Raw genomic sequence first — 54,684 nt, 5'->3', positions numbered from 1 at the left:
CGAACACGGGCGACAGCCACGGCTCGTACTCGGGATCCAGTTCGTTCACCAGGCTCTCGGCCTCGCCGTCGGCACCGGCGAACGGCTCTTCCAGGTGGTCGGCGGCGCCCGTCAGCAGCGGCAGTACGGCCAGGACGGCCACGGCTCCCAGCAGGGCCCAGGTCACCCACGCGCGGGGCTTGCTCGTGTCGCTCATGCGGTGGTCCCCTCTTCGCGGGTCTCGGCGGGGGTCGTGGGCGCGGCGGAGGGCCGCCCTGCGGACTCGGCCCCGGGTGCGGGCGTCGCCGCGGCCGCGCGCAGGAGTCCGAGCCGGACCAGGTCACCACGGCTGACGGAGGTGAGGATGCGGACCACGGCCACGGTGATGAGGCCTTCGATGACCGCGATGGGGATCTGGGTGAGGGAGAAGATGGCCGCGTACTTGGCGAACGCGCCGACGATCCCGCTCACCGGGTCCGGGTGCGCCAGGGCGAGCTGGAAACTGGTGACGGTGTAGGTGCCCAGGCTGGCCGAGAACGCCGCCGCGAACACCGACACGGACATCGACAGCCCTTCGGACAGCCGGGCGGTGGCCGCTCTCAGCAGCCTGAAGGCGCCGTAGGCCACCCAGGGGCCGACCACGGCGAGCGAGAAGGCGTTGGCTCCGAGCGTGGACAGTCCGCCGTGCGCGAGCAGAAGCGCCTGGAAGAGCAGGGTGATCGTGCCCAGGACCGCCATCACCGGTGGTCGGAAGAGCACCGCGCCCAGGCCGACCCCGACCGGGTGGGAGCTGGTTCCGGTCGCCGAGGGGATCTTCAGCGCCGAGAGGACGAAGCAGAACGCGCCGGCGGCGCCGAGCAGCAGCTTGGCGTCGGGGTTGGCCCGCATCTCGCGGGTGAGGGAGCGTACGCCGTGGACGATGAACGGGGCCGCGGCCGCGGTCCAGGCGGCGGCGTGCAGCGGGGGCAGCAGGCCTTCGGGTATGTGCATTGTCGGGGGACCAATCTCCAGCACCTCGTGGACGGTCGTCAGTGCCGTGGCCGGTCTCCTGGCTGCAGGGTCACCGCCCCCGAGTCCGCCTTCCCAGGTCCGCACCCCTCAGGGGTGCTTTCCCAGTGGCGTGTGGCCGTGTGCCGCCGAACGGAATCCGGCGGCACACGGGACGCGAGGGCTTCCCGTGCACAGTGGCGAGGGCCGCGCCGGATTCTCACCGGACTTCCCGAACACCACGGCACCCCGAAGGTAGGCCCTGGGAGCGGGATTGGCAATAAGCGCGGGGCGGCGGGCTCGCAGGGCAGCCCGCGCGAGGGGGCGCCGACGCACCTCGACGGAACGCGCGGTGTCAAGCGGCGCAGGTCCCCCTCCGCGGGTCACGAAAGCCCCGCGGCCATGACGTCCGCCTCTGGCGGACGTGCCCCGCGGGTCCCTAGCGTGGCGTAGGAAGGGACCACGAGCGGCTGGGGGAAACCATGGTCCACGAACACGCACCCGTGGTGGCGGCGGTCAACGGAACACCAGCGAGCGACCGGGCCCTCGACTGGGCCGCGGACGACGCACGGTCGCGGGGCCTGGATCTGCGCGTCGTGTACGCGTTCGACTGGCCGCACTACCACGCCGTACCGCACGGCCTACCCGGCTTCGACCTGGACGAGTTCGCACGCCGCATCGTGGAGGAAGCGCGTCGGCGGGTGCTGGAGCGCGTCCCCGACCTCACCGTCGAGGCGGTGCACATCACCGGGGACCCCGAACCGGTCCTGCTGCGGGAGAGCCAGAAGGCGCACTCGCTGGTCGTCGGCGCGCACCGCATGACGACCCTGGACGCCGTCCTTCCGGATTCGACGGCCCTGGACCTGCTCGTCGCCGCGTCGTGCCCGCTCGTCGTCGTTCCCGACCGGGATCCGGGTCCCGCCAAGGGACGCGTCCTGGTCGGCGTCGACGGGTCGGCGACCTCACGGGCCGCCGCGGAGTGGGCGTTCTCCACGGCCGACGTCCGCGGGTCCGTGCTGCGGGCGGTGACGGTCCACCGGGGCGGCCCCTGGTGGCGTTTCGGTGCGCTGGAGGATCCGTCCTGGACCAGGACGGACGAGGAGAGGAAGACCGAGGAGGCCGCGGCCGAGAAGGAGGCCCGGCGGATACTGTCGGAGTCGATCGCGCAGGAGCGCGCGAACCGGCCGCGGGTGCGGGTCGAGGAGGTGGTGGCGACGGGCCACCCGGTCGAGGCCCTGTGCGCCACGGCCTCGGACTGTGACCTGATGGTCGTGGGATCGCGCGGGCGCGGCGGTTTCGCGGGGATGCTGCTGGGCTCGGTGAGCCGGAACGTGATCTCACACAGCCCGTGCCCGGTCGCGATCATCCGCCCGCCGCACTGACGCGGAGGCCGCGGGCGCCGCGGGCGCCGGGGCGGTCATACCGCGGCGGCGCCCGGGGGCCGGCTGGAGGACAGGTCCGCGGCGATCGCCCCGGCCCAGTCGTCGATCTCCGTCCAGTCACGGAAGTCGCCGTAGCGTCCGCCCATGATCCGGTAGACGGCACGACCGAACATGGGCAGGTGTTCGGGGCTCAGGGCGCCGGCCAGGAGGCGGTGTTCGCGGAGACGGGCGCTTTCGCGCAGCTCCGTGACCTCCTGGGGGTCCCGGGCGTGCTTGTGGAACCAGCCCCCGACGGCCCGTGCCAGCCCCACGCTGAACGCCCAGACCGGCCGTTGGCCGAGCGGCGCGGTGTTGGCGTGCAGGTAGTCGGAGGCCTCCGCGAGCCAGGCGCCGCCGTGCACGGCGCTACCCAGGACCACGGCCTCGTAGCCGTCGGCCGAGGGGGCGTCGGCCAGGGTCCACACCTCCACGCTGTGCCCGCGCTCGCTCAGGCGGTCGGCGATCCTCTGCGCGACCTCCCGGGTGGATCCGTGTTCGCTCGCATATCCGACCAACACCCTCATGCCGGAACCTCCGTGTCCCCTCGCTCCCCTCCAGCCTGGGTGCGGGGACGTCGGCGGCGCTAGGGGCGCAGTTCCCCGCCCGAGGGGGCCGAACGACCTGCGAAAAGACGCCCCAGAGCCCTGACCGCGGCTCACCGAGGGGGTGCAGTGTCGAACGTGGGGGCGACCGAACGGCCGTCCCGGAGAGGTGGCCGACATGACCGATGGCACACGCTACCCGGTACGAGTCGAGGCGACGCCCGATCCCACGGTGAGCCGATGGCTCTGGCTTGTGAAGTGGCTGCTGGCGCTGCCCCACTACATCGTGCTGTTCTTCCTGTGGATCGGCTTCTTCGCCGTGACCGTGGTGGCCTTCTTCGCGATCCTGTTCACCGGCCGCTATCCGCGGAGGTTGTTCGAGTTCAACACCGGGGTGCTGCGATGGAGCTGGAGGGTCGGGTTCTACGCCTACTGGGTGCTGGGCACCGACCGCTACCCGCCCTTCACCCTGTCCGGAGACGTCGACTACCCCGCGCGGCTGACGGTCCGGGCACCGGAACGGATGTCCCGCGGACTGGTCCTGGTCAAGTGGTGGCTGCTGGCGGTTCCGCACTACCTGGTGGTGGGGCTCTTCGTCTACGGGGGCGTGAGCATCACCACGGGCTGGACGGACGAGGGGGCGGCCGAAGCGGCCGGGACGGTGTTCCGCTCACCCGGGCTGATCGGCCTGCTCGTGCTGTTCGCGGCCATCGCCCTGCTCTTCACGGGAACCTATCCTCGGGGCCTGTTCGATCTCGTGGTCGGCCTGAACCGCTGGGTGCTGCGGGTCATGGTCTACGCCGCGCTGATGACGGACCGCTACCCGCCCTTCCGCCTGGACACCGGCGGATCGGAACCGGAGGAGACCGTTGCGGACGACTGGCGCGCTGGGAGCCCGCCGGGCGGCCCGGCGGTGTGATCCCTCCTCCGGTGGGGGCCGGTCTCCGGCTCCCACCGGAGGACCGTTCCCGTGGTTGGCGGGTGCCCTGTGGCCCGGCTGTGCGCCGAGGCCGCGCATGAAACCCCCGGCCCCGCGGCCGCTCCCGGTGTCCGGGGCGGTCCCCTCCGATGTCCGGGGGCGGTCCGTCCCGCCGCGGGGACGCACCGGTCGCCGGCCCTCCCCCGCGGCAGGCGCCGGTCCTTGCGCTACCACCGCTGCGCTACCACCGCGTCCCGGTTCCGGTCTCACCCCGTGTCCCGGTTCCGCTCTCCCCGGCCGAAGCTGAACCCCGGGACCCGCCGGGACGGCGTTCGTCGTCCCCGACGCCCCGGTCGGGGTCGGCGAGGACGTGGAAGTTCTCCTCCTCCTGGGCGAAGTGCAGGCGCAGGACGGCGTGGAGCTCGATGGCCAGACGGGCCGCGTACCGCTGAGCCCGGCCGTCACCGGGCGCTCCGGCGGCCTCGTCCAGGGCCATGCGCAGGCGCCGCGACAGATCCTCGATCTCCTTGTGCCCCCGGCTCATCGTGGCGGTGGTCTCGGGCCCTCCCAGGGCCCCGGCGACCCGCGGGTAGAGCAGGTGCTCGTCCCGCTCCTCGTGCACGGCCAGGTCGTCGAGGAAGTCGCGGAGCCCGGCCGCCGTCGCGGCCGTGTCCGGCCCCCCGCCGGCCAGCTGCTCGGCCGCGGGTACGAGCGCCTCGATCCGCGGCCACAGCCGGGAGTGCTCCTCCTCCAGTGCGCGCACGAGCTCGGCGTCGTCACCGCGCAGCTCCGGCACGCGGCCGCGGCGACCGCCGGTCAGGGCCCGCAGGGCGTTGAGGATCACCACGACGTCGATCGCCTCCTGGGTGAGCGCGCCCGCCGTCGGGGGCAGCAGACCGATCGCGGCGACGACCATCGCGACCGCCGACAGCAGCATCCCGGCGCCGGCGCTCTGGCGTGCGATCACCCGGGTGCGGCGGGCGATGGCCAGGCTCTCGGCCACCCTGGACAGACGGTCCACGGTGACCACGACGTCCGCGGTCTCCGATGAGGCGGTCGAGCCCCGGGCACCCAGTGCCACGCCCACCCCCGCGGCGGCCAGGGCGGGGGCGTCGTTGACGCCGTCACCGACCATGACCGTCGCGGCGTGCCCGCTCTCGGCCCGCACCACGTCCACCTTGTCCGAGGGCGACTGTTCGGCGTGCACCGCGTCCGCGCCCACGTACGCGGCGACCCGCTCGGCGACCTCGCCCCGGTCCCCGGTCACCATGACGGCTCTCTCGATGCCCGCCAGGCGCAGGAGCCGCAGCGTGCGGGGTGCGTCCGCGCGCAGCCGGTCGCGCAGGAGCAGGACTCCGCGCAGCTGTCCGTCGACACCGACGAACACGGTCACCGCCCCGTCCCGGGCCCCTTCGGCGCGGGCCCGGGCCACCCAGTCGGGCTCGGCGGCGCCCTCTCCGGCCCAGGCGGCCTTGCCCACGCGGACCGGTCGTCCGCCGACCGTGCCGCCGATCCCCTGCCCCAGTTCCTCGGCCGTCTCCTCGGGCTGTTCGAGGCGCAGACCGCGCTCACGGGCCGCGCGCACGATCGCCGTGGCCAGCACGTGCGGCGAGACCTGGTCGAGCGAGGCGGCCAGGCGCAGGACCTCGTCGGGGGACGTTTCGGGGCCGACGGCCGTGCGGCTCAGCCGGGGCCGCCCCTCGGTCACGGTTCCGGTCTTGTCGAAGAGCAGCACCCGGGCATCGGCCAGCCGCTCCAGGGCCGAGCCTCCGCGCACGATCACCCCCCGACGCGCCGCCCGCGACATGCCGGAGGTGAAGGCGATGGGCGCGGCCAGGATGAGCGGGCACGGCGTGGCCACCACCAGGACCGCCACCGCGCGCACGGGGTCGCCGGAGAGCCACCAGGCGGCGCCCGCGATCACGACGGTGACCGGGAGGAAGACGGCCGCGTAGCGGTCGGCCATGCGCACGAACGGCGCCGTGCGGGCCTGGGCCTCACGGGCCAGTCGGACGATCGCGGCGAACGCGCTCTGCCCGGCGTCGGTCGTGGCGCGCATGCGGAAGGGGCCGCCGGCGTTGACGGTGCCACCGCGCACCTCCTCGTCCACGGCGCGCTCGGCCGGGAGGGGTTCGCCGGTCACCACCGATTCGTCCACCACGGCCGGTCCCCGGGTGACACGGCCGTCGACGGGCAGGGTCTCCCCGGGCCGGACCAGCAGGAGGTCGCCGGGGCGCACCTGTTCGGCCGGGACGGTGGCCACCTGGTCGCCGTCGACGAGGTGCGCGGTACGGGGGGCGCGGGAGAGCAGGTCGCTCAGATCCCGGCGGGCGCGCCGGTCCGCCCGGTCCTCCAGCAGCCGGCCTCCGGTGAACATGAGGGCGACGATCGCGCCCGCGGCCAGCTCTCCCACGAGCACGGCGCCGACCAGTGCCAGCAGGGCGATGACGTCGGCGCCCCCCTCGCGGTGCCGCAGCCCCCGCAGCACCCACCACGCCGAGGCGACGGCGGCGACGGCGGTCGCCACCAGCCAGGCGGTGTCGGAGGCCACCACGAGTCCCGACACGCGCAGGGCCCCGCCGACCACCAACCCGGTCAGGCACACGGCGAACAGAGCGACCGGAGCGGTCAGGAGCGGACGGGACCCGCGCTCCTCAGAATCCATGGCATCCATACCGTCCACTGTGCGTCGGAGGACGCACTCGCGGCAGGGCAGGAAGTCGCACCCGGACGGGGCCTATGGCCGCTCCCCCGCGTCCGGGCACGTGCCGGGCCGCCCCCGCGAGGTGTTCCCCCACCACTTGGGTGGCATCGGCCCGGCCGCACGGCACGGGCGACGGCGTACGCCTCCCGGGCATCCCGCGCCGGTGGGTCACGGTGCGGGGATCCTCCGCACACGCGCCGCGCGGGACTCCTCGTTCCTTTCAGCCTGCCCCGCTCCAGCGCCCGCGCCAAGGCACGGACGTCCTCGGCCGAAGGGGCGTTGGGGCCGGTCACCATGCCCCCTCACCTCCCGGCCTCCGCGGCGCCGGGAAGGCGGGGGCGACCGCGCGTCCGGGGACCTTGGCCCACGGATCGGGGACTTCGGACCGGTGACGGCGCGGGCCCGGGCGAGCAGGATCGGAGTTGAGAGATCCGGAAGGGGAGGATTCCCATGAAGAGGTCGATCCTGGTCGGGGTGGACGGATCCGAGACGGCACTCAAAGCGGTCGACTGGGCCGCCGCGGAGGCGGACCGGCGCGGCCTGCGCCTCCTCCTGCTGACGGCGTTCACCATGTACACCGCCGAGGCGGCGTTCGCCTGGCGGGAGCAGGACCTCAGAGTCAGCCTCGACCGCATACTCGACGAGGCACACGATCGGGCCCTGGCCGTGGCTTCCGACCTGGAGGTCGAGAAGACCTCGGTCCTGGACGCGCCGACGGCGGCACTGCTGCACCGGGCCGGAGAGGCGGCGATGGTCGTCGTCGGCCTGCGGGGCCGGGGCGGCTTCCCCGGGCTGAAGGCGGGATCGGTGGCCTACCGTGTGGCCGCGCACTCGCCCGTTCCGGTGGTCGTGGTCGGCCCCGAACCCGAGACGGAGGGCGAACCGGTCGTCGTGGTCGGCGACGACGGATCCCCGCATGGGCAGAAGGCACTGGCCGCGGCCTTCGACGCGGCATCCACGGGCTCGGCCCGCGTGCGCGTCCTCCGGGCCTGGGAACCGCTCATTCCGCCGCCGCAGATGATGGTCTCCTACGACCTCGGCGCGATGCGCGCCAGCGAGGAGAAGGCACTGCGCCAGGACCTGGAACCCTGGTTCGCCAAGTACCCCGACGTCCCGGTCGACGCGGAGACCGTGGAGTCGGCGCCCGTGCCCGCCCTGGCTCGCGCGGCGCAGGGGGCCCGCCTCCTCGTGGTCGGCGCGCGCGGACTGCACGGACTCCCGGCCCTGGCTTTGGGAGCGACGGCCCACGGACTCCTGCACCACGCGCCGTGCCCGGTCATGATCGTGCACGCCGGGTGAACGGCGGCGGCGCGCCGATGACGGTGGAGCGCCCCGGTCCGGGAGGGGCGTAGTGCCCGCCGGGAGCGGGGCCCAGGGCCCTGGGCCGGTGGACTCCGGCGGGCCAGACTGGGAGTGGACGCGCTGCCGGGCCCGGCGGGGTACTCCCGCCCTGGCCGGTCGCGCCGACCGAGCCGCCCGGCCACCGTCCGGGCGGCCGGGACACGAGGGGAGCCCGTGATGAACACCGTTCGCGACGTCATGACGACCGAGGTCTTCTCGGTCACCGAGGACACCGGTTACCGGGAGGTCGTCGAGGCGCTGGTCGCTCACCGGGTGAGCGCGCTACCCGTGACCGACGACGAGGGGCGCGTGGTCGGCGTGGTGTCCGAGGCGGACCTGCTCCACAAGGAGGAGTTCGTGGGAGGGGACTACGAGCCGCCCCTGCGCGCCCGGCTGAGGGCCCACCTGGGCCCTGGAGGGAGTGCGAGTGACAAGGCCGCGGCCAGGAACGCGTCCGCGCTGATGACGAGTCCCGCCTTCACCGTGTCCCCCGAGGCGGGTGCGGCCCGAGCCGCCCGGCTGATGGAGCGGCACGGAGTCAAGCAGCTCCCGGTCGTCGGCGAGAAGGGGCGGCTGCTCGGGATCGTGAGCCGACGGGACCTGCTGTCGGTGTTCTTCAGGGAGGACGACGCCATCGCGCGGGAGGCCCAGAACGAGATCGACGAGGCCCTGCGGCCCGTACGCGTCCACGAGCCGTCCGTCTCGGTCGAGGACGGGGTGGTGCGGCTGTCGGGCGTCGTGGACAAGCGGAGCGACGCCCAGACTCTGATCCGCCGGGTCAGGAGGGTGGAGGGCGTCGTGGCCGTCGACTCCGAGCTGGGCTGGCGCGTCGACGACGTCGTTCCCGACCACGTCCAATGGCGCTCCGGAACCCTCTGACGCGCCACGTCTCCCGACGAGGAGGAGGCCGAGGCGACGGAGCCGCGGCCTGGAGCCGGGTGGGGGTGCTCTGCCCGCCCGGACGGGCGCCGGGTGGACCGGCGGGTGCCGTGGCGTGCCGCACACGGACGGCCCCTGGGTCCGTTCCGGCGCCGTGACCGGGTCATGCTGGTTCCATGGACAACCACGACGACCGCATCCGGGTGCGCGGCGCCCGCATCCACAACCTGAAGAACGTGGACACGGAGCTGCCCCGCGACGCCCTGGTCGCCTTCACCGGGGTCTCCGGGTCGGGGAAGTCCTCCCTGGCCTTCGGAACGCTCTACGCCGAGTCCCAGCACCGGTACCTGGAGTCGGTGGCACCGTACGCCAGGCGGCTGCTCCAGCAGCTCCCGGCCCCGGACGTGGACGACGTCACCGGGATGCCGCCGGCCGTGGCGCTCGCGCAGCCGCGCACCGCTCCCTCGGTGCGCTCCACCGTGGGCACCCTGACCACGCTCTCCAACACGCTGCGCATGCTCTTGTCCCGGGCGGGCACCTATCCGCCCGGGGCCGAGCACCTGGACTCCGACTCCTTCTCCCCCAACACCGTGGCCGGCGCCTGCCCCGTCTGTCACGGTGAGGGGGTCGAGCACGAAGTGACCGAGGGGTCGCTGGTGCCCGACCCCGGGCTGAGCATCGCCGAGGGGGCCGTCGCCTCCTGGCCGGGGGCCTGGCAGGGCAAGAACCTGCGCGACATCCTCGACACCCTCGGGTACGACATCCACCGGCCCTGGCGCGAGCTGGCCCAGGCCGAGCGCGACTGGATCCTGTTCACCGAGGAACAGCCCGTGGTGACCGTCCACCCGGTGCGCGAGGCGGGCCGTGTCCACCGCCCCTACCAGGGCAAGTACAGCAGCGCCCGGAGGCTGGTCCTCAAGGCGTACGCGTCCTCCGCCAGTGAGGCCCGGCGGCGCAGGGCGGCCGAGTTCATGGTCGACCGGACCTGCGGGGAATGCGGCGGTCGGCGGCTGCGGCAGGAGGCGCTGCGGGTCACCTTCGCCGGGCGCACCATCGCCGAACTGGCGGCGCTGCCCCTGACCGAACTCGTCGCCCTGCTCCGCCCCTGGCGGGATGACACGGGTGCGGCCGGCGCGCTGGTCGGGGAGATCACGGCACGGGTCGAGGTGTTGGCGGAACTGGGCCTGGGTTATCTGAGTGTGGCCCGGCCCGCACCGACCCTGTCCACCGGGGAGTTCCAGAGGATTCGGCTGGCCACCCAACTGGGCACGGGGCTCTTCGGGGTGGTCTACATCCTGGACGAGCCCTCCGCCGGTCTGCACCCGGCCGACTGCGAGGCGCTCACCGGGATTCTCCGGCGCCTGCGCGACGGGGGCAACACCGTGTGCTTCGTCGAGCACGACCCGGGCATCGTGCGCGGCGCGGACTGGATCGTCGACGTCGGTCCGCAGGCGGGCGAGCACGGCGGTCGCGTGCTGTACAGCGGCCCGGTGTCCGGGCTGGGCGGGGTCCGGGAGTCGGTGACCCGCCGCTACCTGTTCCACGACGTCCTGCCGGAGCACGTCACCCACTCCCCCAGCGGGCACCTGGAACTGCGGGGAGCCCGCCGCAACAACCTGCGGGAGCTGGACGCCGACATCCCCCTGGGCGTGTTCACCGCCGTCACCGGGGTGTCGGGTTCGGGCAAGTCCTCCCTGCTGGCGGAGATCGCGGACCGCGCCGCGCAGCGCGGCCGGGTGGTGTGGGTCGGCCAGCAGCCCATCGGTCGGACGCCGCGCTCCAATCTGGCGACCTACACCGGGCTCTTCGACACGGTGCGCAAGCTGTTCGCGGCCACCGAGGCGGCCCGCTCGCTCGGCTACGGGCCCGGCCGGTTCTCCTTCAACGTCGTGGGGGGACGCTGCCCGACCTGCGAGGGAGAGGGGTTCGTGTCGGTGGAGCTGCTGTTCCTGCCCACGACCTACGCCCCCTGCCCGACGTGCGACGGCACGCGCTACAAGGACGACACGCTCCAGGTACGGTACCGGGGGCGCACGATCGCGGACGTACTCGCGATGTCGGTCGAGGAGGCGGCGGGGTTCTTCACCGAGGAGCCGTCGGTGCGGCGCTCCCTGGAGACCCTCTGCGGCGTCGGTCTGGGCTACCTGCGTCTGGGCCAGCCCGCCACGGAGCTGTCCGGCGGCGAGGCCCAGCGGATCAAGCTCGCCACGGAGCTCCAGCGTCGGCGCGTCGCCGACACGGTCTACCTGCTCGACGAGCCCACCACCGGACTGCATCCCCACGACACCGACGTCCTCCTCGGCCGTCTGCGCGACCTCGTCGGCGCGGGCGCCACCGTGGTGGCGGCCGAGCACGACATGCGGGTGGTGGCCACCGCCGACCACGTCATCGACCTGGGGCCGGGCGGTGGTTCGGAGGGCGGCCGGATCGTCGTGCAGGGCACGCCCTCGCGGGTCGCGGCGGCCCCGGACAGCCGCACCGGGTCCTACCTGAAGAGTCTGCTCTGACGCACCGGGCCCGCGTGCCCGACCCGTTTCCGGCGGCCGGTCGTCACACGTCCGGCCTGGTGAGCGCGTCGGAGTCAGGGGAGCAGGTCGTCCAGGGCCTGGCTCCAGGAGGTGAAGCGGACGGCCCTGTCGTCGAGGTAGGCGACGGCGGGCAGCTTGCGGTCGGTGACCAGCAGGACGCCCCGCTCGTTCCAGACATCGCCCTCGTACCCGGTGCGACAGTCGAAACCCTGGTCGATCAGCCATGCGGCGACGTCGTCCGCACGCCGGGTGGTGTGGATGAACACGGCGTACTCGTCCATGAGTGCGCGCAGGCCTTCGATGGCACCGGGTACGGGGGCGTCATAGACGGTGCCGTCCTGCCAGCCCTTGGAGTACGCGTGGATGACACCGTCGAAGTCGACGGCGAGGGTGTTGGGGCGCGACACGGTGGCCTCCGAGTGTTCGTCGCCGACGGCGGGTACCGCCTTCCCGGCCTGCTCGCCACGAGGATGCCATCGGGTCCGTGCCTGATCGGTGCGCCCACGCTGACGACGGCGGCTTCGCCCTCCCGGGAGAACCCGTGCGGACGGCGCGGCCGAAGCGGGCACGTCCGTCGTTCATCCCAGGACGAGGACGCCGACCGTGGTCAGGGTCGCGGCGCCGATGGTGAGGATCACGGCCAGCGCGATGCGGCCGACTCGGCCCTCCTCCGGCGTGGGGTCCTGGTCACCGGGGTTGCAGCAGGCGCTCACCGGGGCTCCTCCGTGGTGGTGTCGTGGACGGCGGGCCGACCGATCCCCAGAAGGACGGGGCCGGTGTGTGCAGAGTAACCGAGGTGGTGCGTGCCGTGCGCCCGCACGAGACGGGGCTGCCCCGACACGCGGACCCGCGCCTGGACGACAGCACCGGCGGTGGACCAGGGGGCGATCGCGGGGAGCCCCGAGGAGGCCCTGCCCGAGGGCGTCCCGGCTACGGAACCGAGAGCGACGCCGGTCCCTTTGGGTAGGATTTGTGCTGTGTTGGCGATGATCTGGAAGCGGCGTCGGAGGCCCAGGACCGGGGCCCTGCTGCTGTCGCTGCTGTTCGCCGCCCACGTCCTCTGCGCCGCCGGTGCCATGGAGTCCGCCTCGGCGGCGGAAGCGGACGGGGCCGCCACAGGCGTCGGTTCGGCGTCGTCAGCGGGAGTCGGCTCCGCCCCGTCCGACGGCGCGGCCGAACAGCACCGCCATCCCTGCCCGTCGGAGGCGGGCGCGAGCGTCGACCAGCGCGCGCCCGCGGTCGCGGGGGCCGTACTGCTGGGCCTGGGCACCGGCACCGGCACCGGCACGACCCCGCTGCGAGCACCTTCGGTCCGCGCGGTCCCGTCACAGCCGTCGGGCACCGCGGCCGTGCCGTGGAGCGGGACACGACTGCTCATCTCACTCTGTGTGCAACGGGTCTAACCCGGCACCCCGGCCCGCCCCGCGCGGCGGCGCACCGCGGTCGCGGGAACGGACGTCCTGTCCGTGCCGGGCCCCGGACACCGTCGACGCCCACGACCCGGGCCACCGCGCAGCTCGAACGCCGCGATCCGTCCCCACGTCCCGACCTCCTTCCGGGCACACCCCGCGCTCCCGGAACGAGGGTCCCCGAACCGCACACGGAGCATCCACGATCATGGGCACCTTCCCCGCCGACCCGAAGAGACGCCTCGCACTCGGCCTGCTCGCCCTGGGCGTGCTGGGCGCGACCTCGTGCTCGGCACCCCCGGCCGACACCTCGGCCGAGGAGGAGCCGCAGGCCACGTCCGATCCGGTCACCGTCCGCATCACCCCTGAGGACGGCGCGTCCGACGTGCGCCCCGACCTGCCGGTCGTCGTCGAGGCCGAAGGAGGAACCCTCACCGACGTACGGGTCACGACGGCCGGGCAGGAGGGCTCCGGCCCCGACGAGATGACCGGATCCCTCAACGACGACGAGACCGAGTGGACCAGCGACTGGACACTGCTTCCGGGCGCCGACATCACGGTGACCGCCACCGCCGAGACCGACGACGGGGAGCACGCCGAGGCCACCCACGCGTTCTCCACGCTCGCCGCGACGCCGGGCCGGCGCCTGGAACTGCAGTCGAACTTCCCCATCAGCGGCCAGACCGTCGGTGTGGGCATGCCCGTCATCGTCAACTTCGACCTGCCCGTCCAGAACAAGGCGCGGGTGGAGTCGGCGATGGAGGTGCTCTCCGAGCAACCGGTGCTGGGCGCCTGGAACTGGTTCGGCGACCGGACCGCGGTCTTTCGCCCGGAGGAGTACTGGCAGCCCGAACAGGACGTCACCGTCGACCTCCGCCTGGCCGGGGTGCAGGCGAGTGACGGCGTCTACGGCATCGAGAACCACCGGCTCGAATTCACCGTGGGACGGTCCCAGATCAGCACGATCGACAGCGACACCAAGCGCATGACCGTCGAGCGCGACGGAGAGCAGGTCAAGGACTTCCCCACCAGCATCGGCAAGGCCGACGTCGAGCGCTACACCACCACCAGCGGCGTCCACCTCACCATGGAGAAGTACGAGGACCTGGTCATGGACTCCTCCACCGTGGGCGTTCCGGTCGACAGCGAGGAGGGCTACGAGATCGAGGTCGAGTACGCCGTCCGCTTCTCCGACAGCGGCGAGTTCACCCACGCGGCACCGTGGAACGACCGGCTCGGCGAGGCCAACCTCAGCCACGGGTGCCCCAACCTGTCCACCGCCGACGCCCAGTGGTTCTACGAGAACTCCTACATGGGCGATCCGCTGGTCGTCACCGGAACCGACCGCGAACTCGAGGTCGACAACGGATGGGGCTACTGGCAGCGTTCCTGGGACGCGTGGCTGGCAGAGAGCGCCACCGGCACCGCCGACGACACCGGTGAGCCCGGCACACCCGGCTCCCCGCACGGCGCGTAGGGCGTCCCGGAACCCGCCGGGGGCCGTCGCCGACTCCCGACCGGCGTCGGCCGTCGGCGGTGGCCCCCGGCGACGGAGCCGTCGCCGCCGCGGCCTCCGCTGTGCCCGCACCGGCCGCCGCCGTCCGGCCGTGGATCAGGCGGGAGCGAGTCCGATCCCGGCGCAGGCGTCGCGGAACGCGTCGAGGCCGAAGGCGTCGACGGGTCCGACGACGCCCGGCGTGGCGTCGGAGCCGGTGGTGAGGCGATGGGCGGCCCAGGCGATGAGTGCGCCGGTCAGGCTGTAGGGGTTGGGGCCTTCGAGGTGGACCTCGGCGAGTGGCGCGCCGTCCGGGGCACCGGTCGAGGCGAGGGCGACGACATGGCTGCGGGTGCGCGCGCGTGCGGTGGCGTCGGGGCCGCCGGGCGGGCCGGCCGCGAGCGGGCGGGTCAGGAGTTCGGTCAGCCCGCGGCCGCCGGGCACGCGGTTCACGGCGTCGGCGACGGCGGTCAGCAGGGAGATCGGGTGGCTGAGAGCGGGGAAGCAGCCGTTGTAGACGGTGATGTCGCTCAGCGCGGGACAGGTCTCGGGCAGGAAGAGCACTTCGGTGCCGGAGACCAGGAACGCCGACGTGCGGCGGCCGCCGACGGTGAAGCCGCGGACGCGGGAGGCGGTGCGTTCCTCGACCAGCCGGTGCCGGGACCGGCGCACCGACGGCAGGGTCAGGCCGTCGCGCATGGTGGCGCGGGTGCCCTGGCTCGTCCCGTTCCGGAGCGGGCCGGCGACGAAGTAGCCGATGTCGAGAGCACGGGCGGTCTCGCCCGCCTGGCGGGCGGCGAGGGTTCCGGCGAGGATGCCGGGGACGTAGTCGTAGCCGAAGGCGGGGAGCATCACCGCGCCGGTCTGGCGGGCGCGACGGTGGTGGCGCTCGTGCAGGGCGCGGACGAAGCCGACCTCGCCGGTGGAGTCGACGTAGTGGGCGCCGGCGTCGGCGGCGGCCCGCGCGACGTGGTGTCCGTAGCGTTCGAAGGGTCCGACGGTGGTGACGAGGACGTCGCCGGGGCGCAGGTGCCCGCGCAGGGTGGAGGGGTCGGTGGCGTCGACGACCGCGTGGTCGAGCCCACCGGATCGTTCGGCGAGGGCCGCCACGGCGTCGGCGTCGCGTCCGGCCACGGTCGGTCGCGCGCCGCGGCCCAGGAGGGCGTCGAGGACGAGGCCGCCCGTGTAGCCGGTGGCTCCGAGCAGGAGGATACGGCCGGTCATGGGTTCTGTTCTCCTTCGTGGGGCCCTGCGCGGACGTGGCGGTGCGGGACGTCGGTCCCTGCGGAGGAGACCGGTGCGGACGGCCCGCCATCGTAGGTGATGGCGCCCCCGCGCGCAGGGTCCGGGATGCACCGGCCTGTACCCGGTTCCGGTGGCCCGCCCTGCCGGGCGCGGTGTCCTCGGGCGGGTGAGCGGACGTCCGGAGCCGGTCTCAGCGGCGTGTGTTCGCGGCCGTCATCCGGCGGCGCCTGACGTTCAGCCAGACGAGCATCACCAGCACCGGCAGCGCGTTCAGCAGGGGACCCACCGGGGAGAACGAACCGGGCGGGGAGCTCAGCAGGTCGGCGTTCATCTGCTGCCGCACCGCCAGTACGCCGAAGAGCGTGCTGCCCACCGCGACGACCGTTTCCCACGAACGAACGCGGACGTTGATCCAGCGACCGGTCACCGCACCGAGCACGAATCTGACGATGGTGCCCGCCGCCCCGGCGACCAGGACGATCCCGAGCGGGTTGTACCGCCAGGACGTGGCGGGATCACCGCTCATGGCCGCCCACACCGAGCGGGTCCCGCCGCACAGGGGATCCATGATCCCGAGGTAGTGCAGCGGCCCGTGGACGTCGACCGGCGGCAGGCCGAAGACCGCCATCACGGCGCCCAGCACGAGCCCGCCCAGAGCGGTCCAGGTCAGCGGACGAAGGCGGTCGCGTCCCTCGACGCGGAACTCGATCGGCCGAAGCCATACGGGCATGGTCTCCCCCAGCTCCCTCGTGACCTCGTCCGGACCGGCGGGTCGTCGTCTCGTGGTGTGCGGTCAGGCGTTCCGGTGACCGCGTCCGGGCATCCTACCTAGGAAACTAAGGTCCTTAGGTATGAGTCATCCACCCGCACCGGATGCCCCTGCCCGTGGCCGGGCAGGGGCATCGCGGCGCCACCGACGGGGACCACGACGCCCCGGGCGCCCTCTCCCCTCCGCCACCCGGCCGGGGGTCAGCCGCGGCGCGCGGTGACGAGCCAGGCGGCGGATCCCACGCGCACACCGTCTGCGGTGCGGTGCGCGGCCAGGGCCTCGCGCAGTGAGTCGCGGGCCGCCGCCCGCTGCGCGGGCTCGACCTGGGACAGGAGGTTGCGCACCGGCCCCATGTCCTCGGCGAAGGCCATCGCGTCCGCGACGTCGGTTCCCAGGGTGACGGGCTCGTGAGCGGACTCGATCGCGATCCCCGTGAAGCCGGCCTCCTCCAGCAGGGGCCGGATCCGCCCCGGTTCGGCGAGGGAGTACGGCCCCGGGCCGTCGGTCCCCGGCGTCGGCGGCTCGACGAAACGGGCCAGGGCGGCGCGCAGCGTGAGGGACCATTCGATGCTCTGCGGCGGCTGCCAGCACAGGAAGGCCAGCCGCCCCCGAGGAGTCAGGGCCCGGGCGATGTTGGCGAACGCCGCGACGGGGTCGGCGAAGAACATGACGCCGAAACGACTGATCGCGGCGCCGAAGGCCGCACGCGGGAAGGGGTGGACCTGGGCGTCGGCCCGTTCGAAGCGCGTGTTGTCCAGTCCTTGGTCCTCGGCGCGCTGCCGTGCCTGCGCCAACAGGGGCCGCGAGAGGTCGACGCCCAGGGCCCCGGCGTCGCGGGCGGTCCGGGCCGCGGCGCACGTCGTCACTCCCGCACCGCAGCCGATGTCGAGCACCCGCTGGTCCGGCGAGATCTGCGCCGCTTCCAGCAGGCGCGGGGTGTATCGGGCCAGCATCGCGTCGTAGTGCTCGCGATGGGCCGCCCAGTGGCGGCCGTCGTCACCGTTCCACGCCTCGGACTGCTCGACATTGGCCACGGTTCGGACCGGCTCGTCCGGATCCGGAGTCGTGTGGGACATGGTGCGTTCTCCAATGCAACGACAGCGCTGTGCCCACGCGGCACACCGGATTCACCGGGGCCCGGGAGCGCGGCGAACCGGGTCGACACGAGGGGCGTCGGTGGCGCGTGGAACGCCCGGACGACCTCGACACGGACGACGGCCGCGCCGCCGGGCACGCACCGGCCCACTCCACGCATGGTAGGACGAGGCCTCCGCGATCACACGTGACCGCCCCCGCGAGGACGTGAACGAACGCGGGCACCCGTGGACGCGCGAGGCGAAGCGAGCGGGCCGTCTCCGTGCCCTCGGCGCCGTCAGGACGGGAGGCAGCAGTCCGCGACCGCCATGGCGAGCACGGGGACCGCCGCGACCGTGAACGGCAGGGCCGCGGCCGCCACCGCCGCGACGGCGCCGAGGGCCACCCACCGCGACTCGAGACCGGTCCGCCCGTCGATCAGGCGGCGCACCCGCCGTCCGTCGGCGGATCCGCTCGCGGCCAGGACCGCGTCGGGCGCCGGGGAACGCACGGGAGATCCGCCCCCCGCCAGGGCCAGCAGCGCTCCGGCGACCGTCAGCCGGTCCGTGGCCGAGGCGGCGGAGTCGTCGGCCGCCAGTTCGACCAGTCTGGCCGTCTCGGTCCGTGCGAGCGCGAACGCCCGGACGAAGGGGAAGGCGCGCTCCACACCGCGGGTGAGCGCGACCAGCAGGTGGTGGCGTCCGCGCAGGTGGGCCCGCTCGTGGGCCAGCACCGCGTCCAGCCCCGCCCCGTCCAGCGCGGCCAGGGCGGCACTGGTCAGTACGACATGGCCGCCCCGCCCCGGCAGGCAGTAGGCGGCCCTGGCGCCGTGGTCGAGGATCGTCGCGCCCAGGCGCTCGTCTCCGGTGCCGACCATGGCCAGGACCCGCAGGTGGTCGCGGCGTTCCCGCCGCGCCCGCGCCCACGCGGCGCCCACCCCGTAGGCGCACCGCCCGGCGATCACCACGGAGATGAGCAGTCCCGCGGTGGCGGCGAGCGCCCCGCCAGGGGTGGAGTAGACGGCGCGCAGCATCATCAGACACATCCGCAGCAGCTCAGCCGTGTCCGTGGCCAGAGGGATGACGGGCACGGCGACCGCCAGGCCCGCCAGGACCGCCGCCGACACGGTCGACACCGTCAGCGCCTGCCACAGGAGCAGGGCCAGGCGGGGAGCACGTTCCACCCAGGCGGCGCGGGCGAGCAGCGGCGCGAGCACCGTGGCGCCGACGACCGTGTGGACCGCCAGGACGAACGGCACGCTCACGTGCTCTCCCCTTCACGCTCGGCGTTCCTGGTCCGCGCCGCGGCCAGGCGCTCCGTCAGCTCGGCGAGCTCGTTCGGAGCCATGCCGTCCACGAAGCGGGCGAGCGCGGCGCCCCGGTCCGCGGTCTCGTCCAGGGCGTGGCGCATCAGACCGGCGACGTAGTCCTCGCGCGTGGCGGTGGCCCGGTAGCGGTAGGCGCGGCCGTCCAGGTCGCGTTCGAGCCAGCCCTTGCCGTGCAGGATGTTCATAACCGTCTGCACGGTCGTGAAGGCCGGGACCGGGTCACGGTCGAGCCGGTGGAGGACCTCGCGCACCAGCAGCGAGTCCCCCGCGCCCCACACCACTTCCATGATCGCGGCTTCCAGCTCACCGAACCGCTGCACGACGCCTGCCTCCGCTCACCGTTCCATGTCGATCTTCCGCTGTGGGTCTTCCTCGCGTACGACCTCCCCCGCAGCGTACCGGCGGCGCGGCTCCTCCCGGGCTGGGCCGGATGCGGGCTTCCCCGGTGCCTCACCGGATTCGGCCCCGAGCGGACCGGCCCCGCACGACGGGCGCGGCCGGGGTGTCAGTGCCGGCCGGCCACTCCGCCTTCGGCCAGCGGTTCCCAGGTCCGGCCCCCGTCCTGGCTGCGGTACACGCCCTCGCCGTAGGTCCCCGCGTACACCGTGTCGGGGTCCTCGGGGTGGATGGCCAGGTGGCCGACCATGTCCTCGCCCAGGGTCCAGCCGAGTCCGGTCCATTCGGAGCCGCCGTCGGTGCTCTCCATCAGCCCGCTCGCGGCCGTGTAGGCGAGCATCCGCTCGGGGTCGGCCGGGTCGACGTGCACGGCGCTCACCGGCCCCCGTTCCAGGACCGGTTCCCAGCTCTGACCGCCGTCGGTGCTGCGCAACAGCCCCGCCTGGGTGCCCGCCCACACCCCGTCGGGGTCGTCCGGATGCCCGGCCAGGGAGGTCGCTCCCTGGGCCTCCGCCAGAGCGGGCGCGTCCACCCGCTCCCAGGTATGCCCCTCGTCGGCGCTGCGGTACAGGGTGTCGAACCAGCCGTAGACGGCGTCTCCCCCGGCTCCGACGGTCATCGCGTGGAAGTCGACCTCGCCCTCCAGCGAGCGCACCTCCCAGGTGGCGCCGCCGTCCTCGCTGGCCATGAAACCGACCGGGTTGCTCAGCCCGCTGCCCGGCGCGGGGTGGCCGCTGGAGAAGAGCACGCCCTCGTCCGTGGGGTGCGCGGTGAAGCCCATGAAGTCGTGGAGCTCATCGCTCACCACGCGCCACTCCGCTTCCGGGTCGATGGCGACGAGCCCTTCGTGGGTCGCCAGGAGGGGATCGTCCGGCGCCCACGTCGGGATCGACAGGCCGTGGACGTGGGTGAACTCCTCCACTCCGGCCCCGTGCGCCGGCTCGTTCCTCGTGGTGACGAACCAGCCGGCAGCGGCGACGACCGCCAGCGCGGCGGCTCCGGCACCGCCCGCCCACAGCAGGCGCCGCCGCGTGCTCCGCCGCTGTTCCTCCTGTCGCCGCTGCTCGACGGCCTCGCGGCGTGCGCGTGCCCGGTCCTGCGTGCTCTTGCTTCCCATGGTTTCCCCGTGCTCGGTTCGAGGGGCCGGAGGCGAGCGGGGTCCGCCGTGCGCCGTGACCTCGGGGCTCTCCGCACTCGCGCCCGCACCTACACACCTAAGTTCCTTAGGCGTACTGCCGGAGCCAGCCTAGCCGGTCCCTCGACCCACTGTCATCAGCTTCGGAATCCGAGAGCGACGGCCGCGCCGACACACCTGCGCGCACTGAGCGTTCGGCGCCACCCGAGTGGGGCGGCCCCGTACGGCGCCGCCACCGCCATCGCGACCACCAGGGGAACAAACCCGGTCGAAGCGGTGAACACGCTTGCCCCGGCACATTCACTCAGCGAATAATGAGTCAATGAACACTGAGCTTTCGTGGGAGCGTCGGGCCGCGCTCCACGCCGCCCTGGCCGATCCCGCCCGCCTGGCCGTCACCGACGCCCTGTGCGCCGGGGATGCCTCGCCCTCGGAGCTGGGCGAGCGGTTGGGAATGCGCTCCAACCTCATCGCCCACCACCTGCGTGTGTTGGCCGAGGCCGGCGTCATCACCCGTGAACGTTCCGAGGCCGACCACCGGCGCGTCTACATCCGCCTACGGCCCGGGTGCTTCGACGCGCTGATCCCGTCCTTCCTGGTGCGCGCCCCACGCGTGGTGTTCGTGTGCACCCGCAACTCGGCCCGCTCACAACTGGCCGCCGCGCTGTGGCGGCACCACAGCGCCGTCCCCGCCGCCTCGGCCGGGACCCACCCCGGCGCAGGCGTGCACGCGAGGGCCGTCGCCACCGCCCGCCGCCACGGCCTGCGACTGGAGGCCGCCCGCACCGCTCACGTCGCGGACGTGCTGCGCCGCGACGACCTGGTGGTGGCGGTCTGCGACAACGCGCACGAGGAGCTGCCGCGTACCCGCGACCGGCTGCACTGGTCGGTCCCCGACCCCGTGCGCACCAGCACCGATGAGGCGTTCGAGGACGCCTTCGCCCAGATCAGCGACCGCGTCGAGCGGCTCGCGCCCGCAGTCCACCCGGAAGGAACGCCATGAGTACCCGGCCCCGACAGTTCACCGTCGACCAGCAGTACGCGTTGAAGGTCGCCTCCAGCCGGCTCGCAGAGGAGTTCGCGGGGGTCTTCAACACCGAGACCATCGAACGGTTCCTGCACTCCAGCCACGACCAGTTCGCGGACCGGGCCACCATCGCCCAGTTCCTGCCGCTGCTCGCCGAACGGTTCGCCCGGCAGCGGCTGGGCGCGCTGGCGCGGGTCGAGAACAGGGTGGAGGACGGGCGCCCCGGTGTGCTGTTCCTGTGCACGCACAACGCCGGACGCAGCCAGATGGCGATGGGATTCTTCCGGCACCTGGCCGGGGACCGCGCGATCGCGTGGTCGGGCGGATCCGAGCCGGGCCGGGAGGTCAATCCGTCCGCGGTGGAGGCGATGAAGGAGGTCGGCATCGACATCGCCACCGAGTTCCCCAAGCCCTGGACCGACGAGGTGGTCCGCGCCGCCGACGTCGTGGTGAGCATGGGCTGCGGGGACGCCTGCCCGATCTTCCCGGGCAAGCGCTACGAGGAGTGGACCCTGGACGACCCCGACGGCCAGGACCTGACCGCGGTACGGTCGATCCGCGACGAGGTCGAGGCACGCGTCCGCGCGCTTCTGGCGGAACTGGAGATCACCGTCTGAGCGCGGTCCGCGGCCACGCCCGGTGGCCTCGGAACCCGACCACCGGGGACCGCGCCGCCCGCACGCCCTCCGATATCGTCGGACGATATCGGAGGGCGTGACCGACGCTGGCTCTCCCGCTCGAAGGAGTCGGACTGTGGACAATCCCCTGGGTGCGGCGGCCGCGTGGCCGACCCTTCCCGACCGGGCCGCGGCGGGCGCGGGAACGGGGCGTCGGTGAGCGGCCGGGCCACGGGCGGGCACGGCACGGCCGGCGAGGTCTTCCGGGTCTTCCTGCTGCTGGGGCTGACCTCGTTCGGCGGGCCGGTCGCGCACCTGGGCTACTTCCGCGACGCCTTCGTGGTGCGGCGCCGCTGGCTCACGGAGGCCGCCTACGCCGATCTGGTGGCGCTCTGCCAGTTCCTGCCCGGCCCGGCCTCCAGCCAGGTCGGGATGGCCATCGGCCTGCGCCGCGCCGGGTACGCCGGGATGGCCGCCGCCTGGGTGGCCTTCACCCTCCCCTCGGCGGTCCTGCTGACGGCCTTCGCCCTGGGCGTGCGGGTCCTCGGTGCCGACCCTGGGACCGGATGGCTGCTCGGGCTCAAGGCCGCGGCGGTGGCGGTGGTGGCCCACGCCGTGGTGGGCATGGCCGGGAGTCTGGCCGCGGGCCGACGCCAGGCCACGATCGCGGTGGCCGCGCTGGTCCTGGTCCTGCTGCTGCCCTCGGCCGTGAGCCAGGTCGCGGCCATCGCCCTGGGCGCCCTGCTGGGCGTGGTCTGGCTGACGACCACGGCGCCCGCCGACGGGGACGCGGAGGCGCGCAGCGTCCCCGCGCGACGCGGGACCGCCGTCGCATGCCTGGCGGTGTTCGTCGTCCTGTCGGCGGGCCTGCCCGTCCTGGCCGCGCTGACCACCGATCCGGCCGTGGACATGGTGGACGGGTTCTACCGTGCCGGGTCACTGGTCTTCGGCGGCGGGCACGTGGTACTGCCGCTGCTGGAGGCCGAGGTCGTGGGCGGCGGTGCGGTGGACCAGGAGTCCTTCCTGGCCGGGTACGGGGCGGCGCAGGCCGTCCCGGGGCCTCTGTTCACCTTCGCCGCCTACCTGGGCGCGCTGATGCCCGTGGCGGGCAGTCCTGTGCTGGGCGCGGCCACCGCCCTGGGCGCCGTCTTCCTGCCCTCGGCACTGCTGGTCGTGGGGGTGCTGCCGTTCTGGGAGCGCCTGCGCGCCGACGCGCGCGCCCGGCGCGCGGTGGCCGGAGCAGGAGCGGCGGTGGTGGGGATCCTGGCCGCGGCCCTCTACGATCCGGTCTTCGTTCAGGGTGTGGTCTCACCTGGGACTATGGCCCTGGCCGCTGTGGCGTTCGTCGCCCTGTCGGTGTGGCGGGCACCCGCCTGGGCGGTGGTCGTGGCGGCCAGTGCGGTCGGGTTCTGGGCTCTGTGAGGCGCGTTCACCGGGGAATCCGGACGCCCAGCACTTCGCGGGCCAGCTCCGCCAGAGCCGCACGGTCCTGGGCCAAGACGCGCTCGCCCGCCCCGGTGACCCGGTAGACCCTGCGGACGCGCCCCTCCACCACCTGCTGCCGCGAGGTGAGCAGGCCCTCGGACTCCAGGCGGTGCAGCGTGGGATAGAGCGTGCCCGGGCTGATGTCGTAGCCGTGGGCGGCCAGCTCACGCATCATCCACGCCCCGTGGATCTCCTCCGCGGCGGCGTGGTGCAGGATGTGCAGCCGCACGGCCCCCCGGATGAAGTCGCGCATACCCCGCCTCCCCGAACCCGCTTCCGGACGCAGCCTATGTCACCAGGCCGATATCGGGCTCCGATACCGGACCGCGGACGCCACCGGGCCTCCGGTGGCGCGAACCGCCGGGCCCCCGACCACGCCTCCGAGCGGGCAGAGTACGTCGTCGGCTCGACGGTGTTCGTCCGCGACCGGTGCCGCGTACGCCTGCGCCGGGCCCTGTCCGTGTGTCACCCCGCGGACGACTCGGACAGGTCGTTCAGGGCGTCCTCGACCGCCCGGTGGAAGGTCGGGTAGGCGTAGATCATCGATCGCAGCCGCGCCACCGGGACGCGTTCGTGCACGGCCAGGGCCAGCATGCCCAGGACCTCTCCCCCGGACGGGCCGACGGCGGTCGCTCCCACGAGCACACCCGTGTCCGCGTCCTCCACGAGCTTGACCAGCCCCTCGTTGCCCGCCTTGTGGATCCAGCCCCGAGCGGACGAGGGCAGCCGCGCGGTACCGGTGCGCACCCGCAGGCCGTGTTCACGCGCCCGGGCCCCGGTGAGCCCCACCGACCCGACCTCGGGATCGGTGAAGGTCACCCGCGGCACCGCGTGGTACTCGGCGGTGGGCCCCTTCCCGCGCGTGAGGATGTCCTGGGCGGCGATGTTCGCCTGGTAGACGGACACGTGGGTGAAGGCGCCCTTGCCGGTGACGTCCCCCAACGCCCACACACCCGGGGCGGCGCGCATCCGCTCGTCCACCTCGATCGCACCGGCCGCGGGATCGAGACCGATCTCCGCCACGCCCAGGGACCGCAGGTCGGCGCGGCGGCCCGTGGCGACCAGGAGCCGCTCCGCCTCCACCGAACCGTCCTCGGTGTGGACGGTGAATCCGTGCGCGCCGTGGTCGACCCCGGTGATCCGCACTCCGGTGCGCACGTCCAGCCCCTCACCGCGCAGCACACCGGCGACCACGTCGCTCGCTTCGGGTTCCTCGGGCCCCAGCAGCCGTTCGAACGCCTCCAGTACCGTGACCCGGGTGCCGAAGCGGGCGAAGGCCTGGGCCAGTTCCAGTCCGATCGCGCCGCCCCCGATGACGCAGAGGGTCCCGGGCGCGTGCTCGGTGCTGACGGCCTCGCGGTTGGTCCAGTACGGAACGGCGTCCAGTCCCGGAATCGGTGGCGCGCTCGGCGCGGTCCCCGTCGCCAGCACCACGCCCACACGGGCGCTCAGGATCCTCTCCGTACCGTCATCGGTGCGTACGGCGACTGTGTCGGCGGAGACCAGGCGTCCGGTCCCGCGGACGAACCGCCCGCCCTGGTCGGTGAAGCGCTCGACCGCGATGGTGTCGTCCCAGTCCGTGGTGGCCTCCTCACGGATCCGCCGGGCCACCGGCGCGAAGTCAGGCTCCACGGTCGAGGTTCCCGCCAGGAGCGGAACACGCCGCGTCTCGGCCAGCGCGTCGGCCGCGCGCACCATCATCTTGCTGGGAATGCACCCCCAGTACGGGCACTCACCGCCGACCAGCGCGGCTTCCACCCCCACCACGTCCAGACCGTCTCCCGCCAGACGTCCGGCGAGTGCTTCACCGCCGGGCCCCATCCCGATCACCACGACATCGGCTGCCTCAGTCATCACGCACTCCTCTCGATCCCCCGTCGGCCCCGGCTCGCGCCGCCGGGTCGCTGCTGTCGTCCGCCGGCCCCTCCGCCCCGATCGCCACCCGGTCACCGCTCATGCCGGGGTTCCCAACCGGGTCGTGACCGCCCGCGGCACTCCGTAGGCGGCCACGGCGACCGCGCACGACGCCCACGATCCACCGACCACGCCGATCCGCGCCGTGGAGAGCCCGCCTCGGGATCACCAGTAACGCGCTCATCGACCGGTCTTCCCCGCACACTGTCAGCGACACGACATGTTCGTGCGGGCCCCTTCCTCCGGTCCCGCCCGCGGAAGGTGCCGCGCCGGGGGTGAGCCGACCGGTGCCCTCCTCGCACAGGGAATCGCCCTCATGGCGTTTTCGTCCCGCCCCCATCGGGAAGCCGACCAGGTGTGGCCCACGACGGACGCACAAGGAGGGATGATGGCCGACACCACCGAACAGGCGCTGCGTACTCGGGACGAGCACTACGACATGGTGAGCGTGCTGTACCACGTGCTCCAGGAGGGCGACACGATCGAGCGCTACATCCGCGACGCCAAGGACTCCGGCGACGAGGAACTCGTCGAGTTCTTCGAACAGGTCCAGAAGCAGGACCGCGAGCGCGCCGCACGCGCCAAGGAACTGATCAGGGCACGGCTGTAGGGGCCCGGTGCCCACGCGGCCGGGGAGGGGCGCCTTCACTCCTCCCCGGCCGTCGTCGTACCGGGAGGAGAGGACCACCGGGCGAAGGCGGAAGCGGATACGGCGGCTCGGGGGCGGGTCCACGGGCGGCCGGGGGGGACCGCGTCCGGATTTCGGAGCGGCCCCCCGCGCTTGGCCCCGGACGCCGCAGCGGCATCCGGGTGGGAGACGGGTTGCCCGCCCCTGGCGCGATGTCTACTATCTGCGTATGAACGCAGATAGTAAGAGATGTGGGCTCGACGAGAACAGCCCCTACGTCGAGTACGCGGTGGAGATCCTGACCCTGCTCGCCGACGCCACCCGGGTCCGCATCATCCTCGCCCTGCGCGGCGGGGAGCTCTCCGTCAACGAGCTCGCCGAACGCCTCGACAAGCCCGGGCCCTCGGTGTCCCAGCACCTGGCCAAGCTCCGGATGGGCCGGGTCGTGGCGTGTCGGCGGGAGGGCAACCGGATGTACTACAGCCTGGCCAACGAGCATGCCCGCCAGCTGGTCGCCGACGCCGTCTACCAGGCCGAGCACGCCCTGGAGGTCGAACCCGCCCACCACCGCGCCCGGGTCGCGCCGGACAGGGGGGCCGGCGCCTCCACCGGGGGTGCCGCTGGACGGCCCCCGGGCTGCGCGGGCGGCGACACCGCGGACGAGGCCACCGCACCCGCCGACGGCACCGCGCGCACCGAGGGCGACGCCTGATGAGCCCCTCCGCCACCGCCCCCGCCCGCGCACCCTCCCCTCGCGGCGCGGTGCGACCGCCCTCCCTGCTCCGGACCGGCCTGCGCCTGGCCGAGGTGCGCTGGGCCCTGGCCGCGCTACTGCTGTTCCTCGCGGGCTGGACCGCCCAACTGCTCGGCGCGCCCGCATGGCTCTGGTGGGCCCTGTTCCTCGCCTGCTACGCCACGGGCGGCTGGGAACCCGCCCTCACCGGACTGCGCGCCGCACGGGAGCGCGCCCTGGACGTGGACCTGCTGATGATCGTGGCCGCGATCGCCGCCGCCGCCATCGGCCAGGTCTTCGACGGGGCCCTGCTCATCGTCATCTTCGCCACGTCCGGCGCCCTGGAGGCCGTGGTCACCCAGCGCACGGCCGACTCCGTCAGTGCGCTGCTCACCCTGGCCCCCGAGCGCGCCGTCCGACTGCGCACCTCCCCCGGCGGTGAGCACGAGGAGACCGTCGACACCGGCGAACTCCAGGTGGACGACACGATCCTGGTCCGCCCGGGCGAACGCGTGGGCGCCGACGGCACGGTCCTGGACGGCCGCAGCGAGGTCGACCAGCAGGCCATCACCGGGGAGTCGGTCCCGATCCCCCGCGGCGAGGGCGACGAGGTGCTCTCGGGCACCATCAACGGCACCGGGGCCCTGCGCGTGCGCGTGGACCGCCCGGCCGGGGAGTCGGTGATCGCGCGCATCGTGACGCTGGTGGAGGAGGCCTCGGCCACCAAGGCCGAGACCCAGCTGTTCATCGAGCGCGTCGAACAGCGCTACTCCGTCCTCGTGGTCGCGGCCACCCTGCTCGTCCTGGCCGTCCCCCTCCTGCTGGGCGCGGACTTCGAGGCCGCGCTGCTGCGCGCCATCGTGTTCATGATCGTGGCCTCCCCCTGCGCGGTGGTGCTGTCGACCATGCCGCCCCTGCTGGCCGCCATCGCCAACGCCGGTCGCCACGGTGTGCTGGTCAAGTCGGCCACCGTGATGGAACAGATCGGCCGGACCGACGTGGTGGCCTTCGACAAGACCGGCACCCTGACGCGGGGCGAGCCCCGGGTGACCGAGGTGGTCCCCGAACCGGGCCGGACCGCGGCGGAGGTCCTGGGGCTGGCCGCGGCCGTGGAGCGCTACAGCGAGCATCCGCTGGCCGACGCCATCCGCGCCCGCGCCGACGAGGACGGTGTCGACCGGCTCGTGGCACGGGACTTCGCTTCCCTGCCCGGGGTCGGGGTGAGCGCGAACGTGGACGGTGCCCGCGTCCGGGTCGAACGGGCCCCCACGGAACCGGGCGGACCGGCGAGCACGCGGGTCGTCGTCTCCGTGGACGGGCGGACGACGGGGCGGATCGTCCTCGCCGACGCCCTGCGCGCGGAGGCCGCCCGGACGGTGGCGGAGGTCGGCGCGCTCACCGGCGGGCCGGTCCACCTGCTCACCGGGGACAACCCGGCCACCGCGGCCGGCATCGCCCGGGCCACGGGCATCACCCGCGTGCGCGCCGACCTGCTGCCCCAGGACAAGGCCGCGGCGGTCAAGGAGATGGAGGACGCGGGCAGCCGGGTCCTCCTGGTGGGCGACGGGGTCAACGACGCGCCCGCGATGGCGGCCGCGACCACCGGTGTGGCCATGGGCCGGCGCGGTTCGGACCTGGCGCTGGACACCGCCGACGCCATCATCGTGCGCGACGACCTGTCGACCCTGCCCCGGTTGACCGCGCTGTCCCGGCGGGCGCGCCGGTTCGTGGTCGCCAACCTGTGCGTGGCGGGAACGTTCATCGCGGTGCTGGTGACCTGGGACCTGGTCGGCACCCTGCCGCTGGCCCTGGCGGTGGCCGGGCACGAGGGCTCGACGGTCGTCGTGGCCCTCAACGGGCTGCGCCTGCTGCGCGCACGCGCCTGGGAGCGGTGACCGGCGGCAGGGGCCTCCGGACCGCCCGAAGGGCCGGTGCGGGCCGCGCGGCCGGGGCCGGACCCGCGCCTACTCCGCTGCCAGCGGGGCGGTGAGGAGCAGGCCGGCTCCGGTGGCCGTGCCGGCTCCGATGCCGGACAGGCACAGCTCCTGCAGGGCGTCGCTGTCGCGCACCTCGGCCGTCCCGGTGAAGTGGTACCGGGCGGGCCGGCCGCCCAGGTGCTTCCACTTCGCCGAGGTCACGGCCACGGCGTCGCCGAACTTGCCGTCCAGCCAGTCCTCGAACTCCTCCTCCGGCAGGGGGACGCGCTTGCCGCGCGGGCGCGCGTCCCCCTCGGCGGACTCCGGTGCGCGCTGACCCGTGGGCGCGGAGATGAGCTCCCACCGGATCGTCTCGCCCTCGGGGTGGCGCGGCATCGGGTGGATCGTGGCGGCGACCGCGCCGGGGACCTTGCCCCAGGCGGGAGCGGTGTCGGAGCTGACCACCAGTGTGGCGGGCGAGGTGCGCGCCCACAGGACGCGGGCGTCGGACGCGGGGTCGGGGTCGACCGCCCTGCGTACGGCCTTCCCCATGGCCGCCCACTGTTCCATGCCGGCGCTGCGCTTGGGGTCGAGCTTGATACGGGCCAGGTACAAGGAGTTCCTCTCCGGGGCGCGTCCGCCTGAGCGGGGCCCTGTGTTCGTTCACGGGCCGGAGGGGAGGCCCTCCGCCCGAGCTGGAGTTCTCACTGTACGAGGCACCGGCCCGTGGTCCGTCAGAAGGAGACGCCTCCCCGCACGTCGTCCGGCCTACGCCCGGCGGGCCGCGTGTGCTCGGCGGGCCCGTTCCTGGTGGCGGCCGCGCCACGATCCGTGGCCGGGCACGACCGGACCCCTCGGCGGCGCTGTACGGTGGCGACAGGCCCGTTTCCCGCCGCGTCCCGCGCGGCGGCGCAGACGACCCGCCCCACGTGAGGGGGCGGGGTGCCCGGCGGTCCCGCCCGGCACCGGCCGTGGCCGCAGAAGGCGTCGGCCGCCTCCGCGCGTCTCGCGAGGCCCCACCGCACCACCAGCCAGGAGACCGAGTCCGTGACGACACGTCCAGTTCCGACCCCGGTGACCGCCGCCCATGTGGCCGAGGCGGCCCAGAGGCTCGCCGGAGTCCTGGCGCCGACGCCCCTGCAGCGCAACGAGCGCCTGTCCGAGCGGTACGGGCTCGACGTGTGGTTCAAACGCGAGGACCAGACCCCGGTGCGGTCCTACAAGGTGCGCGGAGCCTACAACGTCATCAGCGCGCTCCCAGCCGAGCAGCGCGAGCGCGGTGTGGTCTGCGCGAGCGCGGGCAACCACGCCCAGGGGGTGGCCTTCGCGTGCGCCGCCCTCGGTGTCGCGGCCCGCGTGTACCTTCCGCGGACCACGCCGCGGCAGAAGCGCGAACGCGTGGCACGCCTGGGCGGACACCGCGTCGAGGTGGTCTCGCACGGCGACACCTACGACGAGGCGGCCGCGGCCGCACGCGAGTACGCGGCCGAGAGCGGTACGACCCTGATCCCCGCGTTCGACGACCCGCGCACGATCGCCGGCCAGGGGACCGTCGTCCGGGAGGCCGTCGACCAGCTCGGGCGCGCCCCCGACGCCGTGGTGGTGCCGGTCGGCGGCGGCGGCCTCCTGGCCGGGACGCTCACCTGGCTCCGGGAGGAGCACCCCGGCGTCGTGGTCATCGGCGCGGAGCCGCAGGGCGCCGCGAGCATGGCGCTGGCGCTGGACCACGGGCGCCCGGTCCCGCTGGAGGAGGTCGACCCGTTCGTGGACGGTGCCGCCGTCCGGTTGGTCGGGGAGCACACCTTCGCGGTCGCCGACCGGTGCCGCCCCCGGCTGGTCGCCGTCCCCGAGGGGAGGATCTGCGTGGAGATGCTCGACCTGTACCAGAGCGACGGGATCATCAGCGAGCCCGCGGGCGCGCTGGCCCCCGCCGCGCTCGGCCCCGCTCTGGGCCTGCCCGACGGCGCGACCGTCGTGTGCCTGCTCTCCGGAGGCAACAACGACGTCAGCCGGTACGCCGACATCGTCGAGCGGGCACTGCTGTTCGAGGACCGCAAGCACTACTTCCTCGTCGAGTTCCCGCAGGAGCCGGGCGCGCTGCGCCGCTTCCTCGACGACGTGCTGGGGCCGGACGACGACATCACACTGTTCGAGTACGTCAAGCGCAGCAACCGCGAGACGGGGCCGGCCCTGGTCGGCGTCGAACTGGGCGCGCCGGAGGACCTGGAGCCGCTGCTCAAGCGGATGGCGTCGGCCCCGCACCGGATCGAACGGGTCTCCCCGGACAGCCCCCTGTTCAGCTTCCTGCTGTGAGCGCGGGCCGACTCCGCGCGGCGCTTCCCATTGCTCCCCCACGAGCGAGACCGGACAGGCCCGCAGGCCAGGGCAGGCTCCCCGGAGGCGCACGCCGAGCGCCTGCCCGCCGCCCGGAACCGCCCGGTCGACCGCCACCCCGTGCTCCGCATGGTCATGGAGCGCGACGGGCGCCGGCGGGTCCTGACCGAGGCGGACCGTGCGCACGGCACCGACCCCGCTCCCACGCATCCGGTCGGGCACCGGGCCGGGCTGCCCAGGCGGGCGAGCCCGACTGCGAGCACGTCGCCAGTGCCGTGGACTCCACCGGCGCCGAGCTGTGGATCGAGAGATGCGACCCCTACGCCGTCCGGGCCGGAGGCGAGGACCTCGCGCCCGGCGCCACGACCGCGCTCCGCGAGGCGGGCCAGGGCATGTACCTGTCGGGGGCGACCGTGGCCGCCTACACCGGGGACGGTGGTCCGGCCGACCCCACAGGTGTCCTACATGTGGACGGCGTCCTTCTCATCGAACGGTCCGGTATCGGACCGGCGGAACCGGGGGCGACCAGTCCGCGGCCGGGCTCACCTGGCCGCTACGACCAGACGGCGGGGTCGGTGCCCCAGCGGGTGGGAGGGGCGGTCCAGTCGCCGGGAGCGCCGTCGTAGTGGACCGGTGGGAGCGCGTGGCGGAGCAGGCCGTAGGGGGAGGGGGTCTCGGTCAGCCAGTCGGCGGCGTCATAGGTGCCGCTCCCGGCGGGCCGGGGACCGATGCCGTGCAGCAGCCAGTCGGCGGTCCCGGCCAGCGAGAACCGCAGGAGGCGGCCCCGGCCGTCGGCCTGTCGGTCGGTGAGCGCCCGCAGGACCCCCGCGGCCAGGAGGTAGCCGGTGCCGTGGTCCAGGGCCTGGGCCGGAAGGGCGCCCGGCCGGGCCGCGGGGTCCGAGGGGTCCGCCTCGATCGCCGCGACACCACGGGCCGCCTGGACGAGGCTGTCGAATCCCCTGCGCCCGGACCAGGAGCCGGACCACCCCCAGGCGCACAGCTGGGCGACGACCAGACCGGGCCGGCGGGAGACCAGCGCCTCGGGCGCCAGACCGCACCGGTCGAGTGCACCGGGCCGGTACCCGGTCACGACCACGTCGGCCGCGTCGAGCAGGTCCGCGAAGGCGTGCCGCCCCTCGGCGGAGTCCAGGTCCACCAGGGTGGAGCGCTTGCCGAACCCGGTGTCGACGTGGCTGTCGGGGTCCTCCGGCAGGCCCGGCGGGTCCACGCGCAGCACGTCCGCCCCCAGCAGGGCGAGGGTGCGGGTGGCGACCGGTCCGGCGATGACCCGGGTCAGGTCCAGGACGCGGACACCGGCGGCGGGCAGCGGGGCCGGCGGCAACCGCCGCTCCCCGGCGCTTCCGATCTCGGCGACCTCGGCCAGGGGCAGGCCGTGCGCAGTGGACCCCTGGCCGGCCCCGCGTTCGGGCGCGGGCGCCACGGCCACGGCCAGGCCGCCGGCCGCGTGGACCCTCTCCTGGACCTCCTGTGCGCCGAGCTCGGCGATCCGTTCGGTGAGGCGTCCGACCAGCACCGCCCCCCGGTCGTCCTTCCGCCCGGACCCGGCACCGCCGCGCACACCACCGGTGTCGATGCCCAGCGCGGCCAGCAGCCGGGCGCGGTGGTGGGGGTAGTTCGCGTGGGTGCGCACCCAGCCGTCGGCGGCCTTCCAGAAGCCCGACAGGGGCGCGAAGGGGGTCGGCGCGCGGCCGTCCACCAGCAGGTGCCGCTCACTGACGAACGCGGTGGCCACGGCCCCCTCGTCCACCCTCGCGCCGGGGACCGGCCCCCCGTTGCGCCCGGCCAGCAGCTCGGCCGCGGCGAGTGAGCACGCCCCGACCGTCGCGCGAGCCAGCTCACGCACCGGCAGCACGGCGGGGAGCACCTCCCCCGCACTCCGGTAGGAGACCTTCGCGGTCAGGTCCGGGGACCCGCCGATCGCTGTCCACGCCCGGGTTGTCGTCGCATCGGGTTCGCTCGCCATGGCCCCATCCTCCCCTCCTCCCCCACGGGACGGGAAGGGACGGAGATCGTCGTCGGCGTCACAGTCGCCGCCCGCGCGGCCGGGCTGGTCCTGACCGTCCCAGGAGGGGCGCGCCCTCCCTCGTTGATCACCCTGCGCACGCGCCCCTTACCGTGCGCTTATCCCGTGTGGATAGGAAGGAGCCACACCTACGGAGTGAGTTGAGAGCAATGTTGGACGACGTGATCGAGTGGTTCAAGGGGATCTTCGGCGGCGCGGCCGAGGAAGCGACCCAAGGGGTGTCCGAGACCCTGCAGGACGGCGGTCTGGACACCGCGCAGGAGACCGCCCAGTCCTTCGGCGAGGACACCTTCGGCGGTGCGGCCGAGGCGGCGCAGGGCTACGGCGAGCAGGCCCTCGGCGGGGCCGCGGAGGCCGCGCAGGGCTATGGCGAGGACGCTGTCGGCGGCGCCGCCGAGAGCGTCCAGGGCTTCCAGGAGCAGGCCGATGCGGTCGGCGGCGTGGTCGAGGACCCGGGGGGCGCCGCGACCGACGCCGCCCGCGACCGGTTCGGCAACGGCTGACCCGCCGGGCGCCCCCACGGCCGACGGGGCGCCCCGGGCACGGACCCCGCCCGGCGGGAGGCCGCGTACCCGCGTCAGAGCGTCGAGCCCGCCCCGTCGATCCGGCGGCCGGTGCGCCGGACCAGCAGCGCCGTGGCGGCCACCGCCACGAGCAGGCCGCCGGCCAGGAGCGCCGGAAGGCCGAGCGGTCCCGCCGCGTACCCGGGAACGGCCAGCGCCGGCCAGGTCGGCGGAAGCGGCAGCAGCAGGAGGTTCCAGGGCCCGGGCACGATCCACGCCAGCACGGGCACGACGACCATGGCGGCGCCGGCGGCCTTGACCGCCACCAGCGACTCCACCTTGTTGCCCGCGAACGCGGTCACGGCCACCAGCAGCAGGGGTGCCTGGGCCGTGCCCAGGATCAGGGCGGACACCGTGCCCGGGGACCAGCCGCCGGGCATCAGACCGCTCACGGGCAGGGCCACGAGGAGCCCGGCCAGGGACAGGGCCGTCACCAGGCCCATGCGGTAGGCGAGGTAGGCGCGGAGGGTGAGCGGGGACACTCGCAGCACCATCAGGACGCGCTCGTCGATGTCCTCGATCGCGCGCATGGCGCCGACCGCCCCGAACATCAGGGGCAGGTGCAGCAGGAACAGGGCCAGCACCATCGGGGCCACCGTGGTGAGGTCGGTCCCGTAGGCCGACCGGACGTAGCCGGTCGCCCACGTGAACCCGAAGCGCATCCCGACCGCGAGAAGGAGCGGGGCCAGGAGCACGATGAGCAGCATCGGGTCCCGTCCGGTCCCGAAGAGGTCGGCCCGGGCGAAGCGCAGCACCGCCGGCACCGCCCCGCGCCCGGCCGGTGCCGGAGCCCGTCGGGAGATACTCGTGTTCCCCGCCCCTTCGGGGACCGCCGCCGGCCGCGGTCCGGGCGGCGCCACGGCTCCGGCGTCCACCGCGCGGCGGGCCCACGCCAGGCTCAGGGCCACGCAGAGCAGCGCGTACCCGGCCCCGGCGGCCAGGACGGGGGGCGACTGCGCCACCGACCCCGGCGCGAGGCCCCACCGGACCAGGTCGGCGCCGACCGTGGTGGGCACCGCGTACATGAGCGGATGCTCCAGGAGCCCGGTCATGTGCACCAGCGGGACCACGACCAGCGGCACCGCCACGACGGGCAGCACCACGAGGAAGTCCTGCGGGGTACGCGCGCGGGCGCTGACGGCCAGGCACAGCGACAGCAGGAACAGGGAGATCAGTGCCACGCCGGACACCCCGGCGAGCAGGGCGGGCAGGAGCGTGGCGGGATCGTCGCGCCCGGCCGCCAGGATCAGCGGGGCGGCGAGGCCCACCGACAGCGCCGTCAGCACCAGCACCCGCACGGCCACGGCCTCGCCGCTGCGCAGGGGTGTGGCGGCCAGGGCTTCCCCGGCGCGTTCGGTGCGCTCGAACATCAGCAGGACCACGGCGAACAGCGCCCCGAACCCGGCCGTGTCGGTGAACAGCAGGTACGGCGCGACGATCCGGGCCGTACCGGCCGGCAGCAGGAGCAGGACCGCGGTCCACAGCACGGCCAGGCCCGCGGCGACGTGCACGATGCCGTAGCGGAGCTCGATCGCCCATTCCAACCGGAGGGCGGCCGCCACCCTCCTCACAGGGTCTCCCGTGTCACGGTCGCGAAGACCTCGTCCAGGGTGGCCTCTCGGGTGTGCAGGGTCTCCACGGCGCCCTGCCGGATGAGCGCGAGCAGCTCGGCGTCGTCGGCCAGTTCCTCCACCCGCAGCTCGCGCCGTCCCTGACCGCGTATCTCGGCCACGAGCCCCGGGCGGCCGTGCCGCAGTTTGAAGCCGCGCGGGGTGTCCACCGCGGCGATGCGCCCCCGGGAGACGAAGGCGACCCGGTCGCACAGCAGGTCGGCCGTGGCCATGTCGTGCGTGGTGAGGAAGACCGTGGCGCCCGCGTCGGCGGCGGCGCGGATGAGGTCGCGGAGCAGCGCGGCGCGCACGGGGTCCTGCCCCGTGGTGGGTTCGTCCAGGAACAGCAGCTCGGGCCGGTTGACCAGGGCGCGCGCCAGGTTCAGGCGCATGCGCATGCCCTTGGAGAGCTCCGAGAGCCGCCGGTGGGCGGCGTCGGCGAGGTCGACGGAGGCCACCAGCGCGTCGAGGTCGTCGACAGGGGCGCGGTAGAGCGAGGCGAAGGCCGCCAGGTTCTCGCGGACGGTGAGCTTGCCGAACCCCGCGGGGAGCTCGAAGCCCACGCCCACCCGCTCGAAGTAGTCCGCGTTCCACCGCTCCAGGGGCCGTCCCAGGACCCGCACGTCGCCGCGGTAGCGCCGCAGCAGCCGGGTGAGCACGTTCTGGGTGGTGGACTTGCCCGCACCGCTGGGGCCCAGGAACCCGAAGACCTCCCCCTGTGCGACGTCGAAGGACATGCCCGCGACCGCGGGCGCGTCGGCGCGCGGATAGGTGACTTCCAGCTCCTCGACGCGGATGGCTGACTCGGCCACGTCCCGTGGTCCTTTCGTGGATCAGGTCACGCACGGACCGGCCCTGGCGCCGGTTCTCCGCCTTTCACTCTTCCAGACCGCCGCGGCGCTTGACCTTGACGCTGCGTCAATGTCTAGGGTCGGGTGCCATGACGATCACCGTTCCCGACACCCTGTCGGCCATGCGCGATATCCTGCGGGCCCCAACCGCGGACCGCGCCGAACTGCTGCGGTCCATGCTGGAGCCGGTCCGGCCCATGTACCGCTACGCACCCGGGGAGGTCGACCCGGTGGACATGCACCTGCGGTCGGCCGGGTTCCCCCTCGACCGGGACGAGGAGAGGTGCCTGGACGCGCTGGAGACGCTGGCGGCGGCCGACGCCCTGGGCCGGATGCGGCGGGCCCTCGATGACGGGCTGGCCGCGTTGACGGCGGCGGTGCCGGATCTGACGGTCCCCGACATCACCGTGCTGTTCGTGCTCGGCGACCCGGCGGACGCCGTCTTCATGGGGCCCTCGCTCGGCGTGACCGGGTTCGGCGGGATCCCGGGCTCCATCATGATCACCCTCTGGCCCTTCCCCGAGAACGTGGCGCGCCTGGAGGCCACCGCTGTGCACGAGCTGCACCACAACGTGCGCTTCGGGCCGGGCGGGGTGGTGTGGGACCCGATGACCGTGGCGGTCGGAGACCACGTGGTCTCCGAGGGCCTGGCCGACGCCTTCGCCCGCGAGCTGTACGGTGACGGCCTCGGCCGCACCCGGATCGGGGTGCCCCACCTGCACGACGACGCGGTCTTCACCAAGGTGGTGTCCGGGCTCGACGTGACCGGGATGGAGAACTTCACGTCCTGGGTGCTCGGCGACACCATCGCCGAGAACGTCGGCGGCGTGCCGGTGGGCCTGCCGACGGGGGCCGGGTACTCCGCGGGCAACCGGCTGGCCGACGCCTACCTGGCCGCGACCGGACGGACCGCGGCCCAGGCCGTGCGCGCCGACAGCGCGAAGGTCGTCGCCACCGCACTGGACCACCTGGGCCGCCCGTGGAGTGGATGATCCACGAACTGGCGGCCAGGGCCGGCGTCACAAGCCGCACCCTGCGCCACTACGACCGCGTCGGTCTGTTGGCCCCCACCAGGGTGGGCGCCAACGGGTACCGCTACTACGGCCCCGACGCGATCGCCCGACTGCAGCGCGTCCTGCTGATGCGCCGACTCGGGATGGGTCTGTCGGCGATCGGGCGGGTCCTGTCGGAGGAGGTGGACCAGGAGCAGGGGCTCCAGAACCACGTCGCCGAGCTGGAGGCCGAGCGGGACCGCGTCGACCGGCGGATCCGGGCGGTGCGGCACACCCTGCGGGCCCTGCGGTCCGGGGCCGAGCCACACATGGACGTCATGCTGGACGGTTTCAACGACCGCTTCGAGGACGAGGTGGTCGCGCGCTGGGGCGAGGAGGCGTTCCGAGCCAGCAACGACTGGTGGCACGGCAAGACCCTGGCGGAGCAGCGCGCCTGGAAACAGGAGGTCGACGACCTCGTGGCCGCGTGGATCGACACCCACCGGTCCGGAGCCGGGCCGGCGTCGGAGCGCGCCCGGGCGATGGCCGCCCGGCACGTGGAGTGGCTGAGCGGGATCCCGGGGACCCCCACGGCGGAGGGCGACCGGGAGCGCTCGATCGCGATGGTGCGGGGCCTGGGCGACCTCTACGTCGACGACCCCGCGTTCACCGCCACCTACGACGGCCCGGAGGGCGCGGCCTTCGTCCGCGACGCGCTGCACCAGTACGCCCGCACCGCCATGTGACCCCGAACCGCGCCAGGCGACGGTGAGGCGGTTCGGGGACACGGTGGCCGGCGGTCCGCCGATGACGGCGGCGCGGGGCTACCGTGAACCCCATGGACGACTCCGCGAGTGTGATCGACCCGTCGGCCCCGCCGAGCGGCCCGGGCTGTCGGGAATGCCTGCACGGCGGTGGCTGGTGGGTCCACCTGCGCCGGTGCGCGGCGTGCGGCCACGTCGGCTGTTGCGACAGCTCACCGGCCCGGCACGCCACCCAGCACTTCGAGGAGACCGGGCACCCGGTCGTGCAGAGCTTCGAGCCGGGCGAGGAGTGGTTCTTCGACTTCCGTTCCGGCCAGGCGGGCCGGGGTCCGGTGCTGGCGCCGCCTTCCTCGCGGCCCGAGGACCAGCCGGTCCCCGCCCCCGCCGACCGGGTGCCGGCCGACTGGCGGGACCTGATCCGCTGACCGCACCCGTCAGCGCCCGCCTCCGTGGCGGCGGGCGCGCAGCCGCGCGGTGAGCAGCGACACCGCACCGGCGATGACCACCAGGTTGAACGACATCTGGGCCAGCAGCAGGGCGCGGGCGTACTGCCCCTGGGCGTGGATGTCGCCGAAGCCGACGGTGGCCAGCGTGGTGAGCGCGAAGTAGAGGGCGTCGGTCCGGGTCTCCAGGCCCTCGAACTCCCCGGGGTAGGCGGTGGCCAGGGCGTAGTCGGCGAGCGCGAACAGGGTGAGCCCCGAGACGGCGAGCAGGACCGGCACGTGCGGTGAGAGCTCCCCGGGGTTCACACGCGCCTGCCGCCGGGCCGTGTGGACCACCGACCAGCAGATCAGACCCGCGCCGAGGGCGAACAGCGCCCAGCGCGGGACGACCTGCCACGCGCCCTCCTCCAGCGGGAGGAGGTAGTAGAGGGCGAGGACCGCCACGACCTCCACCAGCAGGAACGTCCGGTTCCACGGGAGGCCCCCCGTACTGCCCTTCGTCATGACTCCACGTTATAGGACGATCACGCACAGAGAATCCGCGTGCGGCGTCGGGCACGGTGGCGCCGACGTCCCGGGGCCGTCGCACCGGGGTTGCCGACGGCGGCCGGGGAGACCGGGACGGCCCGGGCCCTGCCCGGCGGACCGACCGTGCCCGGGGGTGACGACCGGTGCGGGCCCGCGCATGGTGGCGGAACACACAGTGCCCACCGGAGGGGCGGCCACCCTGCTCGACCGGCCCTGGCCCGGCACCGTGTTCTGCTCCGACACCTCCCCTGACACCGCGATCCACGCCCCGTGCCGGTGTGCGCGGTCCGCGCGACGACCGGGCCACACGAAGGATTCACGCGGAATTGGCCCCGTCCCGGGGGCGCGGGGGCGCGAGTGGGGTCCGGGATGGCGCACACTCAGGAGTAGGGCGGGCGCACCCGCGCGTTCACGCCGGGCCGGACCCGACTCTCCCCGAGGGTGGGGCCGGGCCCGGAGGCCGACCCGCGGACCCGCGCCCACCGCCCTTTCCGTGGCGGCACGGACTCCACCGCGTCGCGTTGTCCGTTCCGCCACCCACTCATGTGCGCCTCGCGCACACTCCTGGAGGTACTGGCGTTGGTCACCCGAACAGAGATCGCGGACTACCTCGACGGTTCGTTCACCACAGGCGGGATGACCCGCACGCAGATCATCACCGCCGCCGACGAGCACGGGGCGCCCGAGCCCGTCCTGACCGCGCTCGGCCTTCTGCCCGAAGGCAAGTACGCGAACCTGCGTACCCTGTGGCCGCACCTGGCGGGCATCCCCCGCTCGGAGTAGCACCGAGACCGGCGGCCCGGCCCGGCGTCCACCGGCGGAGGCCCATGGTCCTCCGCCGCCCCGCGAGGGCCGGGCCCGTGCCGGTGGCGGCCGTCGGCCGCTCCCAGACCGCTGTCCCACCGGCGCCCCACCGGTGGCGTCACCGAACCGTGGGCCGGCGCAGCACGTACAGGACGGCGAGCCGCTTGTGCACTCCGCCGGCCGCCCAGACCTCCCCCATCGCCGCCGCGCGCTCCCGGCCCTCGCACCGGGTCCGGGTTCCGCCGTACCAGCGGGCGATGCCGGCGTCCTGGTGCAGGTGCCACAGGTCCTCGACACCGGCCGGGGCACCACGGCCCGGGAAACCGGGGCGCACCGGCGCAGTGGTGGCCGCTGGACGGGGCGCCGCCCCGATCACCCCAGGACGGTGTGCGCGGGCGGGCTCTGGGGCACCGGCGGGGTGCCGCCCTTCACGCCGGCTCCCCGACCTGCACGGGAAGTGCGGCCAAACGCCACTCCAGCATGCCGTCGTGCAGGCGGACCGCGCGGCGCCCCCGGTCGAGCAGCAGCCGGACCGCCTGGTGGGCGAGCACGCAGTACTCGCCCCGGCAGTACACCACGATCTCGGTGTCCCGCGGCAGTTCCTCGATCCGGTCGGACAGCTCACCGACGGGGATCGGCACGGCACCGGGGATGTGCCCGGACCGGTACTCCTCGATGGGTCGCACGTCCAGGACCAGGACGTCCCCTTCCCGCGCCCGGGCGCCCAGCTCATCGCGGGTCATCTCGGCGGAGTCCCCCGGGCCCAGGTAGGCGTCCCGGGCGGTCGGTACCGCCGCCTGGTGGTTCTCGGCGACCTTGCGCAGCAGGGCGAAGAGCCGCGCCACGTCATCGCCCGCGAGCCGGTAGTGGATGCGCACGCCCTCCCGGCGGGTGGCGACGATACCGGCCTGCTTGAGCGTCTGCAGGTGGGCCGAGGCAGTGGTGAGGTTCAGCCCGGCGGCCTTGGCCAGCGACTCGACGGTGCGCTCCCCCTGGGCCAGCAGGTCGAGAAGTTCCAGTCGCTTTCCGCTGGCCAGTGCCTTGCCCGTGCGGGCGAACGCCTCGTAGAGCCCTGATTTGGCCTGAGCTGTGCCCTCATTCATGCAATCCTCCATCGATGATTGGAATAGTCTACGGCACCCGAACCCCACGAGCCAGGCGAGAACCCTCCGACACCTCACACCACAGCCATTGACATTCCAAAAATCTTTGGAATATTGGATGATGGAAGCACACCACAGAGGGGTCTCATGGCGACCGAACCCGCACTCATCCCCGTCATCGATGCAGGCCTGGGCAACACCACGTACCTGCTCGAACTCGGCGGAGGCCGGGCGCTGGTGCTCGACCCGGAACGCGATCTGCGCCAGGTGCGGGCCGAAGCACGCCAGCGCGGCCTCACCATCACCCACGCGGTGGAGACACACCTGCACGCTGACTTCGTTTCCGGGGTCCGCGCTCCCGACCAGAGCCCCGAGGACATCGCCTGGGAGGCGGCCAAGGTCGGCTTCGACTCCCTGGCGGGGGAACTGGAAGGAGGCATGGAAGAGTGGGCGGACCGCGGCGCCACTGCCACGGTTGTGCTCGGCCGCGCCGAGGAGCTCGTCGGCCAGAACCGGGCCGCCGTACTCGACATCCGGCAGAGCCCCGAGTTCGACGCCGGCCACGTCCCCGGCGCGCACCACATCGAACTCGGCGCTCTGGAGGAGAACCTGGCACGCGTGCCGCAAGGACCCCTGGTGGTCATGTGCGGGCACGGCGAAAGGGCCATGGGCGCCGCCGGCATCCTCCTGCGGGCCGGACGAACCGGGGTCCGCGTCCTGGCCGGAGGACCCGCGGAATGGTCCGCGGCGTCCGGCGGGAATCCGGGGGCGGAGGAATGAGCCCCCGCACCACCGCGCGCACGCCCGCGCTCGGACTACGGCACAACGCCGCCCAGTTCGCCCTGTTGGTGGCGGTCAACGCCCTGGTCGGAGGCATGGTCGGGCAGCAGCAGACCGTGCTGCCGCTGCTGGCCGCGTCGGAGTTCGACCTGACCGGCTACACCTACGTCTTCACCTACGTGGCCGCCTTCGGAATCACCAAGGCGATCGCCAACTACGCCGCCGGCACCCTCTCCGACCGGTACGGCCGCAAACCCGTCCTGCTCGCCGGCTGGATGTTCGCCGTTCCCGTGCCGCTGATGCTCATCTTCGCCCCCGGCTGGGAGTGGGTCGTGGCGGCCAACGTGCTGCTCGGCGTCAACCAGGGGCTGACCTGGTCCACCACCGTGGTGATGAAGATCGATCTGGTCGGTCCCGCCCGACGGGGTCTGGCCATGGGCCTGAACGAGGCCGCCGGGTACGGAGCGGTCGCCGTGACCTCGCTCCTGGCCGGCTATCTGGCCGAACAGTACGGCCTGCGCCCGGTCCCGTTCCTGCTCGGGTTGGCCTACACCGCGCTGGCGCTGCTGCTGTCCGGCGCCTTCGTCCGCGAGACACGCGGCCACGCCCGGCTCGAGGCCGACGGGCACCGGCCCCCGGCCGGAGGCCGCCACGACCATCTGCACGCCGGCCTCACCGACCGACAGATCGTCGCGCAGACGAGCTTCCGGGAGCCCGCGCTCTCCTCCGCCAGCCACGCCGGCCTGGTGAACAACCTCAACTTCGGCCTGTCCTGGGGCCTGTTCCCCCTGCTCTTCGCCACCGCCGACCTCGCCGTCGCCCAGATCGGCCTGCTCTTCGCCCTGTACCCGGGGGTCTGGGGCGTGGGACAGCTGTTCACCGGAGCCCTCTCCGACAGGCTCGGGCGCAAGCACCTGGTCACCACGGGGATGGGGGTCCAGGCCCTGGCACTCGTGGCCATCGCCGCTTCCGACGGGTTCTCCGGCTGGGCGGCGGGCACCGCGCTGCTCGGCCTGGGCACCGCGATGGTCTACCCCACGCTGCTGGCCGTGGTCGGTGACGTGGCCCATCCGGCCTGGCGCGGCCGGGCCGTGGGCGTGTACCGCGTCTGGCGCGACGCGGGCTACGCGGTCGGCGCGATCCTGGGCGGCGTCGTCGCCGACCTGCTGGGGCTGCACGCCGCCGTGTGGGCCGCCGCGGCCGTCAGCGCCCTGTCGGCCCTGGTCGTGGCGATGCGGATGTACGAGACACACCGGGTCGCGCGCACACCCTCCGGCTGACGGGCGGGGCGGGACGCACGACGGCGCGCCTACCGGATTCTCACCCGGACCCGCGTCCCCGGCGGTGCGCGCACGTGCCCCCGCCGCGTACTCAGCGATCTCGCCCAGCCCGACGCCGGTCCCGTGTCGTGTCCCCTGCCCGTGCCCGCGTGAGCCTGGGGAACGAACGCAGGAAAAGGGTCGGAGGCGCAGTGCCGTGCCACGGGGCATCTGGCCGACCGCCTCGGACCAGCCCGGCCCGGCCCCGCGCGCGCCGTCTCCTCCGACCGCTAGGCTGCGCGGCATGTACCTGGACGCGATCGCCCTCGAGGCGCGGAATCCGTTGGCGCATGCCCGCTTCTGGTCCGCGGCCCTGGGCGTCCCGGCACGCTCGCGCGGGGCCGCGGGATTCGAGCTGTGCACTCCACGCGTCTCCTTCCGGCTGATCCCCGCCCCGGAGGGAGGCACCGGCCGCGAGGAGGAGGCCGTCACCCGGCTCCACCTCGACCTGCACGGCGGCCCGGACCAGGCCGCCTTCACCCGACGACTGCTCACGCTCGGTGCCGACCGCCGCGACGTGGGCCAGGGCGACGTCCCCTGGGAGGTCCTGGCCGACACCGAGGGCCACCTGTTCTGCGTGATGCCCGGCACACGCTATGACGGGACGGGCCCCGGACTGGGTGCGCTGCCCATCGACTCCGCCTCTCCCCGGTCCGACCGGGACTTCTGGTCCCTGGTCACCGGGTGGACACCGGTCGGCGACGACGGCGGCGACCCGGCGCTGCGGCACCCCGACGGCTCCGGTCCGCGCCTGGCGTTCTGCGCCGAGGTCGGGGCCAAGCCGGCCGGTGTGCGCAACGCGATGGGCCTGGTGGTGGGTCTCGACGACGGGGAGCGTTCGGACGAGGCCCACCGACGGCTGCTGGAGCTGGGCGCGCGGCCCGCCGAGTCCGATCCCGGGGCGCCCTGGCGGCTGCTCACCGATCCCTCGGGCAACGAGTTCAGACTCGCGACCGACCGGCCGGGGGCCTGATCCGCGAGGGCCGGAAGCGTCAGTCGTGGAAGGGCTCGCCGGTCACGACGTGGTCGGCGTGGTTGAGCGCCTCCAGCACCAGGCGGCGCAGGTGGCCGTCGCGCAGCCGGTAGATGGCGTGCCGGGACCGCTTGCGCGACTCCACCAGTCCGGCCAGGCGCAGCTTGGCCAGGTGTTGGGAGACCGCGGTGCGCGAGGCCCCGCAGGCCTCGGTGAGCTGGCCGACGTCCGCCTCGCGCTCGGCGAGGGTCCACAGCAGGTGCAGCCGGGTGGGGTCGGCCAGCAGGGCGAACACGCCGGCGGCCACGGCGAGCCGCTCGGGTTCGGGCGGGGCCGGGTGCACGCGGCTGGGAACGGCCTGCTCGTCGCTGGGGTGCATGTGCGCAGTCTAGGACGTGACGCCCGTGGGGCGCGGCCGGGCAACGGGACCGCACACCATACATGTGCGCATGTACGCACGTGTATGGTGTGTTGGGTTCGTGTTCCCCTTCGCTTCTGGTGGTGGTCGTGGTGTGGCGGGTCCTGGCGGAGTACGCGTCCTACCGCAGGCTGTTCGCCGCCCAGGTCGTGGCACTGGCGGGCACGGGGCTGGCCACGGTCGCCCTGGCGCTCCTGGCCTACGACCTGGCCGCGGACCGGGCGGGGCAGGTGGTGGCCACCGCCCTGACCATCAAGATGCTCGCCTACGTGGGTGCCGGGCCGCTGCTGACCGCGGCTCTGGCCCGGGCCCCGCGCACGGCGGTGCTCGTGGGCTCGGATGCCGTGCGCGCCCTGGCGGTGGCGTGTCTTCCGTTCGTCGAACAACTGTGGCAGGTCTACCTGCTCGTCGCGGTGCTCCAGTGCGCCTCGGCGGCCTTCACCCCCACCTTCCAGGCGGTCATCCCCGAACTGGTCGACGACAGCGGCTACACCTCGGCGCTGGCCCTGTCGCGCCTGGCCTATGACCTGGAGGCGCTGGCCTCACCGCTCCTGGCCTCACTGCTGCTGCTCGTGGTGCCCTTCGACGGCCTGTTCGCCCTGACCGCGCTCGGTTTCGCCGCCTCGGCGCTCCTGGTGGCCACCACCGCCCTGCCCGCGCCCTCCCCCGGTTCCCGGAGTCCGCGCAGGGCCGCGGCGAGCTGGCGGGTCTTCGCGACCGACCGGCGCCTGCTGGCGCTGATGGCGTTGAACACGGCCGTGGCCGTGGTCACGGCGCTGGTCCTGGTCGACACCGTCGTCCTCGTGCGCTCCCACCTCGGCGGGACCGACACCGGCGTGGCGCTGGCCCTGGCGTGCTTCGGCGCCGGTTCCATACTCGTGGCGCTGGCCCTGGGCGCGCTGGTGGACCGCTGCGGCACCCGCGCCCTGATGCTCACGGGCCCCGTCGTCCTCACCGCGGGAACGGCGGTCCTGGCTCTGGGCTGGTCCGTGGCCCCCGGGCCGGTCCTGCTCGGTGCGGGGTGGGCGGTCCTGGGCGCGGGGTGCGCCCTGGTGGCCGCGCCCACGGGACGGCTGCTGCGCGCGGCGGCCCCCGAGGGCGGGCTGGCCGGGGTCTTCGCCGCCCAGTTCTCGCTCTCCCACGCCTGTTTCCTGATCACCTACCCCGTGGCCGGATGGGCCGGAGGCCTGGACCCGGTCCTGGTGCTGGCCGGGGCCGCGACGCTGACGGCGATCTGCGCCCTGGCGGCGGCGGAGCTGTGGCGTCCCGGCGCGGTGACCGTCGACCGGGCCTCCGCGAGCCAGTGAGTTCCGCGGGCCGCGTCCGTGCCCGCCCGCACCGAGGGCCGGGGCGCGAGGGCGGCTACTTGGCGGCCGCGGCGGCGGCGAACAGGACCACCGCAGAGAACAGCAGCGCTCCCGGCGCACCGACGGCGCCCGCCACACCCGCCGCGGCCGTCGGGACCGCGACCTGGCCGAGGCGGTTCCCCCAGATGCGCAGGGACAGCGCGGCGCCGCGCGCGCCCTGCGGCGCCAGGGTGGCGACCTCCGCCATGGTCAGCGGCTGGCCGAGACCGAGCAGGAACCCGCCGACGACCAGCACCGCGCCGAGGGTCACCGGCCCGCCGCCCGGCAGGGCGACCAGTGTCAGGGAGAGCCCGGCCACTCCCGTGCTCGCCATGATCAGCGTCGTGCGCGACCAACGGGTGAGGAGCCAGGGCAGGCACAGGCGGGACAGCAGCGAGGATCCGGCGCGCAGGCTCAGCAGCACGCCGACGGCCATGGGCGAGATGCCCCGGCTCTCGGCGATCAGCGGCAGGTAGGCCGTGAGGATGTCGACGGCGGTGAGCAGCGCCAGGCTCGTCAGCAGGGCCGACGGCATCCGGCGCCGGGTCAGGATCTCGCGCGCCCCCACGACCGGAGTCGTGCCCTTGGCCGGGGGTGCGGCCGAGCGCAGCCGCAGCAGGGGAACGACCGACGCCGCGCCCAGGACGGCCGTCACCCCGGCGACGCCCAGCGCCGTCGAGGTCGCCGTGAGCAGGGCCGGTCCGGAGGAGTCGGCGAGCAGGGCTCCGGAGATCAGCGGTCCGGCCAGCTGTCCCAGGGACGCGGCGGCGGTGAACCATCCGAAGTCGCGGTCCAGGTGCTCGGCCGGGGAGAACCGGGCGATCAGCCCCTGGCCGGCGACCATGCACAGCAGGTGGCCCACGCCCACCACCGTGCTGGCCACCGCGAGGGAGACCAGGCCCGTGGTGAGCGCGAGCTGGGCGCACCCCAGGGCGAGGATGGCCCCGCCCACGCCGGCGATCCAGGCGATGCGCCGGGAGCGGTCGGTCGCCCGGCCGACCGACACCGCGATCAGCAGGGGCAGCAGCGCGTAGGCCGCGGTGATGAGGCCGACCGCGACGGCGTCGCCTCCCAGGGCGATGGTCCGGTAGGAGATGAGCGGTCGGGCGATGTTGAGGGCGGTGTGGGTGAACACCACGCTCGCCAGCAGCGGCCACAGCCACCGTCCCGCCGTGCCCGCGCCCGTTCCCGCCATACCGTGCCTCCCCGTCCGGTCCCCTGTCGTTCCCGTCGGCCACCCGGACACGACAGGGGATCATCCCACGACGTCCTTGATGGTGCCCGAGGCGGCCCCCGCCTCCGCGGGCTCCGCCCGGCCGCCCCGAGTCCGATCACGGGCGGCCGCGGCGCCGACCGAAGGCCCGGCCGGAAGCCCGGCCGGAGGTCGACCGCGGGCGCTCAGCGGCCCCGCGGCTCAGCGCGGGGAGCCCAGGAGCGAGCGGGTGCGGGCGGGCGCCCAGGCGGGGAGGTCGGCGAGGATGTCGCCGAGGGAGACCGCCGCGAGGCTGGCGCGCCAGGCGTCGTGGGCCTCGGCCATCTTCGCGGCGAGCACGCAGGTCTGACGGCAGTTCTCGGGCGGCAGGGCGCCCCGCCCCTGCTGCCGGATCTCGCGGCACTCGTAGGGCGAGGACGTGCCGTCGACCGCCTCGACGATCTGCAGCATCGTGATCTCGGCGGGCGCCCGGGCGAGGCGGAATCCGCCGCGGGGGCCGGTGGTCGCGGCCAGCACACCGGCCTTGACCAGCGGTTGCAGCTGCTTGGCCAGGTAGGCCGCCGGCAGGTCGAAATGGGCGGCGAGCTGGGCCGCCGACGCGGTGGCGCCCGGCTCGAGCTGGGCCAGGGACGTGGCGCAGTGCAGGACCCATTCGGTGCTCGCGGGAAGCTTCATGACCCCGATGATATCGAAGATATTGCGGATCTTTTTAGTCCGAGATAATCTCCACCGTAGCCGAGCCCGGGAGGACACCATGCGCATCGCCATCGCCGGCGCGACCGGCAACATCGGATCCCTGACCGCCGCGGCCCTGGAACGGGCCGGCCACCACGTCGTCCCCATCAGCCGCTCACTCGGCGTGGACCTGACCACGGGGGCAGGTCTGGACGACGCCCTCGCCGGGGTGGAGGCCGTCGTCGACGCCACCAACCACACCGGCACCGAGCAGTCGGAGACCGTCGCCTACTTCGGCACCACCTCGCGCACTCTGCTCGCCGCCGAGGAGAAGGCGGGCGTGCGCCACCACGTGGTGCTGTCGATCGTCGGGGTGGACGCCGTCGACGGCAACGCGCACTACGCCGGCAAGCGCGAACAGGAACGCCTGGCCTCCGAGGGGCCGGTGCCGTGGACCATCGTGCGGGCCACGCAGTTCCACGACTTCGCCGCCATGGTGGCCTCATGGACGGAGCAGGACGGCGTCGCCCCCATCGCACCCCTGCTCGTCCAGCCGATCGCGCCCGCGGACGTGGCCGACGTGCTGGCCGAGGTCGCGGCGGGCGAGCCCCAGGGGCGCTACCGCGACGTCGCCGGGCCCGAGACGCAGGACCTCGTGGACATGGCCCGGCGCACCCACGCCGCGCGCGGTCAGGACATCAGGCTCGTCCCGACCTGGTCCGGGCTCTTCGGTCCGTCGATGGCCGGGAACGTGCTCCTGCCGGGCGAGGGCGCCCGCCTCGCGCCGACCACCTTCGACACGTGGCTCGCGCAGCAGGGCGAGGGGTAGTCGCGGCGGGTGGGCCTCAGCGGGAACGGCCGAACAGATGGGCCAGGGCCCGGTCCAGTCGGGTGTGGCGGAAGTGGTGCCCGGCGGCGAGCAGCCGCTCCGGACGCACGCGCTGGTCCGCCAGCGCCACCTCCTTCGCGCCCTCGGCGCCCAGGAGCAGTCCCGGGCCCCACGCGGGGACCGGCACCAGCGCGGGCCGCCGCAGCACCGAGGCCAGGACGAGGGCGTAGGTCCGTCCGCGGACCGGGTGCGGGGCCACCGCGTTGACGGGTCCGGACAGTCCCGTGTCCAGGACCGCCCTCAGGTAGACGTCGGTGAGGTCGTCCAGACCGATCCATGAGGTCCACTGGCGACCGTCACCGATCGGCCCGCCCAGACCCGCCGCGAACAGGGGCCACTGCAGTCCCAGCGCGCCGCCCCGGGGCGACTGGGCGATGCCGGTGCGCACCTGGACGCAGCGCAGCCCCGCCTCGGCCGCCGGTGACGCCGCCTCCTCCCAGTCGGCGACGACGTCGGCCAGGAACCCCTCGCCGCGCGGGCTGTCCTCGGTGAGGACCTCGTCCCCGCGCCGCGGGCCGTAGTAGCCGATGCCGGAGGCGGAGACGAACACGCGCGGTCCGTCCGGGGTGTCCGCCGCACGCTGGGCCAAGGCGCGGGTGGGCCCGATCCGGCTGTCGCGGATGGCCGCCTTGTGCGCGTCGGTGAACCGTCCGAACAGGGGCTCGCCCGCCAGGTGGACGACGGCGTCCACCCCCTGGAGCAGGTCCTCGGCCGGCCGGTCGAGATCCCAGTGCCGTTCGTCCGGCCGCTTCGGCGTGCCGCGCACCAGGCGGACCACGCGGTGCCCGCTGGTGGTGAGCAGGGCGGACAGCGCCGACCCGACGAGCCCGCCGGCCCCCGTGACCGCCACCGTCACCGGACCGCTCCCCCACGCCCGGCTGCGCCGCAGCGCGTCGAGGTCGTCGGCGAGCTGGGCGTGGCGGTAGGTGAACATGGACCGCAGCGCGGCGTCGGGCACCGAGGTGTCGACGCGGTCGGTGATCCGGGTGCTCTGCTCGCTCTCCGCCGCGAAGTCGTGCGTGTGGACCCAGCGCAGCACGGTGGACAGCGGCGGTGAGGCGAGCCGATCCGCGAAGCGGTGGGGCGGATCGTGGGCGTCGGGGTCGTGGACGGCGACCCAGCGGAGCCCGCCGGGCAGGGCGAGCACGGCGGCGCCGTCGCGCAGCGAACGGGCTTCGGCGACCGGACGGGCCGGCTGCCACGGGGGCGCCAGACGGGCGAAGGCGCCCGGCCGGGTGTGCCAGTCGAAGACCTCGTCGACAGGCGCCCGCACGACACTCGAACGCTGGAAGGCCATGGTCCACCTCGGTCTCGCGGGTGCGTTCCTCCGACGGCCGCGCCGATGCCCCGGTAGCGGCCGCCGCACGCGGCCACGATAACGCGTTCGCCTCCGTGCCGTGGGTTCCGGACGGCGGCGATTCAGCGCGCGGCGGACACGAACGGCTCGACGACGCAGCGGGCCGGGGCGAGGCGTCCTGCGGGGGTCGGGCGGGCGTTGGCGTGGGTCGTGTGCGGCATCGAGGACCTTCTGGTGAGCTGGTGTAGACGTGGTAATCGACACCGATAACGAAGGCCCTCTTCGCTTGTGTCAGCCGGGGCGGGTGCTACCAGCCTCCATGGTCAGCGCACCGAGGACCCGTCCGCCCCGGACCCCGCCCGCTGTGGCGGGGGCGGGACGTCGGTGAGCACCTCGAAGGCCGTGCGGCGGTGGGCTGCGAAGAGCTCCAGCGCGCGGTCGGCGTCGCGGGAGCGCAGGGCGGCGGCGAGGTCCCGGTGCTCGCCGGGGACGTGGGCGAGGTAGTTCCGGGACTCGCGGCCGACGCGGGTCAGCAGGAACAGGTGGACCTGCGAGCGGATGGACCGCCAGGCCTCCTCCAGCCGTCCGTGCCCGGCGGCCGCGTAGACGGCGTCGTGGAAGTCGATGTCGCAGCGCACCAGGGCGTGCGCGTCCTCGGCGCGTTCCATGCGCTCGGCGGCCTTCCCCACCGCGGCGATGTCCGCGTCGGAGGCGTGGGCGACCACCTGCTGGACGGCGAGCCGTTCGAGCGCGTCGCGCAGGCTGTCGAGTTCGGCGATGTCACGCGGGGTCAGGGTCGTGACCGTGGCGCCGCGGTGCCAGGCGCTGCGGACCAGGCCCTCGCGTTCCAGCCGCAGCAGCGCCTCGCGTACGGGGCCGCGGCTGACCTCCAGTGCGCGGGAGAGCTCGACCTCGCGCAGCTGCGCGCCCGGGGCGTAGGCCCCGCTGAAGACGGCCTCGCGGATGCGGTCCGCCACCTCGTCGGCCAGTCCCCTGCGCCGGGCCGGGGCCACCCTGCCCAGTTCCTCGGTCACGCTCGGCTCTCTTCTCTCCCTCGTCGATCGGTCCAGGCCACCCTACTGTTCCGGCGAGGGTCGCAATGTTAACATTCGGACAATCGCAGCCCGGGGGTCGCCGGGCGCCCCTCGCAGGAAGGCAGCCACCGCACCATGACCGTTCTCGACTCGCCCATCCCGCGGTTCCACCTGGCCGTGCCCGTCGACGACCTGGCCGCCGCGCGCCGCTTCTACGGGGAGGTCCTCGGCCTGGAGCAGGGCCGCAGCTCCGACACCTGGGTGGACTGGAACCTGCACGGCCACCAGTTCGTCACCCATCTGGCCCCTGCCGCGCAGGAGAAGATCCACAACCCGGTCGACGGCCACGACGTGCCCGTGCCGCACTTCGGTCTGGTCCTGTCGGTTCCGGACTTCCACGCGCTCGCCGACCGCCTGCGCGCCGCCGGGACCGCCTTCGTCATCGAGCCCTACGTCCGCTTCGAGGGACAGCCCGGCGAGCAGTGGACGATGTTCCTGCTCGACCCGGCGGGCAACGCGCTCGAGTTCAAGGCGTTCGCCGACGACTCCCAGGTCTTCGCCGTCTGACCCCCGGCCGCCCCGCCCCCGGGCCGTCCTCCCGGGAGCGGGGCCGAACACGGCCCGCCGCGAAGGCCCCGGCGGCCGGATCGACGTCCGCGCACAGGTGTCGGGCGCCACGCCCAGGGGCCGCGCCTCGGCCGGGCACGCCGGTGCCGACCTGACCAGGACGCCTGGCGGTACGGGCGTTCCCGCGCGACAATGTGCGCCATGACAACCGCACAGTGGACCCGGATCGGGCTCGTGGCCGCCGCCGTCCTCGGCGCGCTGGCCGGGATGGCGTGGATCGTCGGCGGGCCCTCGGGACGGCCCGTCGCCTGGGTCGGCGGCGGCGCTGCCGTGCTCGTCCTCACCGTCACCGCGGCCGTCCGGGTACGCCGCCCCACGACGGCGGAGACCACGACGCCGACGACGCCCTGTCCGCGCTCGCGAGGCTGCACCTGGTGACCCGCTCGGGGGCGGGGGAGAACGCCGTCGTCGGGCTCCACCGGCTGGTGCAGCGGTCCACCCGGGAGCAGAGCACCACGCGCCCCGACCGCGACACCGCCCGCACCGCGGCCGACGCCCTCGTACGGGTGTGGCCCACACACGTCCACGCCAGCGCCCTCGGCCAGCGGCTGCGGGCCAACGCCACGGCCCTGCTCGAACACGCCGAGCAGTGGCTGTGGGAGGACGGCCTGCACCCTGTCCTGACGCAGCTCGGACAGAGCCTGGGCCGTGCGGACGCGCTCCCCCAAGCCGTCGACCACTGGGTGTCGGCCCTGGCCGCGTCCGAGGCACGGCTCGGGCGCGACCACCGCGACACCCTGTTCGCCCGCCACCAGCTGATCCTGTGGCGCGGCATGGCGGGTGAGGCGACCTACGCCGCGGAGGCGTTCGGGTCGCTCGTCGAGGAGATGACGCGGATCCTGGGTGCGCACGACGCGCAGACCATGTCCACCCGTGTACAGGGCGCACGGTGGCTGGGCAGGGCCGGTGGTGTGCAGGACGCGCGGCAGATGATGACGGACCTCCTGCCCGGCCTCACACGTTTGTTGGGCCCCGACCACCCCGACACGCTGACCACACGAGGCCATCTGGCCTCCCTGCGCGGCAGGGCGGGCGACCCCCGGGCGGCGGTCGACACCTACTCGGCGCTGGTGAAGGACGAGCTCGAATTCTTCGGCGACGACGACCCGAGAGTCCTGCTCACCCGGAGCATGCTTGCCCGGTGGCGCGGGCGCGCGGGCGACACCGCGGTGGCCATCGACGACTTCGAGGCGCTCCTGCCCGACCAGATCCGCGTGCTCGGCCCCGAACACCCGGACAGCCTCAGCACACGCGGACAGATCGCCGCCTGGCGGGGTGTGACCGGTGACCACCTCCGTGCCCTCCGGGAACTCGAAGGACTCCTGACGGACCAGATCACGTTTCTGGGGCGGGAGCACCCCCACGTCCTGACCACGCGGCACAGCATGGCGCGCTTCCACGGCGAAGCGGGAGATCCAAGACTCGCGGCCGAACTCCTCGAAGCGCTCATGCCGGACCAATTGCGCGTCCTCGGGCCCGACCACCCCAAGACCCACGAGGTCCAGGCCGACCTGGAGCACTGGCGGGCGAAGGCGCGCGAGGAACCCGGCGCGTAGCGAGGTCCATCGCAACCGGTGCGGCGGCGGGTTCGCCACCGGGAACGGACGCCATCGAGACCCCCGAGTCCGCCACACGGTGTCCTCCCGAGCGCACCCGGGAGGACACCGATAGCGTGGTGGGCGACCTGCCCACCACGGCGGCCGCCGGTCGAGCCGCCGCCGGTACCGTGCGCCGACGACCCCGACAGGCGGAGACCATGAGCCACCACGCTCGCAACGAACGGCACCGTCTGGCCGACCTGCTGGCGGCCGCGGGCCCGGGTGCCCCCACGCTCTGCGGGGGGTGGACGACCACCGAACTCGCCGCCCACCTGGTCCTGCGGGAGCACCGGATGGACGCGGCGGCCGGCATCAGGATCCCCTTCCTGGCCGACTGGACCGCCAAGGTGCAGGAGCGCTACGCACGCCGCCCCTACCCCCGGCTGCTGTCGACGTTCCGCGACGGACCGCCGCTGCTGTCGCCGTTCGCCCTGCCGGGCGTGGACGAGGGCGCCAACACGGTGGAGTACTACGTGCACGCCGAGGACGTGCGCCGTGCGGCGCCGGGCTGGACGACCGATCCCGGCGACGCGGCCGACGCGGCCGAGGACGTCGATCCGGGCCTCACCGAGGCGCTGTGGCGCAAGCTCTCGCCCCTGGCCCGGCTGGAGACCGGCCCCAAGGCCCCGGTCGGCCTGGTGCTGCGCCGCCCGGACGGCCGCACCGTCCGGGCACGCAAGGGCGAGCCGTCGGTCACCGTGACCGGGGAACCCGGCGAGTTGGTCCTCTTCGCCTTCGGCCGGGGTGCCCGCGCACGGGTCAGGGCCGAGGGCTCCCCGGAAGCGGTCGCCCGCCTGGCCGAGGCCCTCCCCCTGCCGTCGAAGCGGTGACGGTGCCGACGGCGGTCTTTCCCCCATGGGCCTGAGGTCCCCGCCCCGCGGCACCGAAGGTCCTTCCCTCCGGGCCCCGGCTGAACGACGATGGGAGTCGAGGGCCGCCGAGGGGTGAGCCGCGGTGATCGGCGCTGAGCCGTCGTGCGTCTTCGTGCCGCGGCCCCGTTCGCCGGCCACCGACCCACACGGGGGAGCCATGGACAACGATGAGAAGGCGGAGCGGGCCAGGGGCGATCTCGGGCGCCGGGTCGCGCAGCGGCGCTCGGAGCTCGGGCTCACCCAGGAGGAGGTCGCCGAACGCGCGGGCATGGCGCCCGGCTTCGTGGCCTACCTGGAGACACACCCGCCCCTCCTGACCAAACGGGCCCTGTACCGCCTGGCCGGCGCACTGCACACCTCGACGGACCACCTGCTGGGCGCGGACACCGACGTTCCGCCGGGGGTCGCCTCGACAGCCGTCCCGCGGCCCCGGCTGAGCGCCCTGTCCCGGCGCGCGTGCCTGGACCTGATCGAGCCCGGCGGCGTGGGCCGGATCGCCTTCGTCTCCCGTTCGCGGTCGGGACCGGCCGTCCTACCGGTCAACTACGCCGTGACCGACGGCGACATCGTCTTCCGGACGGCCGCGGACGCGGAGGTGGTGCGCCAGCTCCCCGGCTCCGTCGGATTCGAGGTCGACCGGTTCGACGGGACCATGAGCGAGGGGTGGAGCGTGCTGGCCACCGGTCCGGCTCGGATCGTGCACGACCCGGACGAGGACGCCTCGCTTCGGGCCCTGGCCCCGGTGCGGCCGTGGGCGGGCACCGAGCGCGAGACCTACGTCCGGATGACCCCCGACCAGGTGACCGGACGCAGGGTCACGGCGGGGCCTACGCGTGTGTGAGCTCGGGCGCGGTGCCACCACCGGCGCCGCGACCGGGCGGGCCGGGGCGGCACCGAGCGGGCGATAACCGATACCATCATTCTGTTACCATTGATACATGCCAGCCCGAACCGACCACCGCGACAAGGTCGTCGCCGCCGCCGCGGAACTCCTGCGCTCCCAGGGGCGCTCCGCCGTCACCACGCGCGCCGTCAGTACCGCGGCCGGGGTCCAGCCCCCGACCATCTACCGCCTGTTCGGTGACATGACGGGCCTGCTCGACGCGGTCGCCGCGGACGGGTTCGCGCGCTACATCG

General features: G+C 74.2%; 57 protein-coding genes and 1 riboswitch (2 of these 58 cut by a window edge). Of the genes, 31 read left to right on the top strand and 26 right to left on the bottom strand.

Going from position 1 to position 54,684, the window contains the following annotated elements; genetic code table 11:
• Both M1P99_RS22995 and M1P99_RS22990 read right to left on the bottom strand, forming a co-directional pair.
• Positions 1-196 carry the start of an energy-coupling factor ABC transporter substrate-binding protein gene (locus tag M1P99_RS22995; protein ID WP_304454654.1) on the bottom strand. 233 nt of this gene lie to the left of the window's left edge, so 196 of the gene's 429 nt are visible here — the first part of the coding sequence; the start codon lies at positions 194-196; the stop codon falls past the left edge of the window.
• Positions 193-969 (bottom strand): energy-coupling factor ABC transporter permease, encoded by a 777-nt coding sequence (locus tag M1P99_RS22990; protein ID WP_304454653.1) that lies wholly within the window; start codon positions 967-969, stop codon positions 193-195. The genes M1P99_RS22995 and M1P99_RS22990 overlap by 4 nt, the downstream gene beginning before the upstream one ends.
• A gap of 30 nt (positions 970-999) precedes the next feature.
• Positions 1,000-1,225: riboswitch (cobalamin riboswitch) on the bottom strand.
• Between the two features lie 223 nt (positions 1,226-1,448).
• Here M1P99_RS22990 and M1P99_RS22985 point away from each other — a divergent pair.
• The gene (locus tag M1P99_RS22985) at positions 1,449-2,348 is read left to right on the top strand and encodes a universal stress protein (RefSeq protein WP_304454652.1); all 900 of its coding nucleotides are present in this window, start codon (positions 1,449-1,451) and stop codon (positions 2,346-2,348) included.
• 35 nt (positions 2,349-2,383) lie between these two features.
• Here M1P99_RS22985 and M1P99_RS22980 read toward each other — a convergent pair whose 3' ends face one another.
• The gene (locus tag M1P99_RS22980; RefSeq protein ID WP_304454651.1) at positions 2,384-2,911 is read right to left on the bottom strand and encodes a flavodoxin domain-containing protein; all 528 of its coding nucleotides are present in this window, start codon (positions 2,909-2,911) and stop codon (positions 2,384-2,386) included.
• A 196-nt stretch (positions 2,912-3,107) separates the two neighbouring features.
• Here M1P99_RS22980 and M1P99_RS22975 point away from each other — a divergent pair, with 196 nt between their 5' ends.
• Entirely contained in the window at positions 3,108-3,848 is a 741-nt protein-coding gene (locus M1P99_RS22975) for a DUF4389 domain-containing protein (RefSeq protein ID WP_304454650.1), read from the top strand.
• 241 nt (positions 3,849-4,089) lie between these two features.
• On the opposite strand, the gene M1P99_RS22970 is transcribed toward M1P99_RS22975, so the two are convergent.
• Positions 4,090-6,522: a heavy metal translocating P-type ATPase gene (locus M1P99_RS22970; RefSeq protein WP_304454649.1), complete on the bottom strand. Its 2,433-nt coding sequence runs from the start codon at positions 6,520-6,522 to the stop codon at positions 4,090-4,092.
• A gap of 480 nt (positions 6,523-7,002) precedes the next feature.
• Between M1P99_RS22970 and M1P99_RS22965 the strand changes: the two genes are divergently transcribed.
• From M1P99_RS22965 to M1P99_RS22955, 3 genes are all read left to right on the top strand, one after another.
• A complete protein-coding gene (locus tag M1P99_RS22965; protein WP_304454648.1) occupies positions 7,003-7,851 on the top strand; it encodes a universal stress protein in 849 nt (282 codons plus the stop codon).
• Positions 7,852-8,070: 219 nt separating this feature from the next.
• Entirely contained in the window at positions 8,071-8,772 is a 702-nt protein-coding gene (locus M1P99_RS22960) for a CBS domain-containing protein (protein WP_304454647.1), read from the top strand.
• Positions 8,773-8,948: 176 nt separating this feature from the next.
• Entirely contained in the window at positions 8,949-11,279 is a 2,331-nt protein-coding gene (locus M1P99_RS22955) for an excinuclease ABC subunit UvrA (protein ID WP_304454646.1), read from the top strand.
• Positions 11,280-11,353: 74 nt separating this feature from the next.
• Here the strand turns inward: M1P99_RS22955 and M1P99_RS22950 are convergent, their stop codons facing one another.
• Complete coding sequence (locus M1P99_RS22950) at positions 11,354-11,707, bottom strand: hypothetical protein (RefSeq protein ID WP_304454645.1); 354 nt, start codon at positions 11,705-11,707, stop codon at positions 11,354-11,356.
• A 171-nt stretch (positions 11,708-11,878) separates the two neighbouring features.
• On the bottom strand, positions 11,879-12,013 hold the full coding sequence (locus tag M1P99_RS22945; RefSeq protein WP_304454644.1) for a hypothetical protein: 135 nt from the start codon (positions 12,011-12,013) through the stop codon (positions 11,879-11,881).
• A 264-nt stretch (positions 12,014-12,277) separates the two neighbouring features.
• Here M1P99_RS22945 and M1P99_RS22940 point away from each other — a divergent pair, with 264 nt between their 5' ends.
• Both M1P99_RS22940 and M1P99_RS22935 read left to right on the top strand, forming a co-directional pair.
• On the top strand, positions 12,278-12,703 hold the full coding sequence (locus tag M1P99_RS22940) for a hypothetical protein (RefSeq protein ID WP_304454643.1): 426 nt from the start codon (positions 12,278-12,280) through the stop codon (positions 12,701-12,703).
• 214 nt (positions 12,704-12,917) lie between these two features.
• On the top strand, positions 12,918-14,186 hold the full coding sequence (locus M1P99_RS22935) for an Ig-like domain-containing protein (RefSeq protein WP_304454642.1): 1,269 nt from the start codon (positions 12,918-12,920) through the stop codon (positions 14,184-14,186).
• A 135-nt stretch (positions 14,187-14,321) separates the two neighbouring features.
• Here the strand turns inward: M1P99_RS22935 and M1P99_RS22930 are convergent, their stop codons facing one another.
• The 6 genes from M1P99_RS22930 to M1P99_RS22905 all read right to left on the bottom strand — a co-directional run bounded on the left by M1P99_RS22930 (position 14,322) and on the right by M1P99_RS22905 (position 20,132).
• The gene (locus M1P99_RS22930) at positions 14,322-15,428 is read right to left on the bottom strand and encodes a trans-acting enoyl reductase family protein (protein WP_304454641.1); all 1,107 of its coding nucleotides are present in this window, start codon (positions 15,426-15,428) and stop codon (positions 14,322-14,324) included.
• Positions 15,429-15,639: 211 nt separating this feature from the next.
• Entirely contained in the window at positions 15,640-16,179 is a 540-nt protein-coding gene (locus M1P99_RS22925; protein WP_304454640.1) for a DUF2752 domain-containing protein, read from the bottom strand.
• A 239-nt stretch (positions 16,180-16,418) separates the two neighbouring features.
• Positions 16,419-17,294: a class I SAM-dependent methyltransferase gene (locus M1P99_RS22920; protein ID WP_304454639.1), complete on the bottom strand. Its 876-nt coding sequence runs from the start codon at positions 17,292-17,294 to the stop codon at positions 16,419-16,421.
• A 296-nt stretch (positions 17,295-17,590) separates the two neighbouring features.
• Positions 17,591-18,556, bottom strand: a complete 966-nt coding sequence (locus M1P99_RS22915; RefSeq protein ID WP_304454638.1) for a M48 family metalloprotease — start codon at positions 18,554-18,556, stop codon at positions 17,591-17,593.
• The gene (locus tag M1P99_RS22910) at positions 18,553-18,939 is read right to left on the bottom strand and encodes a BlaI/MecI/CopY family transcriptional regulator (protein WP_304454637.1); all 387 of its coding nucleotides are present in this window, start codon (positions 18,937-18,939) and stop codon (positions 18,553-18,555) included. The genes M1P99_RS22915 and M1P99_RS22910 overlap by 4 nt, the downstream gene beginning before the upstream one ends.
• Positions 18,940-19,124: 185 nt before the next feature.
• Positions 19,125-20,132 carry a F510_1955 family glycosylhydrolase gene (locus M1P99_RS22905; protein ID WP_304454636.1) on the bottom strand — a complete coding sequence of 336 codons (1,008 nt, stop codon included), beginning with the start codon at positions 20,130-20,132 and terminating at the stop codon, positions 19,125-19,127.
• 340 nt (positions 20,133-20,472) lie between these two features.
• Between M1P99_RS22905 and M1P99_RS22900 the strand changes: the two genes are divergently transcribed.
• The 3 genes from M1P99_RS22900 to chrA all read left to right on the top strand — a co-directional run bounded on the left by M1P99_RS22900 (position 20,473) and on the right by chrA (position 23,216).
• Entirely contained in the window at positions 20,473-21,153 is a 681-nt protein-coding gene (locus M1P99_RS22900) for a helix-turn-helix domain-containing protein (RefSeq protein ID WP_304454635.1), read from the top strand.
• The gene (locus tag M1P99_RS28680) at positions 21,150-21,794 is read left to right on the top strand and encodes an arsenate reductase ArsC (RefSeq protein ID WP_369696570.1); all 645 of its coding nucleotides are present in this window, start codon (positions 21,150-21,152) and stop codon (positions 21,792-21,794) included. Before M1P99_RS22900 ends, M1P99_RS28680 begins: the two co-directional genes overlap by 4 nt.
• A gap of 216 nt (positions 21,795-22,010) precedes the next feature.
• Positions 22,011-23,216 carry a chromate efflux transporter gene (gene chrA, locus M1P99_RS22890; protein ID WP_304455806.1) on the top strand — a complete coding sequence of 402 codons (1,206 nt, stop codon included), beginning with the start codon at positions 22,011-22,013 and terminating at the stop codon, positions 23,214-23,216.
• Positions 23,217-23,223: 7 nt separating this feature from the next.
• On the opposite strand, the gene M1P99_RS22885 is transcribed toward chrA, so the two are convergent.
• Positions 23,224-23,532 carry a PadR family transcriptional regulator gene (locus M1P99_RS22885; RefSeq protein ID WP_304454634.1) on the bottom strand — a complete coding sequence of 103 codons (309 nt, stop codon included), beginning with the start codon at positions 23,530-23,532 and terminating at the stop codon, positions 23,224-23,226.
• Positions 23,533-23,744: 212 nt separating this feature from the next.
• Positions 23,745-25,133, bottom strand: coding sequence for an NAD(P)/FAD-dependent oxidoreductase (locus tag M1P99_RS22880; RefSeq protein ID WP_304454633.1), 1,389 nt, complete (start codon positions 25,131-25,133; stop codon positions 23,745-23,747).
• A gap of 448 nt (positions 25,134-25,581) precedes the next feature.
• Between M1P99_RS22880 and M1P99_RS22875 the strand changes: the two genes are divergently transcribed.
• From M1P99_RS22875 to M1P99_RS22865, 3 genes are all read left to right on the top strand, one after another.
• The gene (locus M1P99_RS22875) at positions 25,582-25,803 is read left to right on the top strand and encodes a hypothetical protein (RefSeq protein ID WP_304454632.1); all 222 of its coding nucleotides are present in this window, start codon (positions 25,582-25,584) and stop codon (positions 25,801-25,803) included.
• A 247-nt stretch (positions 25,804-26,050) separates the two neighbouring features.
• Positions 26,051-26,533: a metalloregulator ArsR/SmtB family transcription factor gene (locus M1P99_RS22870; RefSeq protein WP_304454631.1), complete on the top strand. Its 483-nt coding sequence runs from the start codon at positions 26,051-26,053 to the stop codon at positions 26,531-26,533.
• Positions 26,533-28,449: a heavy metal translocating P-type ATPase gene (locus M1P99_RS22865; RefSeq protein WP_304454630.1), complete on the top strand. Its 1,917-nt coding sequence runs from the start codon at positions 26,533-26,535 to the stop codon at positions 28,447-28,449. The genes M1P99_RS22870 and M1P99_RS22865 overlap by 1 nt, the downstream gene beginning before the upstream one ends.
• Before the next feature lie 69 nt (positions 28,450-28,518).
• Here M1P99_RS22865 and M1P99_RS22860 read toward each other — a convergent pair whose 3' ends face one another.
• A complete protein-coding gene (locus M1P99_RS22860; protein WP_304454629.1) occupies positions 28,519-29,085 on the bottom strand; it encodes a type I-E CRISPR-associated protein Cas6/Cse3/CasE in 567 nt (188 codons plus the stop codon).
• A 432-nt stretch (positions 29,086-29,517) separates the two neighbouring features.
• Here M1P99_RS22860 and ilvA point away from each other — a divergent pair, with 432 nt between their 5' ends.
• A complete protein-coding gene (gene ilvA / locus M1P99_RS22855) occupies positions 29,518-30,783 on the top strand; it encodes a threonine ammonia-lyase IlvA (protein WP_304454628.1) in 1,266 nt (421 codons plus the stop codon).
• Between the two features lie 296 nt (positions 30,784-31,079).
• Positions 31,080-31,430 (top strand): hypothetical protein, encoded by a 351-nt coding sequence (locus tag M1P99_RS22850; protein ID WP_304454627.1) that lies wholly within the window; start codon positions 31,080-31,082, stop codon positions 31,428-31,430.
• On the opposite strand, the gene M1P99_RS22845 is transcribed toward M1P99_RS22850, so the two are convergent.
• On the bottom strand, positions 31,358-32,788 hold the full coding sequence (locus M1P99_RS22845; protein WP_304454626.1) for a CoA transferase: 1,431 nt from the start codon (positions 32,786-32,788) through the stop codon (positions 31,358-31,360). The two genes, M1P99_RS22850 and M1P99_RS22845, sit on opposite strands and share 73 nt — an antisense overlap.
• Before the next feature lie 209 nt (positions 32,789-32,997).
• Here M1P99_RS22845 and M1P99_RS22840 point away from each other — a divergent pair, with 209 nt between their 5' ends.
• Positions 32,998-33,351: a hypothetical protein gene (locus M1P99_RS22840; RefSeq protein ID WP_304455805.1), complete on the top strand. Its 354-nt coding sequence runs from the start codon at positions 32,998-33,000 to the stop codon at positions 33,349-33,351.
• Positions 33,352-33,425: 74 nt separating this feature from the next.
• Here M1P99_RS22840 and M1P99_RS22835 read toward each other — a convergent pair whose 3' ends face one another.
• On the bottom strand, positions 33,426-34,982 hold the full coding sequence (locus tag M1P99_RS22835; protein ID WP_304454625.1) for a hypothetical protein: 1,557 nt from the start codon (positions 34,980-34,982) through the stop codon (positions 33,426-33,428).
• Positions 34,979-35,833: an ABC transporter ATP-binding protein gene (locus M1P99_RS22830; RefSeq protein ID WP_304454624.1), complete on the bottom strand. Its 855-nt coding sequence runs from the start codon at positions 35,831-35,833 to the stop codon at positions 34,979-34,981. Before M1P99_RS22830 ends, M1P99_RS22835 begins: the two co-directional genes overlap by 4 nt.
• A 128-nt stretch (positions 35,834-35,961) precedes the next feature.
• Between M1P99_RS22830 and M1P99_RS22825 the strand changes: the two genes are divergently transcribed.
• The 3 genes from M1P99_RS22825 (at position 35,962) to M1P99_RS22815 (ending at position 38,053) form a co-directional block, all read left to right on the top strand.
• Positions 35,962-36,864, top strand: coding sequence for a DUF2268 domain-containing protein (locus tag M1P99_RS22825; protein WP_304454623.1), 903 nt, complete (start codon positions 35,962-35,964; stop codon positions 36,862-36,864).
• Positions 36,861-37,610 carry a MerR family transcriptional regulator gene (locus tag M1P99_RS22820; RefSeq protein ID WP_369696569.1) on the top strand — a complete coding sequence of 250 codons (750 nt, stop codon included), beginning with the start codon at positions 36,861-36,863 and terminating at the stop codon, positions 37,608-37,610. The genes M1P99_RS22825 and M1P99_RS22820 overlap by 4 nt, the downstream gene beginning before the upstream one ends.
• A 92-nt stretch (positions 37,611-37,702) precedes the next feature.
• On the top strand, positions 37,703-38,053 hold the full coding sequence (locus tag M1P99_RS22815; RefSeq protein ID WP_304454621.1) for a UBP-type zinc finger domain-containing protein: 351 nt from the start codon (positions 37,703-37,705) through the stop codon (positions 38,051-38,053).
• Positions 38,054-38,062: 9 nt separating this feature from the next.
• On the opposite strand, the gene M1P99_RS22810 is transcribed toward M1P99_RS22815, so the two are convergent.
• Positions 38,063-38,575: an ion channel gene (locus M1P99_RS22810; RefSeq protein WP_304454620.1), complete on the bottom strand. Its 513-nt coding sequence runs from the start codon at positions 38,573-38,575 to the stop codon at positions 38,063-38,065.
• A gap of 603 nt (positions 38,576-39,178) precedes the next feature.
• Between M1P99_RS22810 and M1P99_RS22805 the strand changes: the two genes are divergently transcribed.
• Positions 39,179-39,382, top strand: coding sequence for a DUF2795 domain-containing protein (locus M1P99_RS22805; RefSeq protein WP_304454619.1), 204 nt, complete (start codon positions 39,179-39,181; stop codon positions 39,380-39,382).
• 139 nt (positions 39,383-39,521) lie between these two features.
• Here the strand turns inward: M1P99_RS22805 and M1P99_RS22800 are convergent, their stop codons facing one another.
• Complete coding sequence (locus tag M1P99_RS22800; protein WP_304454618.1) at positions 39,522-39,737, bottom strand: hypothetical protein; 216 nt, start codon at positions 39,735-39,737, stop codon at positions 39,522-39,524.
• A 94-nt stretch (positions 39,738-39,831) separates the two neighbouring features.
• Positions 39,832-40,506 (bottom strand): metalloregulator ArsR/SmtB family transcription factor, encoded by a 675-nt coding sequence (locus M1P99_RS22795; RefSeq protein ID WP_304454617.1) that lies wholly within the window; start codon positions 40,504-40,506, stop codon positions 39,832-39,834.
• 147 nt (positions 40,507-40,653) lie between these two features.
• Between M1P99_RS22795 and M1P99_RS22790 the strand changes: the two genes are divergently transcribed.
• The 3 genes from M1P99_RS22790 to M1P99_RS22780 all read left to right on the top strand — a co-directional run bounded on the left by M1P99_RS22790 (position 40,654) and on the right by M1P99_RS22780 (position 43,578).
• Positions 40,654-41,286, top strand: coding sequence for a rhodanese-like domain-containing protein (locus tag M1P99_RS22790; RefSeq protein WP_304454616.1), 633 nt, complete (start codon positions 40,654-40,656; stop codon positions 41,284-41,286).
• Positions 41,283-42,566, top strand: a complete 1,284-nt coding sequence (locus M1P99_RS22785) for an MFS transporter (protein ID WP_304454615.1) — start codon at positions 41,283-41,285, stop codon at positions 42,564-42,566. The genes M1P99_RS22790 and M1P99_RS22785 overlap by 4 nt, the downstream gene beginning before the upstream one ends.
• 283 nt (positions 42,567-42,849) lie before the next feature.
• Entirely contained in the window at positions 42,850-43,578 is a 729-nt protein-coding gene (locus tag M1P99_RS22780) for a VOC family protein (protein WP_304454614.1), read from the top strand.
• Between the two features lie 19 nt (positions 43,579-43,597).
• Here the strand turns inward: M1P99_RS22780 and M1P99_RS22775 are convergent, their stop codons facing one another.
• Positions 43,598-43,957 (bottom strand): helix-turn-helix transcriptional regulator, encoded by a 360-nt coding sequence (locus M1P99_RS22775; protein WP_304454613.1) that lies wholly within the window; start codon positions 43,955-43,957, stop codon positions 43,598-43,600.
• 122 nt (positions 43,958-44,079) lie between these two features.
• Between M1P99_RS22775 and M1P99_RS22770 the strand changes: the two genes are divergently transcribed.
• Positions 44,080-45,303 carry an MFS transporter gene (locus M1P99_RS22770; protein ID WP_304454612.1) on the top strand — a complete coding sequence of 408 codons (1,224 nt, stop codon included), beginning with the start codon at positions 44,080-44,082 and terminating at the stop codon, positions 45,301-45,303.
• A 55-nt stretch (positions 45,304-45,358) separates the two neighbouring features.
• On the opposite strand, the gene M1P99_RS22765 is transcribed toward M1P99_RS22770, so the two are convergent.
• A complete protein-coding gene (locus tag M1P99_RS22765) occupies positions 45,359-46,537 on the bottom strand; it encodes an MFS transporter (protein WP_304454611.1) in 1,179 nt (392 codons plus the stop codon).
• A gap of 219 nt (positions 46,538-46,756) precedes the next feature.
• On the bottom strand, positions 46,757-47,230 hold the full coding sequence (locus tag M1P99_RS22760) for an Rrf2 family transcriptional regulator (protein ID WP_304454610.1): 474 nt from the start codon (positions 47,228-47,230) through the stop codon (positions 46,757-46,759).
• 79 nt (positions 47,231-47,309) lie between these two features.
• Between M1P99_RS22760 and M1P99_RS22755 the strand changes: the two genes are divergently transcribed.
• Entirely contained in the window at positions 47,310-48,059 is a 750-nt protein-coding gene (locus tag M1P99_RS22755) for an SDR family oxidoreductase (protein ID WP_304454609.1), read from the top strand.
• 16 nt (positions 48,060-48,075) lie between these two features.
• Here the strand turns inward: M1P99_RS22755 and M1P99_RS22750 are convergent, their stop codons facing one another.
• Both M1P99_RS22750 and M1P99_RS22745 read right to left on the bottom strand, forming a co-directional pair.
• On the bottom strand, positions 48,076-49,416 hold the full coding sequence (locus tag M1P99_RS22750) for a TIGR01777 family oxidoreductase (RefSeq protein ID WP_304454608.1): 1,341 nt from the start codon (positions 49,414-49,416) through the stop codon (positions 48,076-48,078).
• Between the two features lie 323 nt (positions 49,417-49,739).
• Positions 49,740-50,450: a GntR family transcriptional regulator gene (locus M1P99_RS22745; RefSeq protein ID WP_304454607.1), complete on the bottom strand. Its 711-nt coding sequence runs from the start codon at positions 50,448-50,450 to the stop codon at positions 49,740-49,742.
• Positions 50,451-50,585: 135 nt separating this feature from the next.
• Here M1P99_RS22745 and M1P99_RS22740 point away from each other — a divergent pair, with 135 nt between their 5' ends.
• From M1P99_RS22740 to M1P99_RS22715, 6 genes are all read left to right on the top strand, one after another.
• Positions 50,586-51,017, top strand: coding sequence for a VOC family protein (locus M1P99_RS22740; protein WP_304454606.1), 432 nt, complete (start codon positions 50,586-50,588; stop codon positions 51,015-51,017).
• A 201-nt stretch (positions 51,018-51,218) separates the two neighbouring features.
• On the top strand, positions 51,219-51,455 hold the full coding sequence (locus tag M1P99_RS22735; protein WP_304454605.1) for a hypothetical protein: 237 nt from the start codon (positions 51,219-51,221) through the stop codon (positions 51,453-51,455).
• Positions 51,452-52,633, top strand: coding sequence for a tetratricopeptide repeat protein (locus M1P99_RS22730; protein ID WP_304454604.1), 1,182 nt, complete (start codon positions 51,452-51,454; stop codon positions 52,631-52,633). The genes M1P99_RS22735 and M1P99_RS22730 overlap by 4 nt, the downstream gene beginning before the upstream one ends.
• A gap of 200 nt (positions 52,634-52,833) precedes the next feature.
• Positions 52,834-53,505 (top strand): TIGR03085 family metal-binding protein, encoded by a 672-nt coding sequence (locus M1P99_RS22725; protein ID WP_304454603.1) that lies wholly within the window; start codon positions 52,834-52,836, stop codon positions 53,503-53,505.
• Positions 53,506-53,704: 199 nt separating this feature from the next.
• Positions 53,705-54,388, top strand: a complete 684-nt coding sequence (locus M1P99_RS22720; protein ID WP_304454602.1) for a pyridoxamine 5'-phosphate oxidase family protein — start codon at positions 53,705-53,707, stop codon at positions 54,386-54,388.
• 97 nt (positions 54,389-54,485) lie between these two features.
• On the top strand, positions 54,486-54,684 hold the 5' end (the start) of the coding sequence (locus M1P99_RS22715) for a TetR/AcrR family transcriptional regulator (protein ID WP_304454601.1). Its footprint extends 497 nt past the window's final position; 199 of the gene's 696 nt are visible here — the first part of the coding sequence; the start codon lies at positions 54,486-54,488; the stop codon falls past the right edge of the window.

Origin of the sequence: Nocardiopsis sp. YSL2 (genome assembly GCF_030555055.1) — a bacterium.
Classification (GTDB): Bacteria; Actinomycetota; Actinomycetes; order Streptosporangiales; family Streptosporangiaceae; genus Nocardiopsis.
The sequence above is the reverse complement of the archived record's forward strand: the minus strand, read 5'-3'. Positions and strand labels throughout refer to the sequence as shown.

Excerpts from the sequence above, each read along its gene's own strand:
- M1P99_RS22985 (WP_304454652.1), top strand. The coding sequence starts at position 1,449 with ATGGTCCACGAACACGCACCCGTGGTGGCGGCGGTCAACGGAACACCA.
- M1P99_RS22965 (WP_304454648.1), top strand. The coding sequence starts at position 7,003 with ATGAAGAGGTCGATCCTGGTCGGGGTGGACGGATCCGAGACGGCACTC.
- M1P99_RS22780 (WP_304454614.1), top strand. The coding sequence starts at position 42,850 with ATGTACCTGGACGCGATCGCCCTCGAGGCGCGGAATCCGTTGGCGCAT.
- M1P99_RS22815 (WP_304454621.1), top strand. The coding sequence starts at position 37,703 with ATGGACGACTCCGCGAGTGTGATCGACCCGTCGGCCCCGCCGAGCGGC.
- M1P99_RS22840 (WP_304455805.1), top strand. The coding sequence starts at position 32,998 with ATGTTGGACGACGTGATCGAGTGGTTCAAGGGGATCTTCGGCGGCGCG.
- M1P99_RS22960 (WP_304454647.1), top strand. The coding sequence starts at position 8,071 with ATGAACACCGTTCGCGACGTCATGACGACCGAGGTCTTCTCGGTCACC.
- M1P99_RS22750 (WP_304454608.1), bottom strand. The coding sequence starts at position 49,416 with ATGGCCTTCCAGCGTTCGAGTGTCGTGCGGGCGCCTGTCGACGAGGTC.
- M1P99_RS22845 (WP_304454626.1), bottom strand. The coding sequence starts at position 32,788 with ATGGCGAGCGAACCCGATGCGACGACAACCCGGGCGTGGACAGCGATC.
- M1P99_RS22920 (WP_304454639.1), bottom strand. The coding sequence starts at position 17,294 with ATGTCCCACACGACTCCGGATCCGGACGAGCCGGTCCGAACCGTGGCC.
- M1P99_RS22795 (WP_304454617.1), bottom strand. The coding sequence starts at position 40,506 with ATGAATGAGGGCACAGCTCAGGCCAAATCAGGGCTCTACGAGGCGTTC.
- M1P99_RS22865 (WP_304454630.1), top strand. The coding sequence starts at position 26,533 with ATGAGCCCCTCCGCCACCGCCCCCGCCCGCGCACCCTCCCCTCGCGGC.
- M1P99_RS22785 (WP_304454615.1), top strand. The coding sequence starts at position 41,283 with ATGAGCCCCCGCACCACCGCGCGCACGCCCGCGCTCGGACTACGGCAC.
- M1P99_RS22980 (WP_304454651.1), bottom strand. The coding sequence starts at position 2,911 with ATGAGGGTGTTGGTCGGATATGCGAGCGAACACGGATCCACCCGGGAG.
- M1P99_RS22875 (WP_304454632.1), top strand. The coding sequence starts at position 25,582 with ATGGCCGACACCACCGAACAGGCGCTGCGTACTCGGGACGAGCACTAC.
- M1P99_RS22790 (WP_304454616.1), top strand. The coding sequence starts at position 40,654 with ATGGCGACCGAACCCGCACTCATCCCCGTCATCGATGCAGGCCTGGGC.
- M1P99_RS22905 (WP_304454636.1), bottom strand. The coding sequence starts at position 20,132 with ATGGGAAGCAAGAGCACGCAGGACCGGGCACGCGCACGCCGCGAGGCC.
- M1P99_RS22885 (WP_304454634.1), bottom strand. The coding sequence starts at position 23,532 with ATGCGCGACTTCATCCGGGGGGCCGTGCGGCTGCACATCCTGCACCAC.
- M1P99_RS22775 (WP_304454613.1), bottom strand. The coding sequence starts at position 43,957 with ATGCACCCCAGCGACGAGCAGGCCGTTCCCAGCCGCGTGCACCCGGCC.
- M1P99_RS22825 (WP_304454623.1), top strand. The coding sequence starts at position 35,962 with ATGACGATCACCGTTCCCGACACCCTGTCGGCCATGCGCGATATCCTG.
- M1P99_RS22990 (WP_304454653.1), bottom strand. The coding sequence starts at position 969 with ATGCACATACCCGAAGGCCTGCTGCCCCCGCTGCACGCCGCCGCCTGG.
- M1P99_RS22930 (WP_304454641.1), bottom strand. The coding sequence starts at position 15,428 with ATGACCGGCCGTATCCTCCTGCTCGGAGCCACCGGCTACACGGGCGGC.
- M1P99_RS22925 (WP_304454640.1), bottom strand. The coding sequence starts at position 16,179 with ATGCCCGTATGGCTTCGGCCGATCGAGTTCCGCGTCGAGGGACGCGAC.
- M1P99_RS22935 (WP_304454642.1), top strand. The coding sequence starts at position 12,918 with ATGGGCACCTTCCCCGCCGACCCGAAGAGACGCCTCGCACTCGGCCTG.
- M1P99_RS22970 (WP_304454649.1), bottom strand. The coding sequence starts at position 6,522 with ATGGATGCCATGGATTCTGAGGAGCGCGGGTCCCGTCCGCTCCTGACC.
- M1P99_RS22880 (WP_304454633.1), bottom strand. The coding sequence starts at position 25,133 with ATGACTGAGGCAGCCGATGTCGTGGTGATCGGGATGGGGCCCGGCGGT.
- M1P99_RS22740 (WP_304454606.1), top strand. The coding sequence starts at position 50,586 with ATGACCGTTCTCGACTCGCCCATCCCGCGGTTCCACCTGGCCGTGCCC.
- M1P99_RS22765 (WP_304454611.1), bottom strand. The coding sequence starts at position 46,537 with ATGGCGGGAACGGGCGCGGGCACGGCGGGACGGTGGCTGTGGCCGCTG.
- M1P99_RS22820 (WP_369696569.1), top strand. The coding sequence starts at position 36,861 with ATGATCCACGAACTGGCGGCCAGGGCCGGCGTCACAAGCCGCACCCTG.
- M1P99_RS22955 (WP_304454646.1), top strand. The coding sequence starts at position 8,949 with ATGGACAACCACGACGACCGCATCCGGGTGCGCGGCGCCCGCATCCAC.
- M1P99_RS22725 (WP_304454603.1), top strand. The coding sequence starts at position 52,834 with ATGAGCCACCACGCTCGCAACGAACGGCACCGTCTGGCCGACCTGCTG.
- M1P99_RS22760 (WP_304454610.1), bottom strand. The coding sequence starts at position 47,230 with ATGAAGCTTCCCGCGAGCACCGAATGGGTCCTGCACTGCGCCACGTCC.
- M1P99_RS28680 (WP_369696570.1), top strand. The coding sequence starts at position 21,150 with ATGAGTACCCGGCCCCGACAGTTCACCGTCGACCAGCAGTACGCGTTG.
- M1P99_RS22735 (WP_304454605.1), top strand. The coding sequence starts at position 51,219 with ATGACAACCGCACAGTGGACCCGGATCGGGCTCGTGGCCGCCGCCGTC.
- M1P99_RS22975 (WP_304454650.1), top strand. The coding sequence starts at position 3,108 with ATGACCGATGGCACACGCTACCCGGTACGAGTCGAGGCGACGCCCGAT.
- M1P99_RS22755 (WP_304454609.1), top strand. The coding sequence starts at position 47,310 with ATGCGCATCGCCATCGCCGGCGCGACCGGCAACATCGGATCCCTGACC.
- M1P99_RS22900 (WP_304454635.1), top strand. The coding sequence starts at position 20,473 with ATGAACACTGAGCTTTCGTGGGAGCGTCGGGCCGCGCTCCACGCCGCC.
- M1P99_RS22870 (WP_304454631.1), top strand. The coding sequence starts at position 26,051 with ATGAACGCAGATAGTAAGAGATGTGGGCTCGACGAGAACAGCCCCTAC.
- M1P99_RS22810 (WP_304454620.1), bottom strand. The coding sequence starts at position 38,575 with ATGACGAAGGGCAGTACGGGGGGCCTCCCGTGGAACCGGACGTTCCTG.
- M1P99_RS22720 (WP_304454602.1), top strand. The coding sequence starts at position 53,705 with ATGGACAACGATGAGAAGGCGGAGCGGGCCAGGGGCGATCTCGGGCGC.